This window comes from Nocardioides sp. (genome assembly GCF_030655615.1).
Lineage (GTDB): Bacteria > Actinomycetota > Actinomycetes > Propionibacteriales > Nocardioidaceae > Nocardioides.
The window spans coordinates 1-54,900 of record NZ_JAURVJ010000173.1; the positions used below are offsets into that span (position 1 = coordinate 1).

The window sequence follows — 54,900 nt, forward strand, 5'->3', positions numbered from 1 at the left end:
CTTTCGTCGTCCCGTCAACCGCGCCGAGCCGTCAGGTCGACGACCTGACCGCCGGCATCGGTCAGGTTGCGGTTGCGACGCGCCCCCCGCTCCTGCCTGCGGTCGAGCGCCTCCTCGTACGGCAACCGCTTCCCGGCCCAAGGCGGCGGGTCACCGCCCTGCAGCACCCGCTTGCTGACCCGGTTGTTGCGTACGTCGATGGCGAAGAGCTCCCGCGTGTCGCGCCGACACCCGACGATCGTCCCGTTGAGCACGTGGTCGAAGGTGAACTCGGCGAAGGCCGGGTCTCCCCGGTGGCGTGCGGCAGCTCGGGAGGAGAAGAAGTGCTGGACGAGGTAGCGCATCCACTCCACGGGCGCGTAGGGCTTCTCGATGCCGTCGTACGTCAGGCAGTCGCCGTCGCCGCACGGCACCCAGTGGCACCACAGCTCGGGCTGCCCTGCCGCCGTACGGTTGTAGGTCTCGACGGCCACCTTCTCGTCCCGGGCCTCGGCGTACGGGTTGCTCGACACGAAGTAGGGCCCCTCCGGTCGGTCGAAGTGCCGGGTGCGCGTGAACGCCGTCAGGTAAGCGGTCTCGGCGTCGTTGAGCGGTGGGGCGATGTCGATGTGGCCCACGAAGTCGGTCTGGTATCCCACGGTTCCTCCTCAGGTCGGAGCCACGACCCTCACCCCGGAATACTTCCCCGCGCCACCACGTCGACGGCGCCTGTGGATGACCGCGGCAGCGACCTCGCCGTTCGGTGCACCCTCGTGGCATGGAACTCCAGCCCTACGACTTCCGAGACCCTGAAGCACTCATCACCGAGATCGCCGAGCGGGTCCCGCTCCGTGCCGGCGACGTCTACCTCGCTCTCGTCGCCCATCCCTCGACCGAGCAACGGATAGACCAGCTCGTCCTGCTCGGTCTCGATGCGGTCCAGGAGCGCTACCAGCCGCTCAGTGAGGAGATCCGTCACGTGATGGACAGCCTGTCGTTCCCTGAGGCCCGTCCCCGACGCACGGGGCCGTGACCATCGTGGTCCGCCCCGGCCTGACCGTGCTGGGCGCGGGCGAGTACGCCTGGCTCAACGGCTGGCGCTACGCCAACCACCTCCGTAGCTGCTACTCGTCCGGACTGATGCTCGTCACCGGGCACGGGTGGATGGACTTCATGACCGAGTGGGGCGGAGAGTCGCCCGCCATGATGGCGTCGTGAATCGGCCGGGCGCCCACACCCAATCTGGGTGTAACGTCGATGGCGTGCCCAAGGTGATCCAGGTGCGCAACGTTCCCGACGAGACTCACCGAGCGCTCCACGAACGCGCGGCATCGGCCGGGATGTCCCTCTCCGACTACGCCCTCCAGGCCCTCGTCGAGTACGCCGCCCGCCCCCCGATCGCCGACACCCTGCGCCGTGCCGCAGCCCGTCGTGGTCGGGTCGACCCGGCCACGATCGCCGCGGTTCTCGACGACGCGCGCGGCCAGTGATCGTCCTTGACACCTCGGCCGTCGTGCACTGCTCGTCAGCGGCGCACCCTCGCGGCGGCTGACGACCCGGGTGACGACCGCGTCGAGTATCCACGCTCCACACCTGTCGGACACCGAGGTCGTGTCGGCGCTCCGCGGACTCGTTCTGGGCAAGCACCTCACCGTTCGCCGGGCCAGGGCCGCTCTGGACGACTTCCTCGATCTCCCAGTGGTCCGCTACCCCGCAACCCCCTTTCTGACTGAGGTCTGGCGACGTCGGGACGCCCACACCGCCTACGACGCGACCTTCATCGCGCTTGCTGCCGCACTTGGCTGCCCGCTGGTGACGAGTGACGCCAGGACACGTCGGGCACGTGGTGTCGTCGTGGAGGTGTACGAGAGCTCTGACTCATGAAGCGTAAGACGACGAGTCGCCAGCGTTCTGTCGACGTCCTGTGATCAGCTTCGGGGGTGCCTGACTCCCCCCAAGGATCACCCGTCGCTCGCCGGGGCCTCCATGAGCGACTGATCACCGCCGAGCTGCGTCAAGCACTCGACGCGCTTGACGAGATCGGCGCGGACGTCACGGAGATCATCGAGGTAGACGACAGCGAGGAGCTTGAGGTCCTGGCCCGTCACGTCTATGACGTGACGCTGAGTGCTCTGCGTCAAGAGCGCGACGCGAAGCAGCGGGTGTCGTTGATCAACGCCATGATGTCGACACTCGACAGGCCGGACCTCGCGCTCGCGCCGTCACGCCGACTGATGCGTGTCGACGCACGCGACGTTGGCGCGCCGACCTACGGAAAGGTACGACCGTCGACCCCGTTGTCGGACGCGGCGCTCCTCACCAACGCACCCGGTGAGCCCGGCCTCGGAGCCGAACTTCGCACGGAGATCGACACCTCCGACGAGATCGATCTTCTCTGCGCCTTCGTGAAGTGGCACGGCCTCCGGCTGCTCGAACCCGAGCTTCGGCGCCTGAGCGAGCGTGGGGTGCGTCTTCGCGTCATCACGACGACCTACATGGGCGCTACTGAGCGTCGCGCGCTCGATCGTCTGGTGCGTGAGTTCGGCGCGGACGTGAAGATCCACTACGACAACGCGCGCACCCGGCTACACGCCAAGGCCTGGATGTTTCGGCGCCACACCCACTTCGACACGGCTTACGTCGGCTCGTCCAACCTCTCCCGAGCGGCCCTGCTCGACGGAGTCGAGTGGAACGTCCGGCTTTCTCGGGTGGGAACGCCCCACCTGCTCGACAAGTTCGCGAAGACGTTCGACACCTACTGGAGCGACCCGAGCTTTGAGGGCTACGACCCCGATCGGGATGCCGACCGCCTCGACGACGCCCTGGCCCAGGCGGGCGGACCCCGCGATGACAGCCGCGTCACGATCTCTCTGTCTGGGCTCGAGGTCCGGCCGTACCCCTACCAGCAAGAGATGCTCGACGCGATCAACGCCGAACGTCGTGAACACGACCGGCATCGCAACCTCGTGGTCGCCGCCACCGGAACGGGCAAGACCGTGCTGGCTGCGCTCGACTACCGCAATCTGTGCGACGAGTGGGGCAGACGACCTACACTCCTCTTCGTAGCCCACCGGCGCGAGATTCTCGATCAGTCGCGACGCACCTATCGCGAAGTGATGGTCGACGCGTCGTTCGGAGAGCTGTACGTCGGTGGCGAGCGACCGCGGGAGTGGCGGCAGGTCTTCGCTAGCGTGCAGTCACTGAGCAACGCCGCCGGAGACCTCTCGCCCACAGCATTCGACGTCATCGTTATCGACGAGTTCCACCACGCCCAGGCACCCACCTATCGCGCCCTGCTTGAGCACTTCTCACCACACGAGCTGCTCGGCCTCACCGCAACGCCGGAGCGTGCCGACGGACTCGACGTGCGCGACTACTTCGATGGCCGCATCGCCACCGAGTTGCGCCTCTGGGAGGCGCTGGGCGCTGACCTGTTGTGCCCCTTCCACTACTTCGCCGTGGCGGATGGCACGGACCTCCGACAGATCAGTTGGAACCGCGGTCGCTACGACGACAGTGAGCTCGACAACGTCTACACCGGCAACCAAGGCCGAGCGGCCATCGTCCTGAAACAGCTCCGGGACAAGGTCCTCGACCCTGGCTCGATGCGCGCGCTGGGGTTCTGCGTCAGCGTTGCGCACGCCCAGTACATGGCCACCGTCTTCTCAGACGCCGGGATTCCCGCGAGAGCCGTCAGCGGCGCAACCCCGGCGGTCGAACGCCAGGCGGCGATCGACGACCTCAAGTCCCGGAAGGTGAACGCCCTCTTCGCAGCAGACCTGTTCAATGAAGGCCTCGACATCCCCGAGATCGACACTGTCCTCTTCCTGCGTCCCACGGAGAGCGCCACCGTCTTCCTCCAACAGCTGGGGCGCGGCTTGCGCCGCACACGGGACAAAGCCGTCCTGACGGTCCTCGACTTCATCGGTTTCCACCGCAAGGAGTTCCGCTTCGACCTCAAGCTCCGAGCCCTCACCGGTCAGACGCGACGAGGGCTCGAACGCGACATCGAGCGGGGATTCCCGTTTCTGCCCGCGGGGTGTCAGATCATGATGGAGAAGCAGGCACAGGAGATCGTGCTGGCCAACATCCGAGCGCAGGTCGGCAGTCGTTGGAATCAGATCGTCGCCGAGCTCCGGTCCTGCGGCGACCTCGACCTCGGCCCGTTCCTCGACGAGTCCGGGCTCGAACTCTCCGACATCCTGCGTCGCGGATCGTGGACCCGCTTGCGTCGTGAGGCCGGACTGCCGTCGTCCGCTGCAACGCCGGGTGAGGACAAGCTCCTGAAGCGAGTACGCGCGTTCGCCCATGTCGACGATCGCCTACGGGCGCTGGCCTACGACGCGTTGCTCGACGACAGTGCGCCGTCCTACGCGGAGCTGAGCTCCGTCGAACAGCGCCTCGCCCAGATGCTCTTTTTCTCGATCTGGCCTGACGGGGGTGGCTACGACTCGTACGACGACGGCCTCGCCGCCCTGCGAGGCCAGCATGCCGCACGTGCTGAGCTTCGCAGCGTGGTCGATCTGTCCTTTGAAGCTGGTCGGCACCAAGCGCTCGAGCTCACGGGGTCGTTGGCCCAGGTCCCGTTGCGCGTGCACGCGCGCTACCAGCGTGAAGAAGTGCTTGCTGCCCTGGGATACGCATCCCTGGCTCGCAAGCCGAACTCCTTCAGGGAAGGCGTCCTCTACGCACCCGATGTCAACGTTGATGCATTCTTCGTGACCTTGAAGAAGTCCCAGGCCGACTACTCGCCGACGACGATGTACCGCGACTACCCGATCAGCCCGGAGCTGTTTCACTGGGAGTCGCAGTCCGTCACCTCGCAGGCCTCGAGGACCGGCCAGCGCTATCTCACTGGTTCGAGCACGGTGTTGCTCTTCGTCCGCCAGGAGCAGAAGGACGAATTCGGCACGTCGTCCTACCTCTTTGCCGGCCCGATGACGTACGTATCTCACCAGGGTGAGAAGCCCATCGCCCTGACCTGGAAGCTCGAGCACGCTCTCCCGTCCGACTTCTACAACGCCGCAAGCGTCGTGGCTCTCTAGAAGAACCGACCGACTCACCGCGATCGGACACTCCCCACCTCAGCGTGCGGAGGAGGTCCACCACCTTCTCGCTCTACGGCTGCCAGGTCGTCGAGCGGCGAGCGACGTCGTGGATGGCATCGACCGTGTCGACGCTCAGGAGGTCGCCGTGCCGGAGGAGCCACTTCGCGACCTGCATCCGCGGCGTGACGTGGACGCCGTCCGGAGCCTTCTTGACGACGACGTCCTGGGCGTTGACGGTGACGATGAGTCCCTCGACGTGCACCGGGAAGCCGCATGCCGCCGTCAGCAGCCTGGCGGCACGGGCTGCCTCGTAGCGGCTGTTGCGGATGTAGGGCTGCTTGTGGCCGTCGACCATGAACGTGGTGCCGCCGACCCAGATCTTCGCTTGGGGGTGGTGCTTGGTGTTGACGGTGAAGATGCCGCCGGGCCCGATGACGAGGTGGTCGATGTCGGAGCCGCGGTTGCCCACGGGGATGGCGTGGATGAATCGCCAGCGGGGGTCCTTCTTGGCGGCCTTGACGAGCTGGGCCGCAACCAGCTCCTCGCCGTCGGCCCCGATGCGCCAGGCACGCTCTTCGGTGTGGACGCGCAGGGCGCGGGCGAGCAGCGTCTTCACAGGCGCGGCCTCGCGGGCGGCCAGGGCCTGCTCGCGTGCTTCGGCGCCCGGGCGGTTGGTCGTGAGGTCGAGCCAGGGGCGGTGGGTCGACGGCACGTCAGGCGTCACGACCCGCGACGGGACGGTGGCCCGCGGCTGGGGCGGGTCGGCGGCCGGGACCAAGTTCGGGACGACGGCAATCGGCTCGGCTGCCGTGATCTGGCCGGTGTGGCTGGCTCGCCAGTCCTCGACCGCCTCGACGAGGGTGGGCAGGTGCTCGGGGGTCTCCGCATGGGCCTCGTCGGTGACGAGGTCCCAGTAGCCGATCTGGGCCTCGTCGGCCGCGACGTAGAGCCGGTCCTTGCCGTAGCGCTTCCACCTCGTGACCTGCACGGTGCTGCTGTCCATGCCGTCATCATCGGCGGCGCCGCGCCTCGACTTCAGTGTCCAGAAACAACAACGCGGTAGATCGGATCAACAGAGTTGATCCGATCTACCGCGTTGTCTGGCGTCGGGCGCTCCGACGCCGGAGGTCAGCTGCAGCCGCTGGTGGAGCCGCAGCCCTCGCACACGTAGCAGGAGCCGGCGGGGCGCATCTTGGTGCCGCAGGTCATGCAGAGGGGCGAGTCGACGGCGGTGCCGGTGAGCTGCTCGAGGAGCTCGGCGCTGGTGTGGGCGCTGGTGGCCCGCTCGGCGGGGACGGCGCGGGTGTTGGAGCCCTCGGTGCTCTTGGTCTCCACGACGGCCTCGGGGGTCTCGGCGGCAGGAGTGGACGCCACCGGCGAGAGCTCGACGCCGGACTCGATGAGCTCGGAGGCGTTACCGGTCTCCTCGGCGGGCAGGTCGTAGGACCCGGTCTCGAGGTGGCGGCGGCGCTCGTCGGCGGAGTAGATGCCGAGCATCGAGCGGGCGTCGAAGTCGAGGTAGTCGAGGGCGAGCCGGCGGAAGACGTAGTCCATGAGGGACTGGGCCATCCGGACGTCGGGGTCGTCGGTGAGGCCGGCGGGCTCGAAGCTCAGGTTGGTGAACTTCGAGACGTAGGTCTCGAGCGGGACGCCGTACTGCAGGCCGATGGACACCGCGATCGAGAAGGCGTCCATCACGCCGGCCAGGGTGGAGCCCTGCTTGCCGAGCTTGAGGAAGACCTCGCCGAGCTGGCCGTCGTCGTGGGCGCCGGAGGTCATGTAGCCCTCGGCACCGCCGACGGTGAACGACGTGGTGCGCGAGGCGCGCGACTTGGGCAGACGCTTGCGGGTCGGGGCGTAGACGACCTTCTCGATGACCTTCTCGACGACCTCGGCCTCGGCGGCGGCACCCGTGGCGTTGGAGTCCTTGCCCTTGTTGTCGCCCTTGCCGTCGGAGAGCGGCTGGCCGACCTTGCAGTTGTCGCGGTAGACGGCCGTCGCCTTGAGGCCGAGCTTCCAGGACTGCAGGTAGACGTCCTCGATCTCCTCGACCGTGGCGGTCTCGGGCAGGTTGACCGTCTTGGAGATGGCCCCGGACAGGAACGGCTGGCAGGCGGCCATCATCCGGACGTGGCCCATGGGCTTGAGCGAGCGGGCGCCCATCGCGGTGTCGAAGACGTCGTAGTGCTCCTGGCGCAGGCCGGGGGCGTCGATGACGTGGCCGTTGTCGGCGATGAAGGCGACGATCGCCTCGACCTGCTCGGGCTGGTAGCCCATCTTGCGCAGCGCACGCGGGATGGTCTGGTTGACGATCTGCATCGAGCCGCCGCCGACGAGCTTCTTGAACTTGACCAGCGAGAAGTCGGGCTCGATGCCCGTGGTGTCGCAGTCCATCATGAAGCCGATGGTGCCGGTGGGCGCGAGCACCGAGGCCTGCGCGTTGCGGTAGCCGTGGGTCTTGCCGAGCTCGACGACATCGGCCCAGGCCTGGGTGGCGACCTTGTGGACGGCGCTGTCGGAGATGGCGAGGGTGCGGATCGTGTCGTTGGCCGCCTGGTGCTTGCGCATCACGCGCTGGTGGGCCTCGGCGTTGCGGGCGTAGCCGGCGTAGGGGCCGACGATCGAGGCGAGCTCGGCCGAGCGCTTGTAGGACTGGCCGGTCATCAGCGAGGTGATGGTCGCGGCCATCGCGCGGCCGCCGTCGGAGTCGTAGCCCAGGCCCATCGCCATGAGCAGCGCGCCGAGGTTGGCGTAGCCGATGCCGAGCTGGCGGTAGTTGCGGGTGGTCTCGCCGATCGGCTCGGTCGGGAAGTCGGCGAAGCAGATCGAGATATCCATCGCGGTGATGATGAACTCCACCGCCTTGGCGAACAGCGGGGCGTCGAAGGTGTCGTCGTCCTTGAGGAACTTGAGCAGGTTGAGCGACGCCAGGTTGCACGAGGAGTTGTCGAGCGACATGTACTCCGAGCAGGGGTTGGACGCGGTGATGCGGCCCGTCTCGGGGTTGGTGTGCCAGTCGTTGATGGTGTCGTCGTACTGCAGGCCGGGGTCGGCGCAGGCCCACGCGGCCTGGCTGATCTTGGTGAAGAGCTCGCGGGCGTCGACGCGCTCGATCTCCTCGCCGTTCTTGCGGCCGCGGAGCGCGAAGTCGGTGCCGTCCTCGACGGCGCGCATGAACTCGTCACTGACGCGGACCGAGTTGTTGGCGTTCTGGTATTGCACCGAGGTGATGTCGACACCGCCGAGGTCCATGTCGAAGCCGGCGTCACGGAGGGCGCGGATCTTGTCCTCCTCCTTGGCCTTGGTCTCGACGAACTCGACGATGTCGGGGTGGTCGACGTCGAGGACGACCATCTTGGCCGCGCGACGCGTGGCGCCACCGGACTTGATGGTGCCGGCCGAGGCGTCAGCGCCGCGCATGAACGAGACCGGACCGGACGCCGTGCCGCCGCTGGAGAGCAGCTCCTTGGACGAACGGATGCGGGAGAGGTTGAGGCCGGCGCCGGAGCCGCCCTTGAAGATGAAACCCTCCTCCTTGTACCAGTTGAGGATCGAGTCCATCGAGTCGTCGACCGAGAGGATGAAGCAGGCCGAGACCTGCTGCGGGCTCTGGGTGCCGACGTTGAACCAGACCGGGCTGTTGAAGGAGAAGTACTGGTTGACCAGGAGCCAGGTCAGCTCGTGCTCGAAGACCTCGGCGTCGCCGGGGGTCGCGAAGTAGCCGTGGTCGACGCCGGCCTTGGTGTAGGTGACGACGATCCGGTCGATGAGCTGCTTGAGGCTCCACTCGCGGGCGTCGGTGCCGACGGCGCCGCGGAAGTACTTGGTGGTCACGATGGTCGAGGCGTTGACCGACCAGCTGTCGGGGTATTCGACCCCGCGCTGCTCGAAGACGGTGGCGCCGGTCTTCCAGTTGGTCTGGACGACGTCGCGACGCTCCCAGGTGAGCTCGTCGTAGGGATGGATGCCCGGGGTGCTGAAGACACGCTCGAGGGTCAGGCCCTTGCCGGTCGCGGCCCCATCGCTGGCCGTGGTCTTGGCGCTGACGGTCTCGGTCATGTGCTGTCTCCTTGAGGATTCCCGAACGGGGAGGGGGTGACGGTTGTCAGTGTTGCGGGGACCACCGACAGTCCTGAGGGGGTCGGCGTCGTCCCGGGGTGTGGGGGGTGAGGTGGTACGCCCGGCAGGCAGCTTCCCCACTGCCTACCGGGCGGTCTGTGGTCAGCCCGTGGGCTGAGCGAGGGGTGGGAGGGCGTCGGCGTGCATGGACGCGATCTCCTTGATGAAGTCGTCGGCCGACTCGAAGGCGCGGTAGACGCTGGCGAACCTGAGGTAGGCGACCTCGTCGAGGGCCCGGAGCGGGCCGAGGATGGCCAGCCCGACCTCGTGGGCGGGCACCTCGGCGGCACCGGTGAGGCGCAGCGCGTCCTCGACGTCCTGGCCGAGGCAGGCGAGCTGGGCGTCGGTGACCGGGCGGCCCTTGCAGGCCTTGCGGACGCCGGCGACGGCCTTGTCGCGGGTGAAGGGCTCGGTCGCGCCGGAGCGCTTGAGCACGGTCAGCTGCATCAGCTCGACGGTGGTGAACCGCTTCTCGCACGACAGGCACGAGCGGCGGCGGCGGATCGAGCCGCCGTCGTCGGCGACGCGGGAGTCGAGGACCTTCGTGTCGGTGCCGCGGCAGTAGGGGCAGTGCACGATGATCTCCTCTCCTGGGTCGTCTCGGGCGTGCTCGTAGGACCCGTGAGGGCCTGTGGATAACGCAGCTTCTCCTGGGGAGAACATCCGCGTGGCTGTGGGTCTTCCGCATCTGGATGTGGACTAGATGTGGATAACTACATCGTTGTAAGTACTAGATGTTGTGGTGACAGTACGCGGCCCGCGGACGGGTGCGCAACCCGATCGGCACAATTGATCGAGGTTGTTTGCCGCGCGGACCGCCGGTGAGGCAAAGCCGCAGGTCAGGGGCCTGTACGACGCCCCGACGACCTGGTCCGGACCACCCGGGCGACGGCGTGTCGGGGCCGCCCGGGTCCCCCGCACGAGGGGTTGCCGAGGCCGGGAGGCCCGGCCTAGCGTCGACCCGTGCCGGCTCCCCTCCTCGCCTCGGTCACCGACCTGCGCGGCGCCCTCGGCCTGGTGCTCCTGCTGCTCGTGGCCTGGGGACTGTCGAAGGGCAGACGCCTCGTCTCGTGGCGGACCGTCGGGGTCGCCCTCGGCCTCCAGGTCGGCTTCGCGCTGCTCGTGCTGCGCTGGGGCCCCGGTGAGCGCGGCCTCGGCTGGGTGTCCGACCGCGTCGAGTCGCTGATCGGCTACGCCAACGAGGGCACGGCGTTCGTGTTCGGGCCGCTGCTCGAGGTCGGCGAGGAGAACGAGACGATCTTCGCCCTTCAGGTGCTGCCGGTGATCGTGTTCCTCGGCGCCCTCATCGGCCTCCTCTACTACCTGCGCGTGATCCAGTGGACGACCTACCTCGTCGGCGGTGCCCTCTCGAAGGTGCTGGGCGTGGGCCGGGTCGAGGCCCTCTACGCCGGCACGGTCGTCTTCCTCGGCATGAGCGAGGCGCCGCTGATGATCCAGGGCTACCTCGCCCGGTTGCGCCGCTCCCAGCTCTTCACCGTGATGACCGCCGGCTTCGCGGCCGCCGCCGGGTCGACGCTGGTCGGCTACTCCCTGTTGGGCGCGCCCCTGGAGTACCTCCTGGCGGCGACCGTGATGAACGCCCCGGCCTCGCTGCTGATGGCCAAGCTGATGTGGCCCGACGGCGCCGACACCCCGACCGACACCCCGGCCGGCACCCCGACCGACACCCCGACCGCACGGACAGCCGACGCCGATGAGATCGACGTGCGGGACGTGCGCGACGAGGAGTCCGCCAACGTCATCGACGCCCTCGGCCGCGGCGCGATGGCCGGCGGCCGGATCGCGGTCACGGTGGGAGCGCTGCTCATCGCCTTCGTGGCCGTGATCGCGCTCGCCAACGGCATCCTCGGGGCGGTCGGCGGCTGGTTCGGCGCCGACGACCTCACGTTCGAGCTGCTGCTCGGGCGGGCCTTCGCACCCCTGGCCTGGCTGCTCGGCGTGCCGTGGTCGGAGGCGACCGACGCCGGCTCGTGGATCGGGCAGAAGACCGTGCTCAACGAGTTCGTCGCCTACGCCGACTTCGGCCCGCAGGTCGGCGACCTCTCGCCGGTGACGGTCGCGGTGGTGACGTTCGCGTTGGCCGGGTTCGCCAACTTCTCCTCCATCGCCATCCAGATCGGCGCGCTGGGGTCGCTGGTCCCCGAGCGCCGGGCGGAGGTGGCCAGGCTCGGCCTGCTGGCCCTGCTCGCGGGCAGCCTCGCCAACCTTGCCAACGCCGCGATCGCCGGCGTCGTCATCTCACTCTGACTCCTCCTCGCGCCCCCTCCCGCTCGGCGCGCCGACGTCGCTGGGGACGTCGGTGACAATGGGCGGGTGGCACAGGGGAAGCGAGCCGGAGCGCGGCCGAAGCGACGGTTCCGCCCGATCCTGCTCGGGCTCGCGCTCGGCGTGACCGCCGCCGTGGTCGCCTGGGGCTACCTCGTCCTCGCCGCCATCGACTTCGGCACCAGTGCCCGAGACGGCGACGAGACCGCCTGGTGGTTCCTCGCCATCGCCGCCGTCGGTGCCGTGCTGTGCCTGTTCCTGGCCCTGGTCCTGGTCGCGCGGATCGGCCGCGCGCTCGGCGTCACGCGGGCGCCTACCTCCGACGCGCCGAGCGCGGCTCCCGACGAGCCGGGCGGGCGTCGCGCGGCTCGCTGACACGACCCGGGCGACGGGCCGGCTCACGGGTTTGGGCGTTTTCGTGGCGCGCGACGCCGCGGACTCCTAACCTGAGGTCGCCCTGCGAGACCGAGGTGGACCCGTGGCCACGAAGTACGACGTCCGCGTGACGGAGGCGAGCGCCTCCGCCACCCGCTTCCATGCCGTCTGCGCCTGCAGCTGCGGCTGGTACGGCAACGCCGAGGCCACCCGCGAGCCGGTCGCCCTCGCCGAGGCCGCGCGCGAGCGCGTCGAGCACCTCCTCGAGGCCCACCCCAAGCAGACGCCGTCGGCGTTCTTCCGACCGCGGGCGCACGCGCGCTACAAGCACCCGCGCTCGCTCAGCGCCGCCAGCCCGCACGGCAAGCGCTGGTCGCGCTACGCCGCCTGCGCCTGCGGCTGGACCGACACCGTCAAGGCCGGCTCCCCCGACGGCGCTGCCCGGGTGGCCCGCGCCCGGCACCGCGCCCACGTGCAGCTGCAGACCGGGCGTACGCCGTGGCGCGACTACGCCGTGATGGCGCTGGTCGTGCTCGTGGTCGTCGGGCTGTGCGTCGCCCTGGCCGTGGTTGCGATCGAGGCGGCAGGCGGGGATCCGAAGGACCTCACCGACCTGGGGTCGTTGCTCGGCTGAGCGCTCCGGCGCCTCTCACCTGCAGAGGCTGTCGGGTGCGGGAGTCGTCTTCCCTCGACTCCGCACCCGACAGCACTCTGGGGGTTCGCCCGCCGGGGTCGAGTCGGCGGGCGAAGCTAGGGGCCGTCAGGCCGGGACCTCGAGGCTCTGGCCGGCGCCGAGGACGACGGAGTCGAGGCTGTTGAGGTCGACGAGGTGGTTCATCATGTCGCGCACGTCGCGGCCCTCGGACACGTCGGAGGCGATCTCCCAGAGGGTCTGGCCGGGCTCGACGACGACCGTCTCGGTGGCCCCGGCCTCGTTGGTGGCAACTGAGCCGTCGGCGAGGAGGACCGCCATCGCGATCAGCGTGGTGAAGGCCAGCACGAACACCACCAGACGTCCACGGCGGGTCAGCCGGTAGTCGGGAACGTGGGTCATGGTCGTGGTGTTCATGGGTGCCTCCTGGGGAAGTGGTGCGCTCTCGACCTGATGTCTAGTGGTGGCCACCGACAGTTCAGATCAGTTCGAACACCTGAGCGACTCTAGATCAGGTGTTCGAACGCACGCAAGCCCTCAGGCGAACATTTGTTCTAACGCCTCCGCAGCGCCCGGCGCCCCTGCTTCTCGAACAGCGCGATGCCGGCACCCGCCAGCGACGGCGCCAGGGTGGAGGCCCGCATCGCTCCCCCGCGCCAGGCCGGGATGGTCCGCAGCACCCGGCGCGACCCCACCAGCCCGAGCACGGCGTCGGCGACCTCGTCGGTCGTGAGCAGCCGCCCGCCGGAGCTCACGAGGCGCTTGCCGGTGCCGTCGGACATGGCGTCGACCATCGCCGTCGCCACCCCGTCGGGCAGCACCGCGTGCACGTCGACCCCGGCCGGCGCCTCGATGGCGACGGAGGTCGTCACCGAGACGACCGCGGCCTTGGTGGCGGCGTACGTCGACAGCCCCGGCACGGGACCGAGGCCGGACAGCGAGGCGACGTTGACCAGCGACCCGGCCCCCGAGCCCGTGGCGAACGCGTCGAGCGCGGCCCGCATCCCCCACAGCACGCCGAGCAGGTTGATCTCGACGAGCCCGCGGACCTGCTCGTCGGAGAGGGCGACCAGGTCGCCGTCCCAGCCGACGCCGGCGTTGTTGACCCACACCCCCAGCGGCGCGAGCCCGCTCGCCGCCTCGGCGACCGTCCGGTGGGAGGCCGGGTCGCGGACGTCCTGGGCGATCCCGGTCGCCCCGATCTCGGCGGCCGTCGTGGCGACCGCCCCGGCGTCGACGTCGGTGACGACGACGCGGTGACCGGCGGCGACGAGCCGCTCGGCGACCGCCCGCCCGATGCCGCGGGCGGCCCCGGTGACGACGGCGGAGGTGGGCGAGGAGGCGGTGACCATGGGCCAAGAGTCCCAGGCCGGACCACGCGACACGCCGTTCGAACACCTGTTTGAAATCGCCGGTCGTCGGTGGGACCCTGAGCCCATGCCAGACACGCCTGCCAAGCCCCGCACCAAACGCGACAGCAACGTCTCCGAGCTGCCCGACGGCCCGGCCGACGCCACCGGCCTGACCCCACGCCAGCTGCGCGTGCTGGCCCACATCAAGGACAGCATCGAGCTGCGCGGCTACCCGCCGAGCATGCGTGAGATCGGCGAGGCCGTCGGCCTCACCAGCACCTCGAGCGTGGCCCACCAGCTGCGGACGCTCGAGCAGAAGGGCTTCCTCAAGCGCGACCCCAACCGGCCGCGTGCGCTCGAGGTGTTCCTCCCCGAGGTGATGGCCGCGCGCCGCTCCCTCGCCAGCTCCGACGAGACGTCGTTCGACGAGACCGGCATCGGCGACGTCGCCGTCCCCGCGGTCAACGTGCCGCTGCTCGGGCGCATCGCGGCCGGTGGCCCGATCCTGGCCGAGGAGACCTACAACGACGTCTTCCCGCTGCCCAAGCAGCTCGTGGGCGACGGCCAGCTCTTCATGCTCGAGGTGACCGGCGAGTCGATGATCGACGCCGCGATCTGCGACGGCGACTTCGTCGTCATCCGCCAGGAGCAGACGGCCGACAACGGCGAGATCGTCGCCGCCATGATCGACGGCGAGGCGACGGTCAAGACCCTGCAGCGCAAGGACGGCAAGGTCTGGCTGCTCCCCCACAACCCCGCCTTCGACCCGATCGACGGCACCCACGCCACGATCCTCGGCGTCGTCACCGCGGTGCTCCGCAAGGTCTGACCCTTCGAGGCTCGCAGGCTCGCACCTCAGGGCAGGCCCGCAGGCATACGCCGGGTGAACGCTCGGCATCGAGACCGCCGCCGGGCATCACCCGGCGGCGGTCTCGTCGTTGAACGACCTGTGACGACGAAACCCACCGGGGTACGGCGACGTACCGTGCTCGCGACCGGCTCCGCCGGCGCGGCCCTGACCGCCCTCCCCGCCCCCTCGACCGCCGCCCCCTCGACGGCCGCCCTCGCGACGGCCGCCCAGCGCGCCGGCACCCGCTACTTCCAGCACGGCATCGCCTCCGGTGACCCGCTGCCGACGACGGTCCTCCTCTGGACCCGGGTCACCCCGACGGCCGCCAGCCGGCCCGGCTCCGGGAAGGGACCGCGGGTCACGGTGACCTGGGAGGTCTCGACCCGCAAGGACTTCCGCCGTGTGCTGCGCCGCGGCGCCTTCGTCACCGGCCCGAGCCGCGACCACACGGTCAAGCTCGACGTGACCGGGCTCAAGCCCGCGACCTGGTACTACTACCGCTTCGGCTTCCGAGGCACCCACAGCCGTACCGGCCGCACCCGCACCGCTCCCGCCGCCGACGCCACCCCCACCAACCTGCGCTTCGGCGTCGTGTCGTGCACCAACTGGCAGGCCGGCTACTTCGCGGCCTACCGCGGCTTGGCCGCGCGCAACGACCTGCACGCCGTCCTCCACCTCGGCGACTACCTCTACGAGTACGGCGCGGGAGGCTACGGCTACGGCAGCGGCGACGTCGACATCCGCACCCACGACCCGAGGCACGAGATGGTCTCGCTGTCGGACTACCGGCGCCGGCACGCGCAGTACAAGACCGACCCCGACCTGCAGGACGCCCACGCCAAGTTCCCGTGGGTGATCACCTGGGACGACCACGAGGTCACCAACGACCAGTACGCCACCGGCGCCGAGAACCACCAGCCCGGCGAGGGCGACTACCTGCGGCGCCGGGCCCGCTCCCACCGTGCCTACGACGAGTGGATGCCGGTGCGGATGAACGACACCGCCGGGCTGCGAGACGGCGACCGCCTCTACCGTCGACTGACGTTCGGCCGGCTCGCCGAGATCAGCATGCTCGACCTGCGCACCTACCGCTCGAAGCAGGTCGTCACCCTCGCCCCCACCCCGGTCCCGGCGATCGAGGCCGAGGTGAGCGACCCCGACCGCACCATCACCGGCGCCGCGCAGATGCGCTGGCTCAAGGAGTCGCTCGCGCGCCCGAAGCCGTTCTGGAAGGTCATCGGCAACCCGGTGATGATCACCCCCGTCTCGTTCGTCCAGGTGCCGGCCGACCTGCTCGGGCCGATCAACGACGTCACCGGCCTCCTGCCCGAGGACGGCTTCCCCTACAACGTCGACCAGTGGGACGGCTACACCGCCGACCGCAAGGAGGTGCTGCGGTTCATCAAGGACCGCCACGTCCAGAACGCGCTGTTCGTCACCGGTGACATCCACTCCGGGTGGGCGGCCGAGGTCCCCTACGACGTCGGCAACTACCCGCTGGGCGGCACCGGCGCCGTCGAGTTCGTCTGCACGTCGGTGACGTCCAACAACCTCAAGGACATCACCGGCACCCCGGCCCACACCACGAGCGCGGTCGTCGAGGCGGCGATCCTCGCCAACAACCGCCACATCAAGTACCTCAACTTCGACGACCACGGGTTCTCCGTGCTCGACCTCAACGCCAAGAGGGCCCAGATGGACTGGTTCGTGATCGGCGACCGCGCCGACAAGAACACCCCGATCCGCTACAGCCGCTCGTTCGTCTCGGTCGCGGCCAGCGGCCGGGTCAAGGAGACCGACCGCCCGCTGCACACCCAGAAGCCGGGGCAGAGCTGATGTGCGGCTGCGGCGACCGGCACGCGCCGGGCGAGCCCACGCCCTACGACGTCGGGCAGGCCGAGCTGACCACGGGGCGTCGTACCCTCCTCAAGGCCGGCGGCGGCCTGGCCTTCTCGACCGCCGCGCTCGCGGCCGGGGCGGGCGCCGCCGACGCAGCCCCGTTGGCGCGGACCAGGAAGCGGGTCTACGTCCTGGTCTTCGACGGGTGCACGCCCGAGGAGATCAGCGGCGGCCAGGCGCCCCACCTCGCCGACCTGATGTTCGGCGGCAAGCGCTTCGCCAAGGCGCAGTCGATGCCGATCATGGAGACGATCCCCAACCACGTGATGATGATGACCGGGGTCCGGCCCGACCGCTCCGGCGTCCCGGCCAACTCGGTCTTCGACCGCAAGCTCGGGGCCGTCCGCGACCTCGACCGGTCCAGCGACCTCAGGGCCGACACCATCATCGAGCGGCTCAACCGGCGCGGGCTGCGCACCGGAACGGTGCTCAGCAAGGAGTACCTCTACGGCGTCTTCGGCACCCGCGCGACCGCGCGCTGGGAGCCGTTCCCCGTGCTGCCGATCACCGGCCACGCGCCCGACGAGTTCACCATCAACGCCGCGATGGCGATGGTCGAGGACGTCGACCCGCACCTGATGTTCGTCAACCTCGGCGACATCGACCGCTTCGGCCACGCCGACGTCACCGGGCCCCTCGGCGTCAAGGCCCTGCGCCGCCTCGCGCTGGCCAAGACCGACCTCTACGTCCAGCGCTTCGTCGACCTGCTCAAGTCGCGCGGCACCTGGAAGCACTCGATGCTCGTCGTCCTGGCCGACCACTCGATGGACTGGTCGACCACCAACCGGGTCGTCAGCCTGGCCGGCCCGCTCGACGAGGACCCGGTGCTGCGCGGCCGGGTCCAGATCGCCGACAACGGCGGCGCCGACCTCCTCTACTGGACCGGTCCCTCGGCCCAGAAGGAGGACGCCGTACGCCGGATGGTGCGGATCGCGCGCGCCGAGACCGGCGTGCTCTCGGTCTTCGACCGACGCCACAAGTCCCTGCGGCTCGGCCCGCAGGCGGGTGAGGTCGTCGCGTTCTGCCGGTCCGGCTGGCGCTTCAGCGACCCCGACCCGGTGACCAGCAACCCGATCCCCGGCAACCACGGGCACCCGGCGACCCGGCCGATCCCGTTCTTCATCAACGGTGGCCACCCGCGCCTGCAGCACTACGCCGCGTCGTCGCTGGTCGCCCAGACGATCGACGTGGCTCCCACCGTCGGGAGGTTCTTCGGGCTCACCGGCGCGCCAAAGGGCGGGTACGACGGCCGCGCGCGGATCTAGCCACCGGATCCCGGCAATAGTCACACCGGGCCAGGCGCGATGTCGGCGGGGCGGGTTACGGTGAGCGCCGTCCACTCCCCACTCCGTATCGGAGCAACGATGCCCCACCGCCCCGCCCGCGTCCGGGCCGCCGTCGCGCTGCTCGCGACCGCAGCGCTGACGACCACCATGATGGCGGCCTACGCCGCCCCGACGGCCGGTGCCGCCGGCGCCACCGGGGCCACCGTGGCCCGCGGCGACGCCTCCGGCGGCAAGGCCGCCGCCGCCTCGCGCGCCGAGAAGCGCGCGATGTCGGCCGTCACCACCGCCCGCGCGATCGCCGAGGGCCGCCAGAAGGGCGACCTGACGATGGCCCTGCGCGAGGTCGCCAACACCCGGACCTCGCTCACCGGCGCCGACCGGGCTGCGGCCGAGGCCATCCTCAAGCGGCCCACTGCGACCGGGGGTGACGGCACCCTCAGCTACACGGTCCCCGAGGCCACCCCCGTGTGCTCCGCTGACATCTGCGTCCACTACGTGTCCACCAGCGTCGACGCGGTCAACCCCGCCGACGCCAACTCCAGCGGCGTGCCCGACTACGTCGAGCTGACCCTGGCCGTCCTCACCGGTGTGCACAACGACTACATCGCCGCGGGCTACCGCGAGCCCAAGCCCGACGGCAACCTCGGCGGCGCGGGCGGCAAGATCGACGTCTACCTCGGCGAGCTCGGCCCCGACGGCCTCTACGGCTACTGCACCTCCGACCAGCCCGAGCCCGACCCGACGCCCAACAGCTATGACCGCTGGGCCTACTGCGCGCTCGACAACGACTACTCCTCCGACGAGTTCCCGACCAACACCCCGGTCGAGAACCTCCAGGTCACGGTCGCCCACGAGTACTTCCACGCCACGCAGTACGCCTACGACCGCTACGAGGACTCCTGGCTCCTCGAGGCCACCGCCGCGTGGGTCGAGGACGAGATGTTCGACGCGGTTGACGACAACCTCCAGTACCTCGCCAGCAGCCAGCTCCGCAGGCCCGACACCTCGCTCGACACCTTCGGCAACAACGGGTTCCACTACGGCACCTGGTCGTTCTTCCGGTTCCTCACCGAGAAGTACCGCACCAGGAAGGGCAAGCTCCCCCGCCTGGTGCTCGACATCTTCCTCAAGGCCGACGGCGCCAAGGGCAAGCCCGACCAGTACTCCTGGCAGGCGATCAACACCGTGCTGAAGAAGAAGCGCACCACCGGGGCCGCCATGCTCGGCGCCTACGCCGTGGCCAACCGTCGCCCGGCCCAGCGCTACAGCGAGGGCAAGGCCAACCACTACCCGGTCGCCCCTCTTGCGGGCAGCCTCAAGATCACGGCCCGCAAGGGCGCTCGGGCCAACATCAGGCTCAACCACCTCACGACCGCCACCGGTCGCCTGACGCCCAAGAGCCTCACGGCGGGCAACTGGAAGCTCAAGCTCACCTTCGACCTTGCCCCCAAGGTCCGCGGATCGTCGGTGCTCATCACCAGTGCCGCCAAGGCCGGCAAGGTCCGGACGAGCAAGGTCCGGCTCAACCGCCAGGGCGACGCCGTCAAGCGGATCCCGTTCAGCTCCAGCAAGATCGCGTGGGTCGAGGTCACCCTCGTCAACGGCAGCGGCCGGTTCAAGTGCTTCACCCAGGGTGCCTACTCGTGCCAGGGCAAGGCGCTGGACCAGAAGGTGCCGATGAAGTTCACCGCGTTCGCCGTGCGCTGACCCCTCGGTCGGCCCAGCTCGACCCAGCCCCACGTCGTACGCCCCGGTCGCTCCCGCGACCGGGGCGTACGTCCGCTGGCGGCGGGTGCCGGGTCCGCTCAGCCGACAGGGGTCGCGGTCGCCGCCAGCCGCGCCAGCGCCTTGCGCACGACCTGGGGGTCGGTGGTCGCCCACATCGGCGGCAGGCTCGCCTTGAGGAAGCTGCCGTAGCGGGCGGTCGCCAGCCGCGGGTCGAGGACGGCGACGACGCCGCGGTCGGAGGTGGTGCGGATGAGGCGACCCGCGCCCTGGGCGAGCAGGAGCGCGGCGTGGGTCGCGGCGACCTGCATGAAGCCGTTGCCGCCGGCCTGGTCGGCGGCCTTCTGGCGCGCGCTCATCAGCGGGTCGTCGGGCCGGGGGAACGGGATGCGGTCGATGAGGACGAGCTGGCAGGTGTCGCCAGGCACGTCGAGGCCCTGCCAGAGGCTGAGCGTGCCGAACAGGCAGGTGTGGGGGTCGCCGACGAACTGGGCAGCGAGCTCGGGGAGCTGGGCCTCGCCCTGGGCCAGGGTGGTCAGGTGGGGCAGCCGGGTGCGGACCTCCTCGGCGGCGGCCTCGGCGGCGCGCCGGCTCGAGAACAGCCCAAGGGTGCGGCCCTCTGCGGCGTCGACCAGCTCGACGATCTCGTCGAGCTGGGCCTTGACCAGCCCGTCGCGGCCCGGCGGCGGGAGGTGGCGGGCGATGTAGAGGATGGACTGCTTGCCGTAGTCGAACGGCGAGCCGACGTCGAGCCCGGTCCAGGGCAGGACGGTGTCGGTGCGCTCGGAGGCCGCGCCGCGGTCGCGCTCGGCGGGCTTGAGGCCCACGCTGGTGGCGACGGCGTCGAAGTCGCCCCCGAGCATCAGGGTCGCCGACGTCATCACGACGGTCTTGTCGGTGAGCAGCTTGTCGCGCATCGTGCCCCACACCTGCAGGGGCGCGACGTGGAGCCGAGGTGGGACGCGGTCACCGCCCTCGGAGAGCCAGAGGACGTCGGCGGTGGAGCCGGCGGCCATCCGGTCGGCGTTGACGAACACGTCCTGCACCGTGCCCTTGGCCTGCTGGAGACCGGGGTCGCCGTCCTGGGCCGACGGGTCGGGCTTGGGGTAGGCCGAGAGACAGGCGCGCGCGGCGTCGCGGACCAGGACCAGGGCGTCGGCGAGCTGCTGCGGCACCGTGTCGAAGCGGCCCGGGGACGACTCGGCCATGGCGTCGCGCAGCGCGTCGGCGGCGTCGGCGAGGTCGTCGGCCTCGGCGCCGTCGACGTGGCGCTGGGACCGGCGGGCCGCACGCTCGACGTCGGGGGGCGAGAGCTCGTCGGTCGCGGCCTGGGTCACGCGCGCCACGAGCTCGTGGCCCTCGTCGATGATCGCGACGTCGTAGTCGGGGATCATCGGGATGCCCTCGATCGCATCGATCGCGAGCAGCGAGTGGTTGGTCACGATCAGGTGGGAGCGCTGGGCCTTCTCGCGGGCGAGCTCGACGAAGCACTCCTGGCCGAACGGGCACTTCGAGGCGCCCAGGCAGTCGCGGTGGCCGACGCTGACCTGGCGCCACTCGCGGTCGGTGTGGCGCGGCGCGTTGTCCCGCTCGCCCGACCCCTTGCCCTCAGCCTCCTTCTCGGCCCACGAGCGCAGCTCGAGCACCTTACCCGCCATCGACCCCTGGGGCACGTCGACCAGGACGCCCTGGTCGTCGGGCACGCCCTCACGGATGCGGTGCAGGCAGGCGTAGTTGGAGCGGCCCTTGAGGACGGCGTAGGACGTGTCGAGGCCCTCGACGTCCTTGACGGCCTCGATCAGCCGCGGCAGGTCGCGCTCGACGAGCTGGTGCTGCAGCGCGAGCGTGGCGGTGGCGACCACGACCCGCTGGTCGTGGACGAGCGCTGGCACGAGGTAGGCCAGCGACTTGCCGGTGCCGGTGCCGGCCTGCACCAGGAGGTGCCGCTCGGACGACAGCGCCTCGGAGACGGCCTCGGCCATCGCGACCTGGCCCTCGCGCTCGCTGCCGCCCAGCGCCGTCACGGCACGCGTCAGCACCTCCCGGACGGCAGGGTCGACAGCAGGGTCGACGGCTGGGGTCTCGGGCACCAGAGCACCCTAACGACGACCACCGACAACGCGTGGGACGCCCGGCGGAGCCTGTGGAAAGTGCTACAGCAACCGCGCGACCTCGGCCGCCACCAGCCTGCCGAGCTTGCGCTGCCCGCGCACGGTCGGGTGCAGGTCGTCGTCGAGGTAGTCGAGGTCGACCTGCGCCAGGGAGAGGTACGACGCCCCGAACCCGGTCGCCATCCGTGCGAGCGCCGCGTCGACGCGGGGCACCTCGGCCGCGCGGGAGGGCGCCGGCGGCGGACCGACGACCAGGACCGGGTGCCCGGCGAGCACCTGCATCAGCCGGACGAACCCACGCTGGATGTCGTAGTCGTTCTGGGCATGGTCGTTGAGGCCGCCCTCGACCACGACGAGCGCCCCGGGACGGCCGGCGACCGCCCGGGCCGCGCGGTCGGCGTACGAGACGGCGCCGCAGGGGCTCGCGGTGGCGCTGAACCCGGAGCCCGAGAAGCCGTCGACATGCACCCGGCCCGGGAGCCGGGTGGGCCACGACTGCAGCAGGTCGACTCCCGCGCCGACGGAGTAGGAGTCGCCGATCACGACGACCGCTGGGCCGGTGCCGGTGTCGAGGCTGCGGCGCTCCTCAGCCCGCTCAGCGGCCCGTTGGCACCGGGCGGATACCTCGTCGACCGGCGCGCCGCCGGTCGCCCGCGCGACGGCGAAGACGGTCAGACCGAGCGCGATCGCCAGGACGACGAGCGACGCCACGAGCCTGCGGCGGGTGAGCGCGGTGCCGAGTTCCACCCGAGGAGTGTGGTGCGGCGCGGCCGATCGCGCAGGAGAACCGGTCAGACGGCGTACTGCTCGAGCTCGCCGGCCAGGTCGGCGTTGGCCCGGCCGCGGACGACGGTGCCGTCGCCGGTGTGCTCGAGGGAGTCGATCTCGCCGTGCTGGTGGAGCTGGTTGATGAGGTCGCCGCGCTCGTAGGGCAGCAGCGCGTGGAACTCGACCCCCGGCCGCGGCAGCTCGCTCTCGACCAGCCGCAGCGCCTCGGCGATGCCGGCACCGGTCTTGGCGGACACGACGACCGAGTGGGTCTCGTGCTGGCGCAGCCGCGCGAGCACGAGCGGGTCGGCGGCATCGGCCTTGTTGATGACGATCAGCTCGGGCACGTCGGCGGCGTCGACGTCGGCCAGGACGGCACGCACCGCGGAGATCTGGCCCTCGGGGTCGGGGTGGGAGCCGTCGACGACGTGGAGGATGAGGTCGGCGTCCGCGACCTCCTCGAGCGTCGAGCGGAACGCCTCGATCAGCTGGTGCGGCAGGTGGCGCACGAACCCGACGGTGTCGGACATCGTGTAGACGCGGCCGTCGGCGGTCGTCGTACGACGGGTGGTCGGGTCGAGCGTCGCGAAGAGCGAGTCCTCGACGAGCACCCCGGCGTCGGTGAGCCGGTTGAGCAGCGAGGACTTGCCGGCGTTGGTGTAGCCGGCGATCGCGACGCTCGGGATGTGGTGGCGCTTGCGGTCGGCCCGCTTGGTGTCGCGGGTGCCCTTCATGTGCTTGAGCTCGCGGCGCAGCTTGGCGATCTTGTCGTTGATGCGACGCCGGTCGGTCTCGATCTTGGTCTCACCGGGGCCACGGCCGCCGATGCCGCCGCCGTCGGCGCCGACCCGGCCACCGGCCTGGCGGGACAGCTGGCCGCCCCAGCCGCGGAGCCGCTGCTTCATGTACTGCAGCTGGGCGAGCTCGACCTGGGCCTGGCCCTCACGCGACTTGGCGTGCTGGGCGAAGATGTCGAGGATCAGGGCCGTACGGTCGACGACCTTGACCTTGGTGCGGTCCTCGAGGTTGCGGAGCTGGCTGGGCGCGAGGTCGCCGTCGCAGATGACGGTGTCGGCGCCGGTGGCGGCGACGATCTCGGCGAGTCCCTCGACCTTGCCGCGGCCGATGTAGGTCGCCGGGTCGGGCGTCTGCCGGCGCTGGTAGATCGCCTCGAGCACCTCGGAGCCGGCGGTCTCGGCGAGCAGGGCGAGCTCGGCCATGGAGTTCTCGGCGTCCTGGACGCTGCCCTCGGTCCACACGCCAACGAGGACGACGCGCTCGAGCCGCAGCTGGCGGTACTCGACCTCGGTGATGTCCTCGAGCTCGGTGCGCAGCCCGGCGACCCGGCGCAGCTGGTGGCGCTCGGCGAGCTCCATGGCGCCCGTCGTCGGGTCGGCCTCGGGGTCGGGCTCGTCGGCGTAGCCGGAGACGAAGTCGTCAGCCTGGTTTTCGGTGTCGTCCCACTCGGCGGTCTCGTCGAGCTCGGCGGTGAGGGAGAAGTCGCGTGCGTTCGTCATATGCCCCCAGCCTAGGTCGGGTTCCCCGGCCTGACGAACGGCTTTCGTGTAGCGCATCCGTGCGCGGCTGGTCGAGCTCATGCACCCTTCTACTCCATGCAGGCAATTCCGACCCCGCCGGACGTCCGGCTGCTCGGCATCACGGGCGCGCCCGGGGTCGGCAAGACTACCCTCGCGGCGGCGCTCGGCCGGCCGGTCGTGCCCATGGACGGCTTCCACTACGCCGACGTCGAGCTCGTCCGCCGCGGGCTGCTGGCGCTGAAGGGCGCGCCCGACACCTTCGACGCCGAGGGCTACGCCGCGCTGCTGCGCCGGGTCGCCACGGGCGAGCCCGAGGTGGTCGCGCCGTCGTTCGACCGCGACCTCGAGCAGCCGCTGGCCGGGGCGATCCGGGTGCCGGCGGTCGGCCCGGTGGTGACCGAGGGCAACTACCTGCTCCTCGACGAGCCGCGCTGGCGGGGCGTGCGAGCCGAGATCGAGGTGGTCTGGCACCTGCACCTCGACGACGCCGTACGCCGGGAGCGGCTGGTCGCGCGGCACGTCGCCTTCGGCAAGACCCCCGACGAGGCCCTGGCCTGGGTCGCCCGCGTCGACGACCCCAACGCCCGCCTCGTCGAGGCCGCCGCCGACCGGGCCGACCTGGTTGTCGAGCTCGGGCCCGGCTAGGCGGACGGTCCGCACCAACAGCGGAGCCGCACCAACGTCGTCACCGCACAACTTGCGTATTCGCAGTTTGTGCGGGTACGGTTGCGTCATGTCCATCGACCCCGCCCTCCTCCAGGCCCTCCGTGACGCCCTGGCTGCCGCCGAGCAGCACGAGGCCGACGAGGCGCTCCCCCACCTGCGGGAGGCGGCCGACCGGCTGGCCGAGCTGATCGACGGTCAGCTGGCCGAGGCGGTCGTGCACCAGCGCGCGTCGCTGCGGTCGGCCGGGCAGAAGGCCGGGCTGTCGGAGAACGCCGTGGGCCCGCGGCTGGCGCGCACGCCCGCCCTGGCGCCCTACGCCAACGACGACGGCCGGGTCACCGCCGCCGCGGTCGAACGCGCCCGTTACGACGCCGAGACCGGCGCCCCTCCCCCGGCGGGCAAGCCCGCCGCCGCCCCGATGCGCTTCAAGCCGCGTCGACCCACGAAGGGATCCTGACCATGACCGACCAGACGCTCACCCACCTCTACTTCCTCCTCGACCGGAGCGGGTCCATGCAGTCGATCAAGTCCGACATCGAGGGCGGCTTCGCGGCGTTCGTCGACGAGCAGCGCGGCACTCCGGGCGGGTGCCGGGTCACGCTGGCGCAGTTCGACGACCACTACGACGTCGTCTACGCCGACCGTGACGTCGCCGACGTCCCGGCCCTCGACCTGCAGCCGCGCGGCATGACCGCGCTCCACGACGCGATCGGCCGGACCGTCACCGAGGCCGGCGCCGAGCTGGCCCGGCTCCCCGAGGACCGGCGCCCGGGCACGGTCATCGTCGCGATCATGACCGACGGGCTGGAGAACGCGAGCAAGGAGTGGACCGGCCCCGCCGTCAAGGCCCTCGTCGAGCAGCAGACCCGCGAGTGGGGCTGGCAGTTCATGTACATGGGCGCCGACCAGGACGCCGTCGAGGTCGGCACCTCCCTCGGCGTCCCGGCCGGTCAGTCGATGACCTACGCCCGCGGCAAGGGTCGCGAGGCGATGGGCAAGAAGAGCGAGAAGATCCGCCAGATGCGCGCCGCCCGGATGACCGACGCCGCCGCCCCGATGCCGGCCTACACCGCCCAGGAGCGCTCCGACCTCGCCGACTGACGTCCTGCAGCTCGGGGCCGCGCAGCCCCGATCATGTCGCTGACCCGTCGCGGTGGTGCACCCGGATGCCCGGCTGCGGTGGTCTCGACGCGAGCCGCTCCTTCGTCGCGGCTCGCTGCTCGCTCACTTGGGGGGCATGCGGATGCCGCCGTCGAGGCGGACGGTCTCGCCGTTCATGTAGGAGTTGGTCAGGCACTCGATGACCATCGAGGCGAGCTCGGCGCCGGAGCCGAGGCGCTTGGGGAAGAGCACGTTGGCGCCGAGGTTGGCCTTGAACGCGTCGGCGTCGGGGCCCTCGCCGTAGATCGGGGTGTCGATGAGGCCGGGGGCGACGGTGTTGAGGCGGATGCCGGAGGCCGAGAGGTCGCGGGCGACGGGGAGGGTCATGCCGACGACGCCGCCCTTGGAGGCCGAGTAGGACGCCTGGCCGATCTGGCCGTCGAACGCGGCGACGCTGGCGAGGTTGACGATCGCGCCGCGACAGCCGTCGGCGTCGGGCTCGTTCTGGCTCATCGCGGTCGCGGCCTGGCGGACCACGTCGAAGGTGCCGATGAGGTTGATCTGGATGACCTTGGTGAAGGCCTCGAGGGAGTGGGCCGACTCGAGCAGGCCGTCGCGACCGATCGTGCGCTGGGCCCAGCCGATGCCGGCCGAGTTGACCACCGCGCGCAGCGGGGCGATCTCGGCGGCGGCCTTGACGGCGCCCGCGATCTGCTCGGTGTTGGTGACGTCGACCTGGGCGAAGACGCCCTTGATCTCCTCGGCCAGGGCCTCGCCCTTGTCGGCCTGGAGGTCGGCGACGACGACGGTCACACCGAGGGCGGCGAGCTGGCGGGCGGCCGCGGCGCCGATGCCGGAGGCACCGCCGGTGACGATGGCAGAAGATCCACTGAGGTCCATGGCGGGGAGCATAGCAACCGTGACACCGATGGTGTCACGGTCCAGCGCTGCCCTCTAGAGGTCGGTCGTCCCGCGCGCCACGACGACGGCCGGCCCGGTCATCAGGACCCTGCCCTCCGGCGTACGACTGATCGTGACCGTGCCGCCGGGCTGGTCGACGCGGCAGGTCATCGCGCCGTCGCCGGGCATCGCGGCGACCGCGACCGCGCAGGCGCCGGTGCCGCAGGCCTGGGTCTCGCCCGAGCCGCGCTCGTGGACACGCATCGCGACGTGGGCGTCGCCGCGGCGTACGACGAACTCGACGTTGACCCCGGACGGGTAGACCGAGGTGTCGTGGGTCGGCGCGACGAGGAGCGGGCCGGCGTCGTCGAGCTCGTCGACGAACGCGACCGCGTGGGGGTTGCCGACGTCGACGTGGGTCGCGGCCCAGGTGCGGTCGCCGACGGACACCTGGGTCTCGCCCAGGACCTGGGGCACGCCCATGTCGACGGTGACCTCGTCGCCGGTGACGGTGACGGTCTTGACCCCGTCGCGGGTGTCGACCTCGAACGGCAGGCCCGCCTCGGCGAGACCCTCCTGGACGAGGTGGAGCGCGAAGACCCGGATGCCGTTGCCGCACATCTCGGCGACCGACCCGTCGGCGTTGCGGTAGTCCATGAACCACCGGCCCGCCGAGTCGGGCGAGTCACCCGGGACGCAGAGCACCCGGAGGACGCCGTCGCCGCCGATGCCGCCGCGCCGGTCGCAGAGCGCCCGGACCCGGTCGACGTCGAGGTCGCCGTGGACGGAGCCGTCGAGGTCGGGCAGCAGGACGAAGTCGTTGTGGGTGCCGTGGCCCTTGAGGAACGGGTAGCTCATCCGTAGAGACCGCGCGCGTAGTTCTCGGGCTTGTAGTACTCCTCGAGCTCCTCCACCGTCTGCCCGCTGGGCTCGACGGTCGCGGCGATGACGGCGCGTCGCGGGACGACGCCGTCGGGGTCCCAGGTCTCGGGCTTCCACAGCCCCGAGCGCAGGAACGCCTTGGCGCAGTGGAAGAAGATCTCCTCGATCTCGACGACCACGGCGAGGAGCGGCCGGTGACCCTTGACGATCATCTCGTCGAAGAACGGCGCGTCGGACACCAGCCGGGCGCGGCCGTTGACGCGCAGGGTGTCGCCGCGTCCGGGGATGAGGAAGTGCAGCCCGACGTGGGGGTTGACCAGGATGTTCTTGTAGCCGTCGGCGCGCTTGTTGCCCGGGCGCTCGGCGATCGCGAGGGTTGTGTCGTCGACGACGTGGACGAGCTGGCCGGCCGGGTCGCCCTTGGGCGAGGCGTCGCAGCGCCCGTCGGCGTCGGCGGTCGCCATCACGCAGAACGGCGAGGCGGCGAGCCACTGCCGGTCGACATCGAGCAGCGCCGCTCGACCCTTGTCGCGGGCCCGCTGGTTGGGCTCACCGAGCAGCGCGACCAGCGCGTCGAGGTCGCCGATCTCGGTCCAGCCGGTCTGGGTGCTCGTCACCCGCCCACGGTACGACGTCGGCGCGCGAGCCGCGACACGACGAGGGTCACGGGTCGCGGTGGGCCGGGCGCAGCACCCGTGCGGCGCCGCCACCGCGGCGGGTCGGCTCGGCGACGACCGTCATGCGCCCGCCCGGCGAGATCTCGATCCCGGTGAAGGCACCGATCTCGGCCGCGCTGGTGAACGCGTCGCCCGAGGGGACGAGGTCGTGGCCGTAGGCCTCCAGCAGCGCCTCGTAGCGGTCGAGGAACGCCGGCTCGGAGCTCACCGTCGCGGTGTTGCGCTGCGATGCGCGCGGGGCGGCCACCGCCTCGGGCAGCGTCAGGCCCCGGTCGAGCCGGTTGAGCAGCACCTGCAGGACGGTGGTGATGATCGTGGACCCGCCCGGCGACCCGACGGCCAGGAACGGCTTGCCGCCGCGGAGCACGATCGTCGGCGACATCGAGCTGCGCGGACGCTTGCCGGGCTGGAGCCGGTTGGGGTCGGCGGCGTCGAACTCGAGGCTGAAGTCGGTGAGCTCGTTGTTGAGCAGGAACCCGCGGCCCGGCACCACGATGCCGGAGCCCCCGGTCTGCTCGATCGTCAGCGTGTAGGAGACGACGTTGCCCCAGCGGTCGGCGACCGTGAGGTGGGTGGTCGAGACGTTCTCGTGGTCCTCGGGCGAGGTGGAGCGGGTGCCACCGCCTGCGCAGGCGCCGTCGTAGTCGGTGACGTCGCCCGCCGGGACCGGCTTGGTGGCCGCGGTGTCGGGGTCGAGGGAGCAGGCCCGCTCGTCGGCGAACTTCTGCGAGAGCAGGTCGCGCACCGGCACGTCGGTGTAGCGGGCGTCGCCGAGGTAGGCGCCGCGGTCGGCGAAGGCCAGGGCGCTGGCCTCGAGGTAGTGGTGGAGGAAGTCGGTGTCGGACATGGAGCGAAGGTCGTCACGCTCGAGGATGTTGAGCGCCTCGCCGACGGTGGTGCCGCCGCTGGACGAGGGCCGCATGCCGACGATCTCGAGCCCCTCGTAGCGGGTGCGCGTCGGGGCCTGGACCGACGCCCGGTAGCGGCGGAAGTCAGCCGGCCGCAGGTAGCCCCTGGGCACCGGGAGCGTGGTGCCCCGGACGGTGGGTGGGCGGCGCACGGTTTGCGAGATCTCGCGCGGGATGGCGCCGTCGTAGAACATCCCCGGGTTGCGGCCGAGCTGGCGGTAGGTGCGGGCGAGGTCGGGGTTGCGGAAGCGGGTGCCGACGCGTGGCAGCTTGCCCTTCTTGAGGAAGAGCCGCTTGGTGCTGGTGAAGGCCCGGAAGCGCTCCTGGTTGTCCTTGGTCTGGGAGCGGAACGTCTGGTCGACGACGAAGCCCCGCTGGGCCAGCCGGGCGCTGGGCGCGAGCACCCGGGCCAGGGAGAGGGTGCCCCACCGGCGCAGGGCGGTGGTCCAGGTGGCGGGGGTGCCGGGCGTGCCGACCGACACGCCGCTGGTCACCAGGTCGGGGGTGAACGTGTAGGGCTCGCCGGTCGCCGGGTCGAGGAACGCGTCGCGCGGGATGGCCCGGGGAGCGGTCTCGCGGCCGTCGATGGTCTGGACGCGACCGCTCCTCGCGTCGTAGTAGACGAAGTAGCCGCCACCCCCGACGCCGGCGCTGTAGGGCTCGGTGACACCCAGGGCCGCGGCCGTCGCGACCGCCGCGTCGACGGCGTTGCCGCCGCGGCGCAGGACCCCCAGGCCGATGCGGGTCGCGTCGGCGTCGACCGAGGTCACGCCTCCGCCGCGGCCGACGGCAGTCGCCTCCTTGGGCGGCACCGGCGCCCGCTCGGTCACCGGCGGCCCGGCCGCACGCGGTGACCCGGGCGCAGCCCCCACGGCGGACGTGCCGGTGGTGCTGAGCCCGACCACCGGGGCCAGGACGAGGACGGACAGGACGGTGAGACGACGGTGCATGGACCCTCCCGAGATCAGGACGCTCCCCGCACCATGCCAGAGATCACCGACAGTCTGCAGGGGTCACTCCCGGAGCCCGGGATGGCTCCGGGTCAGCAACGGCAGCAGCAGCGACCGCGGCGTGACCTGCGAGAGGGCCGCGGCGACCCGGTTGACGGTGCCGGGGATGACGACCAGGCGGCCCCGGTCGAGGCCCTCGACGCCGACCCGGGCGACCTCGGCGGCGGACACCCACATCACCTCCGGGAGCGCGGCCTTGGCCTCCTCGTCACTGAAGCCGGCGCGCGCCCCGAACCCGGTCTCGACCGGACCCGGGCACAGGGTCGTCGCGGTCACGCCCGTGCCCTTGAGCTCGCCGGCCAGGCTCTGCGTGTAGGAGAGCACGAAGACCTTGCCGGCGCCGTACGCCGCCTGGCCCGGCAGGGGCTGGAAGGCGGCGGTCGACGCGACGTTGAGCACGCCGCCCCGACCACGGGCGACCATGCCGGGCAGGAACCGGGAGCACAGGTCGACGACGGCCACCACGTCGAGCTCGACCATCGCCATCTCCTCGTCGGGGTCGGACCGGGCGACCGCGCCAAGGGTGGAGAGACCCGCGTTGTTGACCAGGATCTCGGCGGTGAGCCCGCGCGCCTCGACCGCACCCAGCAGCCCGGCCCGCGCGGAGCGGTCGGTGAGGTCGGCCGCGACCACCTCGGCCCGCACGCCCTCACCGCGCAGCTCGTCGGCGAGGAGCTCGAGCTTGCCCACCGAGCGGGCGACGAGCGTGACCCCGTGGCCGCGCCGGGCCAGGTGGCGGGCGATCTCGGAGCCGATGCCGGAGGACGCCCCGGTGACGACGGCGGTGCGGTCGGGCGCGGGTGCGGGCAGCGTCATGCGGCCGAGCGTAGGGCGCCTGGCCGCCGCTGACGACGGACCCGACGGCTCAGTGCACGGCGGGTGCCGCCGCGCCCTCCTGGGCGGACACGCGCCCCGGCATCATCAGCGCCAGCACGAGGACGGCGACGCCCAGGACCGCCCCGACCCCGAAGCCCCACCGCATCCCGCTGACGAGGGCGTGCAGGCCGTCGGCGCCGGCCTCGGCCTGGGAGGTCGAGCGGGCGGTGAGGACCGCGATGACGATCGCCGTACCGGCAGCCGCGGCGACCTGCTGCAGCGCGCCGAGGGTGGAGCTGCCGTGGGAGTAGAGATGGGGCGGCAGCGATCCGAGGCTGAGGGTGAAGACCGGCGTGAAGACCGCGGCCAGCGAGACCATCAGCAGGACGTGGACCGGCAGCACCAGCCACACCGACTGCTCGACGGTGACCTGGGTGAACAGCGTCAGCGCGACGAGGATGCCGACCGAGCCGGGGATGAGCAGCGGCCGGCCGCCGACCCGGTCGTAGATCTTGCCGACCTGCGGCCCGAGCAGGCCCATCGCGAGACCACCCGGCATCACCATCAGGCCCGACTGGAGCTCGTCGAGGCCGTGCACGTCCTGCAGGTAGAAGGGCAGCAGGATCATCGAGCCGAGCATCGCCATGAAGGCGACCGCCATCAGGAGCAGGCCGATGGTGAAGGTGCGGTGCTGCAGGGTGCGCAGGTCGAGCAGCGGGGTGCCGGTGCGCTGCAGCGAGAGCTGGCGGAACACGAAGGCCGCGATCGCGGCGACCCCGATCGCCAGGGCCAGCCAGGCCTTCCAGGTCGCGCCGTCGGCGCCGCCCAGCTCGGAGAGGCCGTAGACGAGTGGGCCGAAGCCGAGGGCGGAGAGCACCACGCTGGCCCAGTCGACGTCGCCGGGGCGGGTCTCGCCGACGTCGGTGAGCTTGCGCAGGCCGACCAGGGCGATGGCGATCGAGATGGGCAGCACGGCGAAGAACATCCAGCGCCAGCTGGCGACGTCGAGGATCACCCCGGAGACCGTCGGGCCGAGCGCGGGAGCCACCGACATCGCGAGGGTCACGTTGCCCATGACCCGGCCGCGGTCCTGCTCGGCGACGATCGTCATCAGCGTGGTCATCAGCAGCGGCATCATGATCGCGGTGCCCGAGGCCTGGATGATCCGACCGGCCAGCAGCACCTCGAACGTCGGCGCCAGGCCGCAGAGCAGGGTTCCGGTGGCGAAGACCGCCATCGCCGAGCCGAAGGCCTGGCGGGTGGTGACGCGTTGCAGGAACCAGCCGGTGATGGGGATGACGACGGCCATCGTGAGCATGAACGCGCTGGTCAGCCACTGCGCGGTCGACTTGGTGACGTCGAGCTCGGCGGTCAGGCGCGGGATGGCGTTGATCATGATCGTCTCGTTGAGGATCACGATGAACGTGGCTGCGACCAGCCAGCGCAGGACGCCGTAGTCGGCAGCCAGGTCGCCGCTCTTGGTCGCGGTGGAGGTCTCGGGCGTCGTCGTCATGGTGGGGTCGACCCTTTCAGAGGTCAGAAGTCATCGGCACACGATTAACGGGATCGAGCGCCCGCCAGCGGGTCATGCCTGGTCCCGCCGTCGCAGCCACGTGATCGGGTCGCCGTCGTCGACTGTGCGCCCGCGCGCCCGCAGCATCAGCCGGACGAGCTGGCGGCGGGCGGCCGCGAAGGTCAGCACGTGCGCGAGCACGCTGCTGAGCACGAAGCTCTCCGGCGGGTCGCACAGGGCGTCGACGAGCACGTCGTCCCACGCGCCGCGGCGGTCGACGTCGCGCCACACCGCCTGCCAGCGGGGCGCCACGTCGTCGAGCCGGGCGACCAGCGCCGCCACGTCGTCGCCACCGCGCGAGGGCACGTCGGAGCCCTCGATCGCGGCCAGCCAGACCTCGCGGGTCCAGACCAGGTGCTCGAGGACGGCGGCCACCGAGCTCTCGTCGCCGTCCCAGGCCGTGATCGTGGCGCCGGGCAGGTGCTCGCGCCGGTAGTCGTCGTCGGCGAGGCCCTTGGCCTCGTCGAGGAGCGAGCGGGTGTCGTCGAGGTCGTGGCCGACCATCAGCTCGGTGACCGGGTTCATGGGCTGCTCCGTCGAGTGGACCCACAGCGAGGTGGGCGGGTGGAAGTGGATGCCGTTGGGTGCGGGCAGCCGGTGGTCCTGCGTGGGGGTGGTGCCGGGTGTCGCGCTGGGTGGGTGGCCGTAGGCCCGGGCGTAGGCACGGGCGAACCCCTCCACCGACTCGTAGCCCGCCGCGAACGCCGCGTCGGTGACGCTGCTCCCCCGCCGCAGCTGCCACGACGCGCGCTCGAGCATGACCCGCCGACGCATCGCGACCGGCGGCTCGCCCGCGCCGCGGCGGAGCTGCCGGCTGAAGTGGAACGGCGAGGAGTACGCGCCGAGCGCCATCGCGTCGAGGGTCGTGTTGCCCTCGTCGAGCACCGCGTCGAGCAGCTCGCGCAGGCGGTCGCGTCCGGTCTCCATGGGCCCAGTCTGGGCGCAGTCGTACGCCGGCCGCCCGACCGATCTTGCTCCGGCGACTCCCGCCGCGCAGGCGGCGTACCGTGCTCCGGTGCCGACGCCGACGACCACCCACCCGCCGTTCCAGCGGCTGATGCTCTACGGCGTCACCGGCTCCGGCAAGACCACCGCCGCGGCCCGGATCTCGGCGGCCACGGGGATCCCCTGGACGTCGGTCGACGACTTGACCTGGAAGCCCGGCTGGGTCGCCGTGCCCGACGACGAGCAGCGCCGGATCTTCACCGCGATCTGCGCGGGCGAGCGGTGGGTGCTCGACACGGCCTACGGCTCGTGGCGCGACGTCCCGCTCGCGCGCGCCGACCTCGTGGTCGGCCTCGACTACCCGCGGTGGCGCTCACTGAGCCAGCTGCTGCGCCGGACCCTGCGACGCGCGGCCACCGGCGAGCTCGCCTGCAACGGCAACCGCGAGACGTGGCGGCAGCTGGTGTCGCGCGACTCGATCCTGGTCTGGCACTTCAAGTCGTTCCGGCGCAAGCGCGCGCGGCTGCGTGCTGCAGCGGCCGCGCCGACCGGACCACCCGTCGTCCTGGTGCGGAGCCGGCGCGAGCTCGACGCGTGGATCGACGGGCTCACCAGGTCGTCAACTCCTTCTTGACGGCACCCTAAGCGTCAAGACATGATTGACGCATGGTCCACCTCTCGCTCGAGCAGCTCGTCCAGCAGATCGACACCGCGACCCCCGGCGAGGACGCCCTGCGGCGGCTGTCGCTCGCGGCGATCGGCTCCGAGGAGCTCAGCCGCACGGCCGACGACCTGGTCGGTCACTACGTCGACGAGGCCCGCGGCCAGGGGGCGTCCTGGGCCGAGATCGGCTCGGCGATGGGCGTCACCAAGCAGGCCGCCCAGCAGAAGCACCGCCATGTCTCCGACGACGTCGACGACCTCCTGGGTCTCGACGACGCGGCCCGCACCGCTCTGCAGCAGGCGAGCTGGACGGCCATGTCGCAGTGGCACCACTACCTCGGCACCGAGCACGTGCTCGTCGGGGTGCTGCGCACCGACGCGCCCCTGGCCGCCGCACTCGGCTTCGGCGCCGACGACGCCCTCGAGACGGCGATCGCGATGGTCGGCCGCGGCGAGGTCGAGGTGCTCCGTCCGCCGCTGCTGACCGCTCGCTGCCGCAAGACCATCGACCTCGCCGCCGTCGAGGCGACCGAGCGGGGGCACGACCTGGTCACGCCGACCGACCTGGTGCTCGGGATGGTGCGCGAGGGCCGGGGCATCGCTGCCCGGGTGCTCGACCAGCGCGCCGGCGGGATCGACCGGGTCCGGGGGCTGGTCGCGGCGCTCTAGTCGGGACCGGCGACCGCGGCGACGGCGGCCAGCGCCCGCTCGAGGCGGTCGGGGGCGTCGTGGGGGACCCAGACGATGCGGGGGTCCTTGGTCCACCAGCCGAGCTGGCGCCGGGCGAACCGTCGGGTGGCGAACACCGTGCGCTGCCGGGCCTCGTCGAGCGTCAGCTCGCCGGCCAGGTGGGCGGCGGCCTGCTGGTAGCCGATCGCGCGCGAGGCGGTGCGTCCCTCGGCGAGTCCCTCGTCGAGGAGCCGGGCGACCTCGTCGACCAGCCCCGCGTCGTACATCTGGTGCACGCGCTGCTCGATCCGCGCGTCGAGCGTGGCCCGGTCGATCTCGACGCCGACCTGGACGGTCCGCTGGTCGGTGTAGGTCAGCTGGGGCAGCGAGGCGGAGTAGGGGCGGCCGGTGATCTCGATGACCTCGAGCGCGCGGACCGTGCGGCGTCCGTTCTCCGGCAGCATCCGGGCCGCGGCGTCGGGGTCGAGCTCGGCCAGCCGCGCGAAGAGGGTCGCCGGTCCGACGGCGTCGAGCTCGGCCTCCCACCGCGCGCGGACCGCGTCGTCGGTCTCGGGGAACTCGAAGCGGTCGAGCACGGCGCGGGTGTAGAGCGCCGACCCGCCCACCAGCACCGGCGTCGTACGGCGACCCCGCAGCTCGGCCACGACCCCGCGGGCCCACTCCTGGAACTGCGCCACCGTCGCGGGCTCGCGCACCGACAGCAGGTCGAGCAGGTGGTGCGGCACGCCGCGCCGCTCGGCGGGCGGGAGCTTGGCGGTGCCGACGTCCATGCCGCGGTAGACCTGCATCGCGTCGGTGTTGACGACCTCACCGTCGAGCGCCTCCGCCAGATCGAGCGACAGGCCGGTCTTGCCGGCGGCCGTCACGCCCACCACCGCCACGATCGGGGGGACGAACGGGGGGTCCACGTCCGCGGGCATGTCAGTAGTGTGGCGGGCGTCGGTTCCCCAAACGCAGGAGGATCTCGTGGGCTTCATGGACAACATCAAGGGCAAGGTCGAGGACGCCGTCGACAAGCACGGCGACAAGATCGCCGACGGCATCGACAAGGCCGCCGTGACCGCCGACAAGAAGACGGGCGGCAAGCACCACGACAAGATCGAGGGTGCGACCGGCAAGGCCAAGGACGTGCTCGACGGGCTCGACGGCAAGAACGACGACATCAAGTGACGCAGCCGGTGCCCGAGGAGACCAACGAGGCCTACGACCTCGACGAGAAGCCCCCGGGCGAGCACGAGTCGGAGGCGTCGGGCGCGGACGACGGCGCCCAGGCCGGCGAGGCCACGCAGGAGGAGAACGCCGAGACCTCGCTGGACCAGCCGTCCCAGTGACCTCCCCGGTGAGCCCGGCGGAGACCGAGGGCTACTCGCAGGACTACGCCGCCGACCACGGGCGCTTCGTCGTGGTGCCGGCGGCTTACGTCTTCCTGCTGCGCGACCCGTCCGCCGGCTCCGGGGGCGGGACGCCGGAGGTGCTGCTCCAGCTGCGGCAGGGCACCGGCTACATGGACGACCACTGGGCGGCTGCCGCGGCCGGCCACGTCGAGCGTGGCGAGGACGCACTCAACGCCGCGCGCCGTGAGGCCCTCGAGGAGGTCGGCGTCACCGACCTCGACCTGCGGTTCGTCACCTCGATGCAGCGGACCCGGCACGACCTGCCGATCGACGAGCGCATCGACTTCTTCTTCACCGCCCGCACCTGGACCGGCGAGCCCCGCATCGTGGAGCCGACCAAGTGCGCCGACCTGCGGTGGTGGCCGCTCGACGCGCTGCCCGAGCCGGTCGTCCCGCACGAACGGGTGGTCCTCGACGGGCTGCGCGACGGCAGCATCCATCCCTACACCAGCTTCGGTTTCTGACCGCGGCGTCTGGAGGCGACATGTCCGAGAACCCTGACCAGTCCGACACCGAGGCCGACCTGGGCCCCAAGCCCGACGCCGAGATCGAGCCGGGCGAGCCCAACCCGGGCGGCGTCGACGCCGTGCCGCAGGCCGACGGGGTCGACGGCGAGGACGCCGAGCCCGACCCGCTGACCCGCGACCTCAACCCCGACGACAACCCGGTCACCGGTGAGATCCCGCTCGAGGTCAAGCAGGGCGAGGACACCTCGACGAAGGCCACCAAGGAGTCGGGCGACGAGGCCGCCGACGACTCCGAGGACGGCGCCTCCACGGAGGAGTCGCCGGCATGAGCACCCCCACCGGCGACGCACAGGCCGGACCCGACGACTACGACCTCACCGAGTCCGACCAGGACACCGAGGGCGACATGGGCGTCAGCTCCGAGCGCGTCGGCCCCACCGGCCCCGGCCAGGTCGGCACGACCGGCCTGCGCGACGTCTCCCCCGCGCCCGACTCCGACGGCGACGACGACGCCGAGGCCCTCCCCGAGCAGTCGGCGGGCGGCCCCGAGGCCAACCCCGACCCGCCGATCCCGCCCAAGTCGGGCTACTCGAGCAGCGACCCGCGGTCGGACTGAGCGGCGCCGCCGGGCTGGCGCCTGTCAGGGAGTCCCGACCGTTGTCAGGGGTTGCAACCCCTGACAAGGGTCGGATTCCCCGGCCGACCGGGGAATCCGCCACCGCCCGCGCCCATCACCCCAGCAGCCGCGTCTCCAACGGGGTCTCGACAGCGGCACCGTCCGGACCACGCTCGACGAAGTAGCCGAGCGCGCCGTCGCGCTCGGAGAGCGCCTCGACCATCTCGGTGCCGCGGTAGAGGAGACCGGCCCCGTCGTCGGTGGCGTAGCCGGCGGGCAGCGCGCCCGACGCGACCAGCGACTGGAAGAGCGGCCGGCGCTGCTCCTCGGAGTCGTAGTGGACGCCGTTGGAGAAGGGCAGGAGCCCCAGCCCGTTGGTGACCGGGCGCAGCTCGGGACCGAAGGAGTCGGTGGTGCCGCCGAGGTGCCAGCAGATCGAGCCGGCACTGACGCCGGTCAGCACGACCCCGGCCTCCCACGCCGCGCGCATCGCGTCGCCGACACCGTGCAGCTCCCACATCGCGAGCAGGCCGGCGACGCTGCCGCCGAAGACCCACACGACGTCCTGCGCCAGCAGGTGCTCGGCGAGGTCGGGCACGTTGGGCATCGGGAAGAGCTGGAGGTGCGAGCCCTGCCAGCCCTCGGCGATCGCCATGTCGTAGAAGTTGCGCACGCCGTCGGCGCTGTCGCCGCCCGCCGTGCCGAGGTAGCAGACGCGCGGCGCACGGCCCTCGACGCCGGCGAGGTCGACCGCGTGGTGGGTCAGGGCGCCGGCCGCCCAGCGGGTGCGGGTGCCGAAGGTGATGCCACCCGAGGTGGCCAGGATCGTCGGTGCGTCGGCAGCCATCGGCCGACCCTATGACAGCCCGGGACGACCGACTAGCCGCAGGCGGGCGCCGTCGGCAGCGGGGCGGGTACGCCGATCGTCGGCATCCCGAGGCCGACCCCGGCGGGCACGGGGGCGAGGGTCCGGGCCTCCCACGCGTCGCCCGAGCGGGTACGCCGGGTGGCCACCACGCGGTCGGCGACGAGGTGGTGTGGCGCCGCGTAGGTGATCTCGACGGTGGCCGAGTCGCCCGGCCGCACCGGCGCCAGGTCGTCGCCCGGCATGGCGAAGTGGACGAGCCGGTTGTCGGGGCCGCGACCGGAGAGACGGCGGGTCGCGGCGTCCTTACGACCCTCGCCCTCCGAGACCATCAGCTCGACCTGGCGACCGACGAGAGCCTTGCTCTCGGTCCAGGCGACGTCGTTGACGAGGGTGACGAGGCGGTCGTAGCGGTCGCGCAGCACGTCGGCCGGCACCTGCTCGTCCATGGTGGCGGCGGGGGTGCCGGGTCGCTTGGAGTACTGGAAGGTGAACGCGCCGGCGAAGCGCGCCTCGCGGACGACGTCCATCGTGGCCTGGTGGTCGTCCTCGGTCTCGCCGGGGAAGCCGACGATGATGTCGGTGGTGATCGCGGCGTCGGGCATGGCGGCGCGGACGCGCTCGATGATGCCAAGGTACTTGTCGCGACGGTAGGAACGACGCATCACGCGGAGCAGCCGGTCCGAGCCGGACTGCAGCGGCATGTGCAGCTGGGGCATGACGTTGGGTGTCTCGGCCATCACCTCGATGACGTCGTCGGTGAACTCAGCCGGGTGGGGGCTGGTGAAGCGCACCCGCTCGAGGCCTTCGATCGCGCCGCACGACCGCAGCAGCTTGGAGAACGCCTGCCGGTCGCCGAACTCGACGCCGTAGGCGTTGACGTTCTGGCCGAGCAGCGTGACCTCGGAGACGCCGTCGGCGACGAGCGCCTCGATCTCGGCGAGCAAGTCGCCGGGGCGGCGGTCCTTCTCCTTGCCGCGCAGCGCCGGGACGATGCAGAACGTGCACGTGTTGTTGCAGCCGACGGACACCGAGACCCAGGCGGCGTAGGCGCTGTCGCGCTTGGTGGGCAGCGTCGACGGGAACACGTCGAGCGACTCGAGGATCTCGACCTGCGCCTCCTGCTGCGAGCGCGCCCGGTCGAGCAGCGCCGGCAGCGACCCGATGTTGTGGGTGCCGAAGACGACGTCGACGTAGGGCGCCTTCTCGGTGATCGTGGCGCGGTCCTTCTGCGCCAGGCAGCCCCCGACCGCGATCTGCATCGCCGGGTTGCTGGCCTTCACCGGCGCGAGGTGGGACAGGTTGCCGTAGAGCTTGTTGTCGGCGTTCTCGCGGACCGCGCAGGTGTTGAACACGACGACGTCGGCCTGCTCACCCAACGGCGCGGCGGTGTAGCCCGCGCCCTCCAGCAGGCCGCTGAGCCGCTCGGAGTCGTGGACGTTCATCTGGCACCCGTAGGTGCGGACCTCGTAGGTGCGCTGGCCTGTCATGACAGTCGCCAAGCGTACGGCGGTCGCGAGCCTCGGCCGGAATCCTGCGGTGGGCGACAGGGGCGAGCAGACGTCAGGTCGCCAGCCGGAACCACCCGAGCGCCACGACGGCGGCCACGCACAGCACGACGGTCAGCACCGTCCCGACCGGCGACCGCCGCCACTGCTCGGAGAGCGACGTCGACCCCGGCTCCGGCAGACCCCGCTCCCGTCGCACCTCCTGCGCACGGCGCCGGGAGCGTCGGCGGATCCAGCCCTGCCCGATCGACAGCAGCCCGGTCACCAGCCCGATGACGGGGACCAGCACGAGGTCGAGCTCGTCGGTGCCCCGGGCGATCGCGACGCCGCAGCCGACGAGCCCGGCGACCGCACCGACCAGGAAGTCACGGAGCGCTGGCGACACCGGGCGATCCTAGGAAGGGGACGCGGAGAGCGGCCCCACCCGTCCGGTGGTAGCCGGCGGGACGCACGACCGCCTACCGCTGGCCGCAACACGACCGTCATCCAGTGTTGACCGAGTGGACTGGCCCTGCGGCGCGTACACGTAGCCCGAAAGGGTGGTGGGCCGCTAGGGTCCGGACGCATGACGGTGCTGGAGAAAGGTGCGGAACCCGGCGCTGGAGGTGCGAAGGGCGAACCACTGGTCGTGCTCGAGGGCGTGAACAAGTGGTACGGCGACCTCCACGTGCTCCAGGACATCAACCTGTCCGTGAAGCGTCGCGAGGTGGTCGTCGTGATCGGCCCGTCGGGCTCCGGCAAGTCGACGCTGTGCCGCACGATCAACCGGCTCGAGACCATCGACCAGGGCTCGATCACCCTCGACGGCCAGCCGCTCCCCCAGGAGGGGAAGGCCCTCGCCGGGCTGCGCGCCGAGGTGGGGATGGTGTTCCAGTCCTTCAACCTCTTCGCCCACAAGACGATCCTGGAGAACGTCACGCTCGGCCCGATCAAGGTGCGCAAGCAGCCCAGGGCCGAGGCGGAGAAGCGCGCCCAGGAGCTGCTCGACCGCGTCGGCGTCGGGCACCAGGCGTCGAAGTACCCCGCCCAGCTCTCGGGCGGCCAGCAGCAGCGCGTGGCGATCGCGCGGGCGCTGGCGATGGAGCCCAAGGTCATGCTCTTCGACGAGCCGACCTCGGCGCTCGACCCCGAGATGATCAAGGAGGTCCTCGACGTCATGGTCGACCTCGCCGAGCGCGGCATGACGATGATCGTCGTCACCCACGAGATGGGCTTCGCCCGCACGGCGGGCGACCGCGTGATCTTCATGTCCGACGGCGCCATCGCCGAGGAGAACACCCCCGAGTCGTTCTTCACCAACCCCCAGAGCGATCGAGCCAAGGACTTCCTCGGCAAGATCCTCAAGCACTGAGATCAAGGAGAACCATGCGGATCAGCACCAGGTTCAAGGCGGCCACCGCGGCCGTGCTCCTCACCGGCGCGCTCGCGGCGTGCGGCGACGCCGGCAGTGACGGCGACGACGAGCCGAAGGTCGACGCCGAGACCGTCGACGAGGGCAAGTTCGAGGAGGGCACCTACATGGCCACCCTCGCCGAGCAGGGCACCGTCAACGTCGGCGTCAAGTACGACCAGCCCGGCCTGGGCTTCAAGGGCGCGGCCGACGACATCCCCAGCGGCTTCGACGTCGAGATCGCCAAGCTGCTCGTCGCCGACCTCGGCATCGACCCCCAGGACACGGCCAAGGTCAACTACGAGGAGACCATCTCCGACAACCGCGAGCCCTACCTCAAGGAGGGCCGCGTCGACCTCGTGCTGGCGTCGTACTCGATCACCGACGACCGTCGCAAGGAGGTCGGCCAGACCGGCCCCTACTTCGTCACCGGCCAGCAGGTGCTGGTCAAGGCCGACAGCGACGTCGCGAGCATCGAGGACCTGGCCGGCAAGGACGTCTGCTCGGTCACGGGCTCCACCTCGATCGACCGGATCAACGAGTCCGGCGCCCGCGGCGTCGGGTTCGACAGCTATTCCGAGTGCGTCGCCAAGGTGCTCGACGGCACCGTCGAGGCGATGTCGACCGACGGCTCGATCCTGGCCGGCTTCGCGGCCGAGAACGAGGGCGAGCTCAAGGTCGTCGGCGACGAGTTCTCCGAGGAGAACATCGGCGTCGGCTACAGCCTCGAGCACCCCGAGATGTGCGAGTGGATCAACGGCGTGCTGACCGAGGCCTTCGAGAACGGCGACTGGGCCGACGCGTTCGAGCGGACCCTCGGCCCCTCGGGCGTCGAGACCCCCGAGCCGCCGACGCTCGACGCCTGCCCCGCCTGACCCGTCCGGACAGCACGACCGACAGGTCCCGGGGTGACGCCTTGCGCGTCGCCCCGGGACCCATCCACCCCTGAGAGGAGCACCAGGTGGATCCCGTCCTCAACGACTTCCAGCCCTATCTGCTGGGCTTCGCCTACACGCTCCTGCTGTTCGTCTTCGCAGGCGTCCTCTCGACGCTGCTGGGCGTCGTGCTGGTCGCGATGCGGGTCGGACCGGTCGCCGTCCTGCGGGCGGCGGGAGCGACCTACGTCACCGTCGTGCGCAACACCCCGCTCGTCATCATCTTCGGCTTCTTCACGTTCGTGGCCCCGATCTTCGGCGTGAAGTTCGGCTGGCTCGACATCCGCATCGGCGACGTGGTCCTCGACGACCTCTTCGGTGCGGCCGTGGTCGCCCTGAGCCTCTACACCTCCGCCTTCGTGTGCGAGGCGCTGCGCTCCGGCGTCAACGCCGTCCCCCTCGGCCAGGCCGAGGCCGCCCGTGCGATCGGGCTGCCGTTCGGCGGCGTCCTGCGTGAGGTCGTGCTCCCCCAGGCCATCCGCGCCTCGGTCCCGCCCCTGGCCAGCGTCCAGATCGCCCTCATCAAGAACACCTCCGTCGCCGCCGTGTTCGGCGTGGCCGAGGCCGTCGCCCAGATGCGGTCGTTCACCAACAACTTCTCCTCCGAGCGCACGGGCATCTTCATCATGTTCGCCATCGGCTACGTGGTGATCGTCGAGGTGTTCTCGTTCGGGGCCACCCGGCTCGAGCGCCGCTACCGGGTGGCGACATGAGCACCGCCGTCCTGTTCGACGCGCCCGGCCCGGCGACCAGGCTGCGCCACCTCGTCTACACGATCGTCACCGTCGTGGTCCTGGTCGCCCTCGTCGCCTTCGCCGTTGTCAAGCTCGCCGCCGACGACCAGTTCACCGGCGACAAGTGGGAGGTCTTCACAACTCCCGACTACGTCCGGATCCTCCTGGTCGACGGCCTCCTGCAGACCCTCAAGATGGCCGGGGCCGCCGTGGTCGGCGCCGTCGTCCTGGGCTTCTTCCTCGGCGTCGGCAAGCTCTCCGACCACGCCGTCGTGCGGTGGCCGTGCTGGGCCTTCGTCGAGCTCTTCCGCGCCCTGCCGGTGCTGCTGCTCATGGTCTTCACGTGGTATCTGCTCGGCATCGCCAACGACGCCTCGTCGTTCCGCGCCGTCGTCATCGCCCTGATGCTCTACAACGGCTCGGTGCTCGCCGAGGTGCTGCGCGCCGGGGTGCTCGCGGTCCCGCGCGGCCAGGCCGAGGCGGCGTACGCGCTCGGCATGCGCAAGAGCCAGGTGATGACCATCGTGCTGATGCCGCAGGCGGTCAAGATCATGCTGCCGGCGCTGATCAGCCAGTGCGTCGTCGCCCTCAAGGACACGGCCCTCGGCCAGTACGTCGCGGCGCCCGGTCTGACGTTCGTGTCGCGCCAGATCTACACCGAGTTCAGCAACCGGGTGCCCTCGGTCTTCGTCGTCGCGGCCATCTACATCGTGATCAACCTGCTGCTGACGGCCCTGGCCACCTGGGTCCAGCGTCGCTACGTCGGGGAGCGCAAGCAGCTCGAGGTGCTGGCGACGGGGACGGCCGACCAGACGACGATCTGACCCCGACCGCTGCGTCCTGGCGCGGTGTGACCAGACGTGCCCAGACATGCCCTGACGTGCCCCGGATCCCTTGCCGGGACGGGTGGACGAGCCGTTACCGCGGCGTGGACCGCGCGTGTTGGGACGGCTGCGACGATGGGCGGCGAAGGATACGTGGGGTGCCTTCGCTTCGTCTCGTCGCGCGCACTCTCCCGTCTCGAACCGTCCAGGGGAGCTCATGTCCGTGCGCAGGACTGCCGTCGCGACCGGGGTCGCCGCCGTTCTGCTGCTCCTGACCGCCTGCACCGACGCAGACCCGGACGACCCGGCCGACGACCTGGTCATCGGCATCAGCGGCACCGACCCGGGGCTCGCCCTGGCCGACGGGGACGGCGGCTACAGCGGCCTCGAGGTCGACCTGGCGTCGTACCTCGCCCGGGGGCTGGGCTGGGACGACGACGACATCACCTTCGAGATGGTCGATCCCGCCGAGCGCGAGACCGCGCTGGCGAGCGGTGACGTCGACATGGTCGTCTCGGGCTACGCCATCACCGCGGAGCGCGACCTGGCCGTCGACTTCGCCGGCCCCTACTTCGTCGCCGGCCAGGACCTGCTCGTCGCCGAGGACGCGCGCACGACCGGACCGCGCGACCTCGACGGCTCGACCGTCTGCGGCGCCGACGGCTCGGCCGGCCTGGCGCAGATCGGCGAGGAGCTGTCCCCGGGCGCCGTCCTGCGCCCGGTGGCCGACACCGGCACGTGCGTCGACCTGCTGCTCTCCGGACAGGTCGACGCGGTCACCGCCGACGACGTGGTGCTCGCCGGCTACGCCGAGGAGCACCCCGACGAGCTGCGGGTCGTCGGCTCGCCGTTCACGACCCACTACTACGGCGTCGGGCTGCCCGAGGACTCGCCGGACGTGGGCGCCGTCAACACGCTCATCGCGTCGGCCCTCGCCGACGGCACGTGGCAGGCCGAGGTCGACCGGCACCTCGGGCGGTCCGGCTACACCGCGCCGTTGCCGCCGGCGCCGGGCTCGCTCGCCTTCTGAGGCCCTGGCTAGGCCTTGCGGGGCGTCACCCAGAGCTTGATGACGCCTTCGATCACGACGGTGCCGTCGTCACGGACGCCCCGGACCCGCACCGGCACGTGGGGGTCGTCGCCCGTCCAGGCACCGGGGTCGGTCTCGGCGATGCAGGTGATGTCGCTGGTGGCCTTGGCGGTGTAGGAGACGTCCATGCCCTCGGGGATCCAGCGCTTGTCGGCGGGGATCGTCCCCTCGGCCAGCGCGCCCATCGCGGCCTCGAGCCCGTTGCAGAGCGCGATCGCGTGGACGGTGCCGAGGTGGTTGTGGACACCCCGGCGCTTGGGGATCACCAGCTCGGCGTAGTCGGGCCGGATCTCGACGAAGCGCGGTCGGATCGTGGCGAAGTAGGGCGCCTTCTGGCTGAACAGGATCGAGAAGACGCGCTTGCCGACGGTGCCGCCGACGACCGGGAGGCCGCTCGCGGAGCGCCACAGGGAGAGGACCTGGCTCATGCCGCCAGCCTAGGGCAGACGATTACCGGTGGGTAACTTGGGTTCTCAACCCAGCGAGAGGACGAGCTTCTCGAGGTGCTCGAGCTGCTCGGGCGTGATCTCGCCGTCCTCGTCGACGCTGGTGCGCCACTCGGCGGCGACCATCGCGAAGCCGGCGCGGTCGAGCGCGCTGGACACGGCCTTGATCTGGTTGAGCACGGCGGGCAGGTCACGCTCCTCCTCGATCATGCGGAGCACGCCGGCCAGCTGGCCCTGAGCGCGCTTGACCCGGTTGACGACCGCGGCGCGGTCCGTCTTAACAGCCATGGTTGTCATCGTCCTTCTCGCAGTCGGAGTCGTGTGCCAGAGCAGCCCGGGCCCCCCAGTGGACGTCGAGTCATGGGCCCAACGGGGCAAGCCCCGGGGGGTTACGCCACCCCTCCGGTGCACATTCACCGCGGCGCGAGCAGCTCCACCCGATTTCCGTGCGGATCCCGCGTGTGCACGCGGAAGTAGCCGTCGAACGTCAGCCGCTCGGTGTGATCAACGTCGCACCCGAGGGCGGCGACGCGGTCGGCGGTCGCGTCGAGCTCGTCCTCGTCGGCCAGGACGAACGCCGGATGGGCCTTCCGCGCCGCCACGAACGGGTCCTCGACGCCGACGTGCAGCTCGGCCACGACGTCGCCGCGCGCGTCGTGGGCCCGGAACCAGGCGCCGCCGCGGGCCCGCAGCGCCTCGGGCTTGTCGACCTCGGTGAGGCCGAGGGCGCCGGCGTAGAACGCGCGGGCCGCGTCCTCACCGCCGGGCGGGCAGGCGACCTGGACGTGGTGGAGCCTCATCGCGCGGCCTGCGCCCGGGCGGGGACCTGGGCGACGACGAAGATTCGACGGAACGGCAGCACCACCGTGCCGTCGTCACGGACGGGGTAGGCCGCCGCGAGCCGGGCCCGGAACTCCGCCTCGAAGGCCGGGCGGAGGTCGTCGGGCAACGCCTGGAGCGTCGGCCGGGCGCCGGTCCCGCTGACCCAGGTGAACACGGGGTCGTCGCCGGTGAGCAGGTGCAGGTAGGTCGTCTCCCACGCGTCGACGCGGCAGCCGAGCGCGGTGAGGGCGTCGAGGTAGACGACCGGGTCGTGGCTGCCGGGGACGGCGACGCCGGCGGTGTGGGCGGCGTACGCCGGCTCGGCGGCCAGGTCGTGGCGGAGGGCGTGGCTCGGCTCGCCGAAGTTGCCCGGCACCTGGAAGGCCAGCCAGCCGCCGGGCGTGACGGCGCCGACGAGGGCGGGCAGGAGGTCGAGGTGGTCGGGCAGCCACTGGAGGGTGGCGTTGGAGACCAGGACGTCGGCGCTCCCCCGCCAGTCGCGCAGGTCGCCGACCTCGACGTCGATGCCGGGCACGGTCGCGCGGGCCCGGGCGACCATCTCCGGGCTGCTGTCGACTCCGGTGACGCGCGCGCCGGGCCAGCGCTCGGCGAGGAGGGCGGTCAGGTTGCCCGGACCGCAGCCGAGGTCGACGACGGTCGCGGGGGCCGTGCTCGGGATGCGGCCCACCAGGTCGACGAACGGGCGGCCGCGCTCGTCGGCGTAGGTGAGGTAGCGCTCGGGGTCCCAGGAATGCGGTGTCTTGGTCATGAGTATCTTGATATCAAGATTCTCGATGCCTGGCTAGACTGCGGGCATGACGGATCGGACGAGGGACGAGGTCGACGACCTCGTCGACGCCTGGGCCCGTGAGCGGACCGACCTCGACCTCGACCCCGTCGCCGTCTTCTCACGCATCTCCCGGCTCGCCCGCCACCTCGACCTCGCCCGGCGGCGGGCGTTCAGCGCCCACGGCATCGAGTCGTGGGAGTTCGACGTGCTCGCCGCCCTGCGCCGCGCCGGGGCGCCCTACGAGCTCTCGCCGGGGCGACTGTTGCGCGAGACCCTCGTGACCAGCGGCACCATGACCAACCGCGTCGACCGGCTCGCCGCGCGCGGGCTCGTCGAGCGCTACCCCGACCCGGGCGACCGCCGTGGCGTCATCGTGCGGCTCACGCCCGAGGGCAAGGCGGCCGTCGACGGCGCCTTCGAGGCCCTGCTCGACGCCGAGCGCCTGCTCCTCGCCGGTCTGCCGCCCCGCGACGCCTCCCGCCTCGCCGCCCTCCTCCGCACGCTCCTCGCGCCCTTCTCCGACGCCGACGCGGGATAGTCCCCCACCAACGGGATTCTGGAGTCGTTTGGGAATCCCGTTCGTGGGGGACTGTCGCGGCGGCAGCGTCACTCGAGGAGCTCGGCCGCCTCGAGCCACTCGAGCTCCACGTCGTCCTTCTCGGTGATGACGCCCTGGAGCTCGGCGGAGATCGAGGCGATCCGCTCGTAGTCGGTGCCGGCGGCGAGGACGGCGGCGTTGAGCTCGGCCTCGCGGGCGACGAGGCGCTTGAGCTGCTTGTCGAGGCGCGCGACGGTCTTGCGGGCCGCGCGCTCCTCGGCCGAGCCGGGCTTGGCGCGCCCGGAGGGTGCCGCCCCGGCGGCCGGCGTGTCGACGGAGGCCTTCGGGCCGCCCGTGTCGACGGCGGTGGTCGGCTGGGCGGCGCGACGCTCGAGGTACTCGTCGACCCCGCGCGGCAGCATCGACAGCTGGCCGTCGCCGAGCAGCGCCCACACCGAGTCGGTGACCCGCTCGAGGAAGTAGCGGTCGTGGGAGACCACGACGAGGGTGCCGGGCCAGCCGTCGAGGAAGTCCTCGAGCACCGTCAGGGTCTCGATGTCGAGGTCGTTGGTGGGCTCGTCGAGCAGCAGCACGTTGGGCTCGGTGAGCAGCAGCTTGAGCAGCTGGAAGCGGCGCCGCTCGCCACCCGAGAGGTCGCCGAGCCGGGCCGTGAGCTTGTCGCCGGTGAAGCCGAACCGCTCGAGCATCGAGGTCGCGGTGATCTCGCCGTCCTTGGTGACGGTGATCCGGCGGATGGCCTCGACCGTCGGCAGCACGCGGCCAATCGGGTCGACGTCGTCGAGGGCCTGGGTGAGGTGCTGCATCGCGACGGTCTTGCCGAGCTTGACCCGGCCGGCGGTGGGCTCGAGCGTCCCGGAGAGCAGCGAGAGGACTGACGTCTTGCCGGCGCCGTTGACCCCGACGATGCCGACGCGGTCGCCCGGGCCGAGGCGCCAGGTGGCGTCGGTCAGCAGCCGGCGCTCGCCCCGCTGCAGGTCGACGTCCTCGACGTCGATGACGTCCTTGCCGAGGCGCTGGGAGGCGAACTTCTGCAGCTCCAGGCGGTCGCGGGGGGCCGGGACATCCTCGATGAGCCGGTTGGCGGCGTCGATGCGGAACTTGGGCTTCGCCGTACGGGCGGGGGCGCCGCGGCGCAGCCAGGCGAGCTCCTTGCGCGCGAGGTTCTGGCGCCGGGTCTCGGTCGCGTCGGCCTGGCGCGAGCGCTCGGCCTTGGCCAGCACGAAGGCCGCGTAGCCGCCCTCGTAGACGTCGACGTCACCGTCGTGCACCTCCCACGTGAACTGGCAGACCTCGTCGAGGAACCAGCGGTCGTGGGTGACGACGACCAGCGCGGACGTACGCCGGCGCAGGTGGCCGGCCAGCCAGGCCACGGCCTCGACGTCGAGGTGGTTGGTCGGCTCGTCGAGCACGATCAGCTCGTGGTCGCCGATGAGCAGCGCCGCCAGGGCGCAGCGACGGCGCTCACCGCCCGAGAGCCCGTGGACCGAGCGGTCGAGCTCGACGCCGACGAGGAGCTCGGTGACGATGCCGCGCAGGGTCGAGTCGGCCGCCCACTCGTGGTCCTCGAGCCCGCGCAGGACGGCCTCGCGGACCGTGTGGGTGTCGTCGAGCTCGTCGCCCTGGTGGAGGTAGCCGACGAGCAGCCCGCGGCTGCGCGAGACCCGCCCGGTGTCGGCCCCCTCGATGCCGGTCATGACCTCGAGGAGCGTGGTCTTGCCGTCACCGTTGCGGCCGACGATGCCGATCCGGTCGCCCGCGGCGATGCCGAGCGACACGTCGGTGAGGAGCGGGCGGACGCCGTAGGACTTCGAGACGCCCTCGAGGTTGAGGAGGTTAGACATGGGCGGGCACCACGTGCGACCCGGCGACGGCACCGTTGGCGACCAGGACGACCGGGCTGCCGGTGCGCATCAGCGCCCCGGCGAGGTCGCGGGCGTGGTCGGCGGACTCGCAGAGGAAGACGACGGTCGGGCCCGACCCGGACACGATGCCGCGCAGCGCGCCCTCGCTCTCGCCGTGCTCGATGAGGCGTCCGAGCTCGGGACGAAGGTCGATGGCAGGCTCCTGGAGGTCGTTGCGGAGGGCACGCGCCAGGCTCACCGGCTGGCCGGTGCGCAGGGCGCCGAGCAGCGCCTCGGCGTCGGGCGGCGTGGGGCTGGCGTCGGGGAAGAGCTGGTCGAAGTGGCGGTAGACGGCGGGGGTCGACAGGCCCTCGAGGCTGGGCACCATCACCCACCACCACGTGCCGACGTCGGCCACCGGTTCGACGACCTCGCCGCGACCCGTGCCCAGCGCCGTACCGCCGAGGAGCGCGAAGGGGACGTCGCTGCCCAGTCGGGCGGCGATCCGGAGCAGGTCGGTGTCGCTGGTGCCGAGGTCGTGGAGCCGGTCGAGCGCGACGAGGGCGGCCGCGGCGTCGGCCGAGCCGCCGGCGAGACCACCGGCGACGGGGATCGACTTCTCGACCACGAGCCGGGCGCCGAGCTCGCGGCCGTGGTGGTCGCCCAGGAGCACGCCGGCCCGGTGGGCCAGGTTGCCGCTGTCGGTCGGGATGGCGTCGGCGTCGACCCAGTCTGCACCGGCGATGTCGACCGAGAGGTCGTCGGCCGGGTGGGCGGTGACGTCGTCGCACAGCCCGACGGCCTGGTAGACGGTCGTGAGCGGGTGGAAGCCGTCGTCGCGCGGAGCACCCACGCCGAGGTGCAGGTTGATCTTGGCGGCGGCACGCACGGTGACCGCTGTCGGTGTCGGCATCACGCCGCGTTCTCCTTGAGGGACTGGGCGAGCGAGGCGAACTGCTCGACGCCCAGCACCTCGCCGCGGGCGAGCGGGTCGATCCCGGTCGCCTCGAGCGCGCGGTCGACGACCTCGGCCGGGGCGACCGAGCGGAGCACGCCGCGCAGCGCCTTGCGGCGGTGGGCGAACGCGGCGTCGACGACCGCGAAGACCTCCTCGCGGGAGGCGGTGGTCGGCGGTGGTGCGCGGTGGACCCAGGCCACGAGGCCGGAGTCGACGTTGGGGGCGGGCCAGAAGACGTTGCGGCCGATGGCACCGGCGCGGCGCACCTCGGCGTACCAGGCGGCCTTGACCGACGGCACGCCGTAGGTCTTGCTGCCGGGGCGCGCGGCCAGCCGGTCGGCGACCTCGGCCTGCACCATGACGAGGCCGCGCTCGAGGCTGGGGAGCAGCGCGAGGAGGTGGAGGAGCACGGGCACCGAGACGTTGTAGGGGAGGTTGGCGACCAGCGCCGTGGGCGGCGGGCCGTCGAGCGCCGTGACGCGCAGCGCGTCGGCGTGGACGAGCGCGAACGAGGCCACCTGGTCGGGCGCGTGCTCGGCGATGGTCTCGGGCAGCAGGGCCGCCAGCTTGTCGTCGATCTCGATCGCCACGACGTGGCGTGCCACCTCGAGCAGGGCCAGGGTCAGCGACCCGAGCCCGGGGCCGACCTCGAGCACCACGTCGTCGGCGGTGACGCCGGACTCGCGCACGATGCGCCGCACGGTGTTGCCGTCGATGACGAAGTTCTGGCCCTTCTGCTTGGTCGGACGCAGGTCGAGAACAGCGGCCAGACGACGTACGTCGGCCGCCCCGAGGAGTCTCGGAGCGGCCGGCGTCATGGTCGTCAGGCTATCGACGGGTCCCCACCGTCAGCGGGGCAGGCCCAGCTTGGCGGCGCAGCCCGGCCACGAGCCGTAGCCGCCGGTCGCGGCACGCACGCGCTCGGCGACAGCGATCTGCGCCTCGCGCGAGTTGTTGCTCGGCAGGCCGGAGCCGCCGTAGGACTGCCAGGTGCCGAGGTTGAACTGCAGGCCGCCGTAGTAGCCGTTGCCGGTGTTGATGGCCCAGTTGCCGCCGGCCTCGCACTGCGCGAGGGCGTCCCACACGGTGCCACCGCCGGAGTAGTCGGCCGCGGCGACCTCGGGCTCGGGCTCGGCGGTGCCGACCTTGACGACCGCCGAGACGGGACGGCGGACGAGCGTCTGCCTGATGACGCGGCGGGCCTGGACCTTGCCGTTGACGACGAGGAGGCGGTAGGTGACGTCGCGGCGACCGGCGCGGCCCTCGCGGACGACGGTGGTGTCGCCCTCGGTCATCGAGTCGTCGTCCTCCTCGACGGTCGTGAAGTCGACCGCCTCGTCGTCGACGAACTTGCGCACGACCTTGACGTCGGTGAAGACGATCCGGTCGCCGCGCTCGACCTCGGTGGAGGGAGCGGGCTCGACGCGGTCGTGGCCGTCGATCGTGACGCCGACCTCGCGCAGGGCGTCGGCGACGGTGAGCGCGGGGACCGAGCGGGTGATGGGCTTGCGGCCGGCCAGGCGAAAGGTGAGCTTCTTGGAGGTGACGACCTCGAGGTCGACGCCACCGCGCGGTATGGCCAGGCCGCGGTTGAGGTCGAGCCGGGCGCCGTCGTAGGTGCCGCCGATCTCGCCCAGCGCGGACTCGACGTCGGTCGACGTCACCCAGTGGCTGGTGGTCTCGCCGTCGACGGTGAGGGTGACCTCGCGGCCGTAGCGGACGGTGATGAGGCTGCCGTCCTCGACCTTCTCGTCGAGCGAGGGGGCGACCAGGTCGTGGTCGCCGACGTCGATGCCCTCGGCGTCGAGGATGTCGCCGACGGTGCCACCGATCGCGGAGACCTCACGGGTCTCGCCGTCGACCGTGACGGTCACGTCCTTGCTGAGGGCTGCGTAGCCGAGCGTCGAACCGGTCACGGCCAGCGCGACGCCGGCGACGAGGGCGACCAGGAGCTTCTTGCTGTGCAGCGCGCGGCGCACGGGGCCGCGGCGGGGCTGGGTCAGAGGAGTGGTCTCATGGTCAGTCATCGGGTTCCGAACGTCGTGCTCCCCGGGCCTCGGGCGCCGGCGCCCCGCACGGTGGCCTCCAGCTTCGGGGACCTCCGCGGGTGTCGAGGCGTCCCAGGTGCGGGGCTCGACGCGCGCCGGACGGGTTCATCCCGATCCCGGCCAACCGCACCAGAACAGCAGTGACGTTGTCGAGAATGCAAACTCTGGCAAGCCCTCCCCGCACGCTCCGTGGCGCGGATCACGTCCCCGCCACCACACACGTCACACGAGCCCCATCCCTTGCCGACCCGTCGCCGATCGGCGACGGGTCGGCTCACCAGGGGCCACCGAAGGCGGTGTCGGTGTTGGCGTCGATGGCACGGCAGAGGGTCTCGAGGTCGTCGCCGCGGACCTCGGCCATCGCCCGGACGGTGAGCGGGACGAGGTAGGACGCGTTGGGACGGCCGCGGAAGGGCGTCGGCGTGAGGTAGGGCGCGTCGGTCTCGACGAGCACGCGGTCGAGGGGGGCCAGGACCAGGGCGTCGCGCTGGGGCTGGGCGTTCTTGAAGGTGACGGTGCCGGCGAAGGACAGGTGGGCGCCGCGGTCGAGGCACTGCCGGGCGAAGGTGGCGTCACCGGAGAAGCAGTGCATGACCCAGCGCTCGGGCGCGCCCTCCTCGTCGATGACGGCCAGCACCTCGTCGTGCGCGTCGCGGTCGTGGATGACCAGCGTCTTGTCGAGGCGCTTCGCGAGGTCGATGTGGGCGCGGAACGACGCGACCTGGGCGGCGCGGCCGTTCTCGCCGGTGCGGAAGTGGTCGAGCCCGGTCTCCCCCACCGCGCGCACCTTCGGGTGCGCCTGGGCCAGGGTCTCGATCTCGGCGAGCGCCTCGTCGAGGCGCCCGGCCGCGGCCAGCCTCGGGGCCTCGTTGGGGTGCAGGGCCACGCCGGCCACGAGGGCGTCGTAGGACGACGCGGCCTCGACCGCCCACCGCGCGCCGGGCAGGTCGCAGCCGATCTGGACGATCCGCGTGACCCCGACCGCGTGCGCGGCGGCGAGGGCGTCGTCGGTGGTGAGCCACTCGCCGTCGGCGATGTCGAGGTGGCAGTGGTTGTCGACGACGGGGTGCGGCAGCGGCGCGGGCGCCGGCGGGCGCTCGCGATCGCGCCGGGAGCCGCTCTTCTCCTCTGTCGGCGCGCGCTCGCGGGTCGGCTCGGTGGTCATGCCGGGCTCACGACCGGGCTCACGAACGGGCTCACGAACGGGCTCATGAGGTGGCCATCCGCTCGAGGATCGCCTCGGCGGCGGCCTCGGGGGCGTGGGTCGGGATCCAGTGGTCGACGCCGGCGAGTACGACGAGCTCGAAGTCGGCGTCGACCAGCGCCGCCGTGCCGTCGACGCCCGCGCGGCCCACGAAGTCGTCGCCGTCGCTCCACACCAGCGTGGTCGGCACGGTGACCCGCGCGGCCGTCTGGCGACGGTCGGTGAAGGGCAGGCCGCGGTAGTAGGCCACCCCGCCGGGGAACGCGCCGTAGTCGACGATCTCCTCGCGGAAGCGGGCGACGTCGTCGCGCGACATCCCGCTGCCGCGCAGGCTCCGGTCGAAGATCCCGCGGGGGCGGGCGGCCAGGAGCTCGGGCACGGCCGGCACCTGGAAGGCGAGCATGTACCAGGACTTCAGTCCCTGGGTGGAGCGCACGAGCGAGCGCAGGTAGGCGCGCGGGTGCGGGATCGAGAGCGACGTCCAGGACCGCACCCGGTCGGCGTGTGCAGCCACGACCGCCCAGCCCACGATCGCGCCCCAGTCGTGGCCGACCAGGTGCACCCGGCCGCCGAGCACGTCGATCAGCGCGGCGACGTCGTCGGCCAGCTCGGCCGTCCGGTAGTCGCGGCGGCGCGTCGGGCGGGCGCGCGGCGAGTAGCCGCGCTGGTCGGGCGCGACCGTCCGGTAGCCCTGCGCGTGCAGCAGCGGCGCGACGAGCCGCCAGCACGACGCGCGCTCGGGGAACCCGTGCAGCAGCACCACCACCTCGCCGTCGATCGGGCCCTCGTCGACCACGTCGAAGACGAGCCCGTCGCGCGTGAACTCGGTGATCCGGCCGACCGGCGCCGTCGGGAGGGCGCTCACGAGGCGTGCACGAGGTTGTAGACGTCGCGCTTGGGAACGCCGGCCAGCTTGGCGACCTCGACGATCGCGTCCTTGCGGCTCATGCCCCGATCCTCCCGTTCGGCGACGGCGGCCCGCAGGGTCGACTCATCGGTCGAGATGGCGGGTACGTCGTCCGCACCGGCCACCACCAGGGTGACCTCGCCCCGGACCCCGTCGGACGCCCACGCCGCGAGCTCGGCCAGACCCCCTCGGCGTACCTCCTCGTGGGTCTTGGTCAGCTCGCGGCACACCGCACCCGGCCGCTCGTCGCCCCACGCCTCGGCCATCGCCGCCAGCGTCGCGGCCGTGCGGTGCGGCGCCTCGAAGAACACCATCGTGCGCTGCTCGCCGGCCAGCGCGGCCAGCCGACGGGCCCGCTCCCCCGCCTTGCGCGGCAGGAACCCCTCGAAGCAGAACCGGTCGACCGGCAGCCCCGACACCGCGAGCGCGGTCAGGACGGCGGACGGCCCGGGCACCGCGGTCACCAGGACCCCGGCGGCCACCGCCGCGGAGACGAGCCGGTAGCCCGGGTCGGACACGCTCGGCATGCCGGCGTCGGTCACCAGCAGCACCCGCTCACCGGCCAGCAGCGCCTCGAGCAGCACCGGGGTGCGCTGCTGCTCGTTGCCCTCGAAGTAGGACACGATCCGCCCGCCCACCGTGACCCCGAGGTCACCGGTCAGCCGCTTGAGGCGCCGCGTGTC

The 54,900-nt window shown here is 71.7% G+C and carries 59 protein-coding genes (1 of these 59 only partly in view); 28 read left to right on the forward strand and 31 right to left on the reverse strand.

Translation table 11 applies throughout. The features are described from left to right. Nucleotides 1-14: 14 nt before the first annotated feature. On the reverse strand, nt 15-638 hold the full coding sequence (locus Q7T52_RS14240; protein WP_304803583.1) for a hypothetical protein: 624 nt from the start codon (nt 636-638) through the stop codon (nt 15-17). Between the two features lie 119 nt (nt 639-757). Between Q7T52_RS14240 and Q7T52_RS14245 the strand changes: the two genes are divergently transcribed. The 5 genes from Q7T52_RS14245 (at nt 758) to Q7T52_RS14260 (ending at nt 5,024) form a co-directional block, all read left to right on the forward strand. Further along, nucleotides 758-1,012 carry a hypothetical protein gene (locus Q7T52_RS14245; protein ID WP_304803585.1) on the forward strand — a complete coding sequence of 85 codons (255 nt, stop codon included), beginning with the start codon at nt 758-760 and terminating at the stop codon, nt 1,010-1,012. Next, on the forward strand, nt 1,009-1,197 hold the full coding sequence (locus tag Q7T52_RS14250; RefSeq protein ID WP_304803587.1) for a hypothetical protein: 189 nt from the start codon (nt 1,009-1,011) through the stop codon (nt 1,195-1,197). Before Q7T52_RS14245 ends, Q7T52_RS14250 begins: the two co-directional genes overlap by 4 nt. Before the next feature lie 44 nt (nt 1,198-1,241). Next, entirely contained in the window at nt 1,242-1,469 is a 228-nt protein-coding gene (locus Q7T52_RS14255) for a hypothetical protein (protein WP_304803588.1), read from the forward strand. Between the two features lie 70 nt (nt 1,470-1,539). Next, nucleotides 1,540-1,863 carry a type II toxin-antitoxin system VapC family toxin gene (locus Q7T52_RS20670; RefSeq protein ID WP_370692327.1) on the forward strand — a complete coding sequence of 108 codons (324 nt, stop codon included), beginning with the start codon at nt 1,540-1,542 and terminating at the stop codon, nt 1,861-1,863. A gap of 56 nt (nt 1,864-1,919) precedes the next feature. Further along, entirely contained in the window at nt 1,920-5,024 is a 3,105-nt protein-coding gene (locus Q7T52_RS14260; protein ID WP_304803590.1) for a DUF3427 domain-containing protein, read from the forward strand. A gap of 73 nt (nt 5,025-5,097) precedes the next feature. Here the strand turns inward: Q7T52_RS14260 and Q7T52_RS14265 are convergent, their stop codons facing one another. The 3 genes from Q7T52_RS14265 to nrdR form a co-directional block, all read right to left on the reverse strand. Beyond that, the gene (locus Q7T52_RS14265) at nt 5,098-6,030 is read right to left on the reverse strand and encodes a nuclease-related domain-containing protein (protein WP_304803592.1); all 933 of its coding nucleotides are present in this window, start codon (nt 6,028-6,030) and stop codon (nt 5,098-5,100) included. A 125-nt stretch (nt 6,031-6,155) separates the two neighbouring features. After that, on the reverse strand, nt 6,156-9,086 hold the full coding sequence (locus tag Q7T52_RS14270) for a vitamin B12-dependent ribonucleotide reductase (RefSeq protein ID WP_304803594.1): 2,931 nt from the start codon (nt 9,084-9,086) through the stop codon (nt 6,156-6,158). A gap of 162 nt (nt 9,087-9,248) precedes the next feature. After that, nucleotides 9,249-9,722, reverse strand: coding sequence for a transcriptional regulator NrdR (gene nrdR / locus Q7T52_RS14275; RefSeq protein ID WP_304803596.1), 474 nt, complete (start codon nt 9,720-9,722; stop codon nt 9,249-9,251). A 387-nt stretch (nt 9,723-10,109) separates the two neighbouring features. On the opposite strand from nrdR, the gene Q7T52_RS14280 reads away from it, so the two are divergent. The 3 genes from Q7T52_RS14280 (at nt 10,110) to Q7T52_RS14290 (ending at nt 12,441) form a co-directional block, all read left to right on the forward strand. Then, nucleotides 10,110-11,414: a NupC/NupG family nucleoside CNT transporter gene (locus Q7T52_RS14280; RefSeq protein WP_304803598.1), complete on the forward strand. Its 1,305-nt coding sequence runs from the start codon at nt 10,110-10,112 to the stop codon at nt 11,412-11,414. Between the two features lie 66 nt (nt 11,415-11,480). Then, nucleotides 11,481-11,807 carry a hypothetical protein gene (locus tag Q7T52_RS14285; RefSeq protein WP_304803600.1) on the forward strand — a complete coding sequence of 109 codons (327 nt, stop codon included), beginning with the start codon at nt 11,481-11,483 and terminating at the stop codon, nt 11,805-11,807. 103 nt (nt 11,808-11,910) lie between these two features. Next, entirely contained in the window at nt 11,911-12,441 is a 531-nt protein-coding gene (locus Q7T52_RS14290) for a hypothetical protein (RefSeq protein ID WP_304803601.1), read from the forward strand. Nucleotides 12,442-12,567: 126 nt separating this feature from the next. Here the strand turns inward: Q7T52_RS14290 and Q7T52_RS14295 are convergent, their stop codons facing one another. Further along, nucleotides 12,568-12,876, reverse strand: coding sequence for a hypothetical protein (locus Q7T52_RS14295; RefSeq protein WP_304803603.1), 309 nt, complete (start codon nt 12,874-12,876; stop codon nt 12,568-12,570). Between the two features lie 137 nt (nt 12,877-13,013). Beyond that, entirely contained in the window at nt 13,014-13,811 is a 798-nt protein-coding gene (locus tag Q7T52_RS14300) for an SDR family oxidoreductase (protein WP_304803605.1), read from the reverse strand. An 85-nt stretch (nt 13,812-13,896) separates the two neighbouring features. On the opposite strand from Q7T52_RS14300, the gene lexA reads away from it, so the two are divergent. The 4 genes from lexA to Q7T52_RS14320 all read left to right on the forward strand — a co-directional run bounded on the left by lexA (nt 13,897) and on the right by Q7T52_RS14320 (nt 19,553). Then, nucleotides 13,897-14,640 carry a transcriptional repressor LexA gene (lexA, locus tag Q7T52_RS14305; RefSeq protein WP_304803607.1) on the forward strand — a complete coding sequence of 248 codons (744 nt, stop codon included), beginning with the start codon at nt 13,897-13,899 and terminating at the stop codon, nt 14,638-14,640. Between the two features lie 156 nt (nt 14,641-14,796). Then, on the forward strand, nt 14,797-16,497 hold the full coding sequence (locus Q7T52_RS14310; protein WP_304803609.1) for an alkaline phosphatase: 1,701 nt from the start codon (nt 14,797-14,799) through the stop codon (nt 16,495-16,497). After that, nucleotides 16,497-17,825 (forward strand): alkaline phosphatase family protein, encoded by a 1,329-nt coding sequence (locus tag Q7T52_RS14315; RefSeq protein ID WP_304803610.1) that lies wholly within the window; start codon nt 16,497-16,499, stop codon nt 17,823-17,825. Before Q7T52_RS14310 ends, Q7T52_RS14315 begins: the two co-directional genes overlap by 1 nt. 99 nt (nt 17,826-17,924) lie before the next feature. Continuing rightward, nucleotides 17,925-19,553: an MXAN_6640 family putative metalloprotease gene (locus tag Q7T52_RS14320; RefSeq protein ID WP_304803611.1), complete on the forward strand. Its 1,629-nt coding sequence runs from the start codon at nt 17,925-17,927 to the stop codon at nt 19,551-19,553. A gap of 98 nt (nt 19,554-19,651) precedes the next feature. On the opposite strand, the gene Q7T52_RS14325 is transcribed toward Q7T52_RS14320, so the two are convergent. The 3 genes from Q7T52_RS14325 to hflX form a co-directional block, all read right to left on the reverse strand. Continuing rightward, a complete protein-coding gene (locus Q7T52_RS14325; RefSeq protein WP_304803613.1) occupies nt 19,652-21,661 on the reverse strand; it encodes an ATP-dependent DNA helicase in 2,010 nt (669 codons plus the stop codon). Nucleotides 21,662-21,724: 63 nt separating this feature from the next. Then, nucleotides 21,725-22,429 (reverse strand): SGNH/GDSL hydrolase family protein, encoded by a 705-nt coding sequence (locus tag Q7T52_RS14330; RefSeq protein ID WP_304803615.1) that lies wholly within the window; start codon nt 22,427-22,429, stop codon nt 21,725-21,727. 44 nt (nt 22,430-22,473) lie between these two features. Continuing rightward, nucleotides 22,474-23,967 (reverse strand): GTPase HflX, encoded by a 1,494-nt coding sequence (gene hflX / locus Q7T52_RS14335; RefSeq protein ID WP_304803618.1) that lies wholly within the window; start codon nt 23,965-23,967, stop codon nt 22,474-22,476. A 96-nt stretch (nt 23,968-24,063) separates the two neighbouring features. Between hflX and Q7T52_RS14340 the strand changes: the two genes are divergently transcribed. From Q7T52_RS14340 to Q7T52_RS14350, 3 genes are all read left to right on the forward strand, one after another. After that, nucleotides 24,064-24,633 carry a nucleoside/nucleotide kinase family protein gene (locus Q7T52_RS14340; RefSeq protein ID WP_304803621.1) on the forward strand — a complete coding sequence of 190 codons (570 nt, stop codon included), beginning with the start codon at nt 24,064-24,066 and terminating at the stop codon, nt 24,631-24,633. Between the two features lie 88 nt (nt 24,634-24,721). Continuing rightward, nucleotides 24,722-25,111, forward strand: coding sequence for a hypothetical protein (locus Q7T52_RS14345; RefSeq protein ID WP_304803624.1), 390 nt, complete (start codon nt 24,722-24,724; stop codon nt 25,109-25,111). A gap of 2 nt (nt 25,112-25,113) precedes the next feature. Continuing rightward, on the forward strand, nt 25,114-25,755 hold the full coding sequence (locus tag Q7T52_RS14350; RefSeq protein WP_304803625.1) for a vWA domain-containing protein: 642 nt from the start codon (nt 25,114-25,116) through the stop codon (nt 25,753-25,755). A 123-nt stretch (nt 25,756-25,878) separates the two neighbouring features. On the opposite strand, the gene Q7T52_RS14355 is transcribed toward Q7T52_RS14350, so the two are convergent. From Q7T52_RS14355 to Q7T52_RS14385, 7 genes are all read right to left on the reverse strand, one after another. After that, on the reverse strand, nt 25,879-26,655 hold the full coding sequence (locus Q7T52_RS14355) for an SDR family NAD(P)-dependent oxidoreductase (RefSeq protein ID WP_304803627.1): 777 nt from the start codon (nt 26,653-26,655) through the stop codon (nt 25,879-25,881). A 54-nt stretch (nt 26,656-26,709) separates the two neighbouring features. Further along, entirely contained in the window at nt 26,710-27,513 is an 804-nt protein-coding gene (gene dapF, locus Q7T52_RS14360) for a diaminopimelate epimerase (protein ID WP_304803629.1), read from the reverse strand. Further along, the gene (locus tag Q7T52_RS14365; RefSeq protein WP_304803632.1) at nt 27,510-28,154 is read right to left on the reverse strand and encodes a pyridoxamine 5'-phosphate oxidase family protein; all 645 of its coding nucleotides are present in this window, start codon (nt 28,152-28,154) and stop codon (nt 27,510-27,512) included. The genes dapF and Q7T52_RS14365 overlap by 4 nt, the downstream gene beginning before the upstream one ends. A 46-nt stretch (nt 28,155-28,200) precedes the next feature. Beyond that, nucleotides 28,201-30,072, reverse strand: a complete 1,872-nt coding sequence (gene ggt / locus Q7T52_RS14370; protein WP_304803633.1) for a gamma-glutamyltransferase — start codon at nt 30,070-30,072, stop codon at nt 28,201-28,203. Between the two features lie 63 nt (nt 30,073-30,135). Beyond that, nucleotides 30,136-30,948 (reverse strand): SDR family oxidoreductase, encoded by an 813-nt coding sequence (locus Q7T52_RS14375; protein ID WP_304803635.1) that lies wholly within the window; start codon nt 30,946-30,948, stop codon nt 30,136-30,138. Between the two features lie 49 nt (nt 30,949-30,997). Next, nucleotides 30,998-32,461, reverse strand: a complete 1,464-nt coding sequence (locus tag Q7T52_RS14380; protein ID WP_304803637.1) for an MDR family MFS transporter — start codon at nt 32,459-32,461, stop codon at nt 30,998-31,000. Nucleotides 32,462-32,533: 72 nt separating this feature from the next. Continuing rightward, nucleotides 32,534-33,448 (reverse strand): helix-turn-helix domain-containing protein, encoded by a 915-nt coding sequence (locus Q7T52_RS14385; protein ID WP_304803639.1) that lies wholly within the window; start codon nt 33,446-33,448, stop codon nt 32,534-32,536. Between the two features lie 88 nt (nt 33,449-33,536). Between Q7T52_RS14385 and Q7T52_RS14390 the strand changes: the two genes are divergently transcribed. Then, complete coding sequence (locus Q7T52_RS14390; RefSeq protein ID WP_304803641.1) at nt 33,537-34,100, forward strand: adenylate kinase; 564 nt, start codon at nt 33,537-33,539, stop codon at nt 34,098-34,100. A gap of 32 nt (nt 34,101-34,132) precedes the next feature. Further along, the gene (locus tag Q7T52_RS14395) at nt 34,133-34,798 is read left to right on the forward strand and encodes a Clp protease N-terminal domain-containing protein (protein WP_304803643.1); all 666 of its coding nucleotides are present in this window, start codon (nt 34,133-34,135) and stop codon (nt 34,796-34,798) included. On the opposite strand, the gene miaA is transcribed toward Q7T52_RS14395, so the two are convergent. Continuing rightward, a complete protein-coding gene (miaA, locus tag Q7T52_RS14400; RefSeq protein WP_304803645.1) occupies nt 34,795-35,739 on the reverse strand; it encodes a tRNA (adenosine(37)-N6)-dimethylallyltransferase MiaA in 945 nt (314 codons plus the stop codon). The genes Q7T52_RS14395 and miaA overlap by 4 nt on opposite strands. A gap of 55 nt (nt 35,740-35,794) precedes the next feature. Between miaA and Q7T52_RS14405 the strand changes: the two genes are divergently transcribed. From Q7T52_RS14405 to Q7T52_RS14425, 5 genes are read left to right on the forward strand one after another with little or no spacing between them, the layout of a single operon-like run. Then, complete coding sequence (locus Q7T52_RS14405) at nt 35,795-35,989, forward strand: antitoxin (protein WP_304803709.1); 195 nt, start codon at nt 35,795-35,797, stop codon at nt 35,987-35,989. Further along, nucleotides 35,986-36,150 (forward strand): hypothetical protein, encoded by a 165-nt coding sequence (locus Q7T52_RS14410; protein WP_304803647.1) that lies wholly within the window; start codon nt 35,986-35,988, stop codon nt 36,148-36,150. The genes Q7T52_RS14405 and Q7T52_RS14410 overlap by 4 nt, the downstream gene beginning before the upstream one ends. 8 nt (nt 36,151-36,158) lie before the next feature. Beyond that, entirely contained in the window at nt 36,159-36,677 is a 519-nt protein-coding gene (locus Q7T52_RS14415; RefSeq protein WP_304803649.1) for an NUDIX domain-containing protein, read from the forward strand. Between the two features lie 20 nt (nt 36,678-36,697). After that, entirely contained in the window at nt 36,698-37,009 is a 312-nt protein-coding gene (locus Q7T52_RS14420) for a hypothetical protein (RefSeq protein WP_304803651.1), read from the forward strand. Continuing rightward, nucleotides 37,006-37,296, forward strand: coding sequence for a hypothetical protein (locus Q7T52_RS14425; protein ID WP_304803653.1), 291 nt, complete (start codon nt 37,006-37,008; stop codon nt 37,294-37,296). The genes Q7T52_RS14420 and Q7T52_RS14425 overlap by 4 nt, the downstream gene beginning before the upstream one ends. A 115-nt stretch (nt 37,297-37,411) precedes the next feature. Here Q7T52_RS14425 and Q7T52_RS14430 read toward each other — a convergent pair whose 3' ends face one another. The 3 genes from Q7T52_RS14430 to Q7T52_RS14440 all read right to left on the reverse strand — a co-directional run bounded on the left by Q7T52_RS14430 (nt 37,412) and on the right by Q7T52_RS14440 (nt 40,054). Continuing rightward, nucleotides 37,412-38,143: a peptidase E gene (locus Q7T52_RS14430; RefSeq protein WP_304803655.1), complete on the reverse strand. Its 732-nt coding sequence runs from the start codon at nt 38,141-38,143 to the stop codon at nt 37,412-37,414. Between the two features lie 32 nt (nt 38,144-38,175). Continuing rightward, nucleotides 38,176-39,651, reverse strand: a complete 1,476-nt coding sequence (gene miaB / locus Q7T52_RS14435; RefSeq protein WP_304803657.1) for a tRNA (N6-isopentenyl adenosine(37)-C2)-methylthiotransferase MiaB — start codon at nt 39,649-39,651, stop codon at nt 38,176-38,178. Between the two features lie 73 nt (nt 39,652-39,724). Next, nucleotides 39,725-40,054 (reverse strand): hypothetical protein, encoded by a 330-nt coding sequence (locus Q7T52_RS14440; RefSeq protein WP_304803659.1) that lies wholly within the window; start codon nt 40,052-40,054, stop codon nt 39,725-39,727. A 180-nt stretch (nt 40,055-40,234) separates the two neighbouring features. Here Q7T52_RS14440 and Q7T52_RS14445 point away from each other — a divergent pair, with 180 nt between their 5' ends. From Q7T52_RS14445 to Q7T52_RS14465, 5 genes are all read left to right on the forward strand, one after another. After that, nucleotides 40,235-41,020, forward strand: coding sequence for an amino acid ABC transporter ATP-binding protein (locus Q7T52_RS14445; protein WP_370692328.1), 786 nt, complete (start codon nt 40,235-40,237; stop codon nt 41,018-41,020). Between the two features lie 14 nt (nt 41,021-41,034). After that, on the forward strand, nt 41,035-41,934 hold the full coding sequence (locus tag Q7T52_RS14450) for a glutamate ABC transporter substrate-binding protein (protein ID WP_304803660.1): 900 nt from the start codon (nt 41,035-41,037) through the stop codon (nt 41,932-41,934). Nucleotides 41,935-42,020: 86 nt separating this feature from the next. Next, entirely contained in the window at nt 42,021-42,707 is a 687-nt protein-coding gene (locus Q7T52_RS14455) for an amino acid ABC transporter permease (RefSeq protein WP_304803662.1), read from the forward strand. Continuing rightward, nucleotides 42,704-43,552 (forward strand): amino acid ABC transporter permease, encoded by an 849-nt coding sequence (locus Q7T52_RS14460; protein ID WP_304803664.1) that lies wholly within the window; start codon nt 42,704-42,706, stop codon nt 43,550-43,552. Before Q7T52_RS14455 ends, Q7T52_RS14460 begins: the two co-directional genes overlap by 4 nt. Before the next feature lie 223 nt (nt 43,553-43,775). Further along, complete coding sequence (locus Q7T52_RS14465) at nt 43,776-44,582, forward strand: transporter substrate-binding domain-containing protein (RefSeq protein ID WP_304803666.1); 807 nt, start codon at nt 43,776-43,778, stop codon at nt 44,580-44,582. An 8-nt stretch (nt 44,583-44,590) separates the two neighbouring features. Here the strand turns inward: Q7T52_RS14465 and Q7T52_RS14470 are convergent, their stop codons facing one another. The 4 genes from Q7T52_RS14470 to Q7T52_RS14485 all read right to left on the reverse strand — a co-directional run bounded on the left by Q7T52_RS14470 (nt 44,591) and on the right by Q7T52_RS14485 (nt 46,679). Then, a complete protein-coding gene (locus Q7T52_RS14470; protein WP_304803668.1) occupies nt 44,591-45,070 on the reverse strand; it encodes a hotdog fold domain-containing protein in 480 nt (159 codons plus the stop codon). A 45-nt stretch (nt 45,071-45,115) separates the two neighbouring features. Next, nucleotides 45,116-45,376, reverse strand: a complete 261-nt coding sequence (locus Q7T52_RS14475) for a metal-sensitive transcriptional regulator (protein ID WP_304803670.1) — start codon at nt 45,374-45,376, stop codon at nt 45,116-45,118. Between the two features lie 125 nt (nt 45,377-45,501). Beyond that, nucleotides 45,502-45,888, reverse strand: a complete 387-nt coding sequence (locus Q7T52_RS14480) for a VOC family protein (RefSeq protein WP_304803672.1) — start codon at nt 45,886-45,888, stop codon at nt 45,502-45,504. Continuing rightward, entirely contained in the window at nt 45,885-46,679 is a 795-nt protein-coding gene (locus tag Q7T52_RS14485) for a trans-aconitate 2-methyltransferase (RefSeq protein ID WP_304803674.1), read from the reverse strand. The genes Q7T52_RS14480 and Q7T52_RS14485 overlap by 4 nt, the downstream gene beginning before the upstream one ends. Before the next feature lie 46 nt (nt 46,680-46,725). Between Q7T52_RS14485 and Q7T52_RS14490 the strand changes: the two genes are divergently transcribed. Continuing rightward, nucleotides 46,726-47,238, forward strand: a complete 513-nt coding sequence (locus Q7T52_RS14490; protein WP_304803676.1) for a MarR family winged helix-turn-helix transcriptional regulator — start codon at nt 46,726-46,728, stop codon at nt 47,236-47,238. A gap of 68 nt (nt 47,239-47,306) precedes the next feature. On the opposite strand, the gene Q7T52_RS14495 is transcribed toward Q7T52_RS14490, so the two are convergent. The 7 genes from Q7T52_RS14495 to rsmI form a co-directional block, all read right to left on the reverse strand. Beyond that, nucleotides 47,307-49,100, reverse strand: a complete 1,794-nt coding sequence (locus Q7T52_RS14495) for an ABC-F family ATP-binding cassette domain-containing protein (RefSeq protein WP_304803678.1) — start codon at nt 49,098-49,100, stop codon at nt 47,307-47,309. Continuing rightward, nucleotides 49,093-50,013, reverse strand: a complete 921-nt coding sequence (locus Q7T52_RS14500; RefSeq protein WP_304803680.1) for a 4-(cytidine 5'-diphospho)-2-C-methyl-D-erythritol kinase — start codon at nt 50,011-50,013, stop codon at nt 49,093-49,095. The genes Q7T52_RS14495 and Q7T52_RS14500 overlap by 8 nt, the downstream gene beginning before the upstream one ends. Continuing rightward, on the reverse strand, nt 50,013-50,876 hold the full coding sequence (gene rsmA, locus Q7T52_RS14505) for a 16S rRNA (adenine(1518)-N(6)/adenine(1519)-N(6))-dimethyltransferase RsmA (protein ID WP_304803682.1): 864 nt from the start codon (nt 50,874-50,876) through the stop codon (nt 50,013-50,015). The genes Q7T52_RS14500 and rsmA overlap by 1 nt, the downstream gene beginning before the upstream one ends. 30 nt (nt 50,877-50,906) lie before the next feature. Continuing rightward, nucleotides 50,907-52,085, reverse strand: coding sequence for a resuscitation-promoting factor (locus Q7T52_RS14510; protein ID WP_304803684.1), 1,179 nt, complete (start codon nt 52,083-52,085; stop codon nt 50,907-50,909). 295 nt (nt 52,086-52,380) lie between these two features. Then, complete coding sequence (locus Q7T52_RS14515; RefSeq protein ID WP_304803685.1) at nt 52,381-53,271, reverse strand: TatD family hydrolase; 891 nt, start codon at nt 53,269-53,271, stop codon at nt 52,381-52,383. Between the two features lie 43 nt (nt 53,272-53,314). Beyond that, nucleotides 53,315-54,175, reverse strand: coding sequence for an alpha/beta fold hydrolase (locus tag Q7T52_RS14520; RefSeq protein ID WP_304803687.1), 861 nt, complete (start codon nt 54,173-54,175; stop codon nt 53,315-53,317). After that, a protein-coding gene (gene rsmI, locus Q7T52_RS14525) for a 16S rRNA (cytidine(1402)-2'-O)-methyltransferase (RefSeq protein WP_304803713.1) crosses the window boundary here: on the reverse strand, nt 54,172-54,900 show its 3' portion. 117 nt of this gene lie beyond the right edge of the window; the window shows 729 of its 846 coding nt (coding positions 118-846); the start codon falls outside the window, past its right edge — the gene reads right to left on this strand; it ends in the stop codon at nt 54,172-54,174. Before rsmI ends, Q7T52_RS14520 begins: the two co-directional genes overlap by 4 nt.

Bases quoted from the DNA above. Each gene is read 5' to 3' on its own strand.
- Q7T52_RS14420 (WP_304803651.1), top strand. From the start codon at position 36,698: ATGTCCGAGAACCCTGACCAGTCCGACACCGAGGCCGACCTGGGCCCC.
- Q7T52_RS14490 (WP_304803676.1), top strand. From the start codon at position 46,726: ATGACGGATCGGACGAGGGACGAGGTCGACGACCTCGTCGACGCCTGG.
- Q7T52_RS14300 (WP_304803605.1), bottom strand. From the start codon at position 13,811: ATGGTCACCGCCTCCTCGCCCACCTCCGCCGTCGTCACCGGGGCCGCC.
- Q7T52_RS14445 (WP_370692328.1), top strand. From the start codon at position 40,235: ATGACGGTGCTGGAGAAAGGTGCGGAACCCGGCGCTGGAGGTGCGAAG.
- Q7T52_RS14485 (WP_304803674.1), bottom strand. From the start codon at position 46,679: ATGACCAAGACACCGCATTCCTGGGACCCCGAGCGCTACCTCACCTAC.
- Q7T52_RS14515 (WP_304803685.1), bottom strand. From the start codon at position 53,271: ATGACCACCGAGCCGACCCGCGAGCGCGCGCCGACAGAGGAGAAGAGC.
- Q7T52_RS14340 (WP_304803621.1), top strand. From the start codon at position 24,064: ATGCAGGCAATTCCGACCCCGCCGGACGTCCGGCTGCTCGGCATCACG.
- Q7T52_RS14245 (WP_304803585.1), top strand. From the start codon at position 758: ATGGAACTCCAGCCCTACGACTTCCGAGACCCTGAAGCACTCATCACC.
- Q7T52_RS14355 (WP_304803627.1), bottom strand. From the start codon at position 26,655: ATGGACCTCAGTGGATCTTCTGCCATCGTCACCGGCGGTGCCTCCGGC.
- Q7T52_RS14315 (WP_304803610.1), top strand. From the start codon at position 16,497: ATGTGCGGCTGCGGCGACCGGCACGCGCCGGGCGAGCCCACGCCCTAC.
- Q7T52_RS14495 (WP_304803678.1), bottom strand. From the start codon at position 49,100: ATGTCTAACCTCCTCAACCTCGAGGGCGTCTCGAAGTCCTACGGCGTC.
- hflX (WP_304803618.1), bottom strand. From the start codon at position 23,967: ATGACGAACGCACGCGACTTCTCCCTCACCGCCGAGCTCGACGAGACC.
- Q7T52_RS14380 (WP_304803637.1), bottom strand. From the start codon at position 32,461: ATGACGACGACGCCCGAGACCTCCACCGCGACCAAGAGCGGCGACCTG.
- Q7T52_RS14345 (WP_304803624.1), top strand. From the start codon at position 24,722: ATGTCCATCGACCCCGCCCTCCTCCAGGCCCTCCGTGACGCCCTGGCT.
- Q7T52_RS14425 (WP_304803653.1), top strand. From the start codon at position 37,006: ATGAGCACCCCCACCGGCGACGCACAGGCCGGACCCGACGACTACGAC.
- Q7T52_RS14475 (WP_304803670.1), bottom strand. From the start codon at position 45,376: ATGGCTGTTAAGACGGACCGCGCCGCGGTCGTCAACCGGGTCAAGCGC.
- Q7T52_RS14350 (WP_304803625.1), top strand. From the start codon at position 25,114: ATGACCGACCAGACGCTCACCCACCTCTACTTCCTCCTCGACCGGAGC.
- miaA (WP_304803645.1), bottom strand. From the start codon at position 35,739: ATGCCCGCGGACGTGGACCCCCCGTTCGTCCCCCCGATCGTGGCGGTG.
- Q7T52_RS14395 (WP_304803643.1), top strand. From the start codon at position 34,133: ATGGTCCACCTCTCGCTCGAGCAGCTCGTCCAGCAGATCGACACCGCG.
- Q7T52_RS14460 (WP_304803664.1), top strand. From the start codon at position 42,704: ATGAGCACCGCCGTCCTGTTCGACGCGCCCGGCCCGGCGACCAGGCTG.
- Q7T52_RS14375 (WP_304803635.1), bottom strand. From the start codon at position 30,948: ATGACGCTGCCCGCACCCGCGCCCGACCGCACCGCCGTCGTCACCGGG.
- Q7T52_RS14270 (WP_304803594.1), bottom strand. From the start codon at position 9,086: ATGACCGAGACCGTCAGCGCCAAGACCACGGCCAGCGATGGGGCCGCG.
- Q7T52_RS14430 (WP_304803655.1), bottom strand. From the start codon at position 38,143: ATGGCTGCCGACGCACCGACGATCCTGGCCACCTCGGGTGGCATCACC.
- Q7T52_RS14320 (WP_304803611.1), top strand. From the start codon at position 17,925: ATGCCCCACCGCCCCGCCCGCGTCCGGGCCGCCGTCGCGCTGCTCGCG.
- Q7T52_RS14295 (WP_304803603.1), bottom strand. From the start codon at position 12,876: ATGAACACCACGACCATGACCCACGTTCCCGACTACCGGCTGACCCGC.
- Q7T52_RS14480 (WP_304803672.1), bottom strand. From the start codon at position 45,888: ATGAGGCTCCACCACGTCCAGGTCGCCTGCCCGCCCGGCGGTGAGGAC.
- Q7T52_RS14470 (WP_304803668.1), bottom strand. From the start codon at position 45,070: ATGAGCCAGGTCCTCTCCCTGTGGCGCTCCGCGAGCGGCCTCCCGGTC.
- Q7T52_RS14385 (WP_304803639.1), bottom strand. From the start codon at position 33,448: ATGGAGACCGGACGCGACCGCCTGCGCGAGCTGCTCGACGCGGTGCTC.
- rsmA (WP_304803682.1), bottom strand. From the start codon at position 50,876: ATGACGCCGGCCGCTCCGAGACTCCTCGGGGCGGCCGACGTACGTCGT.
- ggt (WP_304803633.1), bottom strand. From the start codon at position 30,072: ATGCACCGTCGTCTCACCGTCCTGTCCGTCCTCGTCCTGGCCCCGGTG.
- Q7T52_RS14510 (WP_304803684.1), bottom strand. From the start codon at position 52,085: ATGACTGACCATGAGACCACTCCTCTGACCCAGCCCCGCCGCGGCCCC.
- Q7T52_RS14265 (WP_304803592.1), bottom strand. From the start codon at position 6,030: ATGGACAGCAGCACCGTGCAGGTCACGAGGTGGAAGCGCTACGGCAAG.
- Q7T52_RS14405 (WP_304803709.1), top strand. From the start codon at position 35,795: ATGGACAACATCAAGGGCAAGGTCGAGGACGCCGTCGACAAGCACGGC.
- Q7T52_RS14450 (WP_304803660.1), top strand. From the start codon at position 41,035: ATGCGGATCAGCACCAGGTTCAAGGCGGCCACCGCGGCCGTGCTCCTC.
- miaB (WP_304803657.1), bottom strand. From the start codon at position 39,651: ATGACAGGCCAGCGCACCTACGAGGTCCGCACCTACGGGTGCCAGATG.
- dapF (WP_304803629.1), bottom strand. From the start codon at position 27,513: ATGAGCTACCCGTTCCTCAAGGGCCACGGCACCCACAACGACTTCGTC.
- Q7T52_RS14500 (WP_304803680.1), bottom strand. From the start codon at position 50,013: ATGCCGACACCGACAGCGGTCACCGTGCGTGCCGCCGCCAAGATCAAC.
- lexA (WP_304803607.1), top strand. From the start codon at position 13,897: ATGCCAGACACGCCTGCCAAGCCCCGCACCAAACGCGACAGCAACGTC.